Source organism: Pseudomonas botevensis, assembly GCF_019145475.1.
Classification (GTDB): Bacteria; Pseudomonadota; Gammaproteobacteria; order Pseudomonadales; family Pseudomonadaceae; genus Aquipseudomonas; species Aquipseudomonas botevensis.
The window spans coordinates 1-51,812 of the sequence record NZ_JAHTKI010000028.1 but is presented as its reverse complement, the minus strand read 5'-3'; the positions used below and the strand labels follow the sequence as shown (position 1 = coordinate 51,812).

68 protein-coding genes and 1 pseudogene (1 of these 69 running past the window's edge) are annotated in these 51,812 nt (G+C 58.1%); 29 read left to right on the top strand and 40 right to left on the bottom strand.

The genetic code is table 11. The features are described from left to right. From KVQ74_RS26105 to KVQ74_RS26095, 3 genes are all read right to left on the bottom strand, one after another. Window positions 1-436: the 5' portion of a phosphonate ABC transporter ATP-binding protein gene (locus KVQ74_RS26105; protein ID WP_217834252.1), read on the bottom strand. Its footprint begins 362 nt before the window's first position; 436 of the gene's 798 nt are visible here — the first part of the coding sequence; its start codon is at window positions 434-436; the stop codon falls past the left edge of the window. Further along, complete coding sequence (locus KVQ74_RS26100; protein WP_217834251.1) at window positions 433-1,296, bottom strand: putative selenate ABC transporter substrate-binding protein; 864 nt, start codon at window positions 1,294-1,296, stop codon at window positions 433-435. The genes KVQ74_RS26105 and KVQ74_RS26100 overlap by 4 nt, the downstream gene beginning before the upstream one ends. A 132-nt stretch (window positions 1,297-1,428) precedes the next feature. Continuing rightward, complete coding sequence (locus KVQ74_RS26095; protein ID WP_217834250.1) at window positions 1,429-2,325, bottom strand: LysR family transcriptional regulator; 897 nt, start codon at window positions 2,323-2,325, stop codon at window positions 1,429-1,431. 161 nt (window positions 2,326-2,486) lie between these two features. On the opposite strand from KVQ74_RS26095, the gene KVQ74_RS26090 reads away from it, so the two are divergent. Continuing rightward, a complete protein-coding gene (locus tag KVQ74_RS26090; protein WP_217834248.1) occupies window positions 2,487-3,236 on the top strand; it encodes an SDR family NAD(P)-dependent oxidoreductase in 750 nt (249 codons plus the stop codon). A 145-nt stretch (window positions 3,237-3,381) separates the two neighbouring features. Continuing rightward, window positions 3,382-4,080 carry an alpha/beta hydrolase gene (locus tag KVQ74_RS26085; RefSeq protein WP_217834245.1) on the top strand — a complete coding sequence of 233 codons (699 nt, stop codon included), beginning with the start codon at window positions 3,382-3,384 and terminating at the stop codon, window positions 4,078-4,080. A gap of 87 nt (window positions 4,081-4,167) precedes the next feature. Here KVQ74_RS26085 and KVQ74_RS26080 read toward each other — a convergent pair whose 3' ends face one another. From KVQ74_RS26080 to KVQ74_RS26065, 4 genes are all read right to left on the bottom strand, one after another. Next, the gene (locus KVQ74_RS26080) at window positions 4,168-4,572 is read right to left on the bottom strand and encodes a nuclear transport factor 2 family protein (RefSeq protein WP_217834243.1); all 405 of its coding nucleotides are present in this window, start codon (window positions 4,570-4,572) and stop codon (window positions 4,168-4,170) included. After that, window positions 4,562-4,933: a Rid family hydrolase gene (locus KVQ74_RS26075; protein ID WP_217834241.1), complete on the bottom strand. Its 372-nt coding sequence runs from the start codon at window positions 4,931-4,933 to the stop codon at window positions 4,562-4,564. The genes KVQ74_RS26080 and KVQ74_RS26075 overlap by 11 nt, the downstream gene beginning before the upstream one ends. Before the next feature lie 64 nt (window positions 4,934-4,997). Next, the gene (gene gstA, locus KVQ74_RS26070; protein ID WP_217834240.1) at window positions 4,998-5,609 is read right to left on the bottom strand and encodes a glutathione transferase GstA; all 612 of its coding nucleotides are present in this window, start codon (window positions 5,607-5,609) and stop codon (window positions 4,998-5,000) included. Between the two features lie 155 nt (window positions 5,610-5,764). After that, window positions 5,765-6,691: a LysR family transcriptional regulator gene (locus KVQ74_RS26065; protein WP_217834239.1), complete on the bottom strand. Its 927-nt coding sequence runs from the start codon at window positions 6,689-6,691 to the stop codon at window positions 5,765-5,767. Window positions 6,692-6,791: 100 nt separating this feature from the next. Here KVQ74_RS26065 and KVQ74_RS26060 point away from each other — a divergent pair, with 100 nt between their 5' ends. Beyond that, entirely contained in the window at window positions 6,792-8,165 is a 1,374-nt protein-coding gene (locus KVQ74_RS26060) for a DHA2 family efflux MFS transporter permease subunit (protein ID WP_217834238.1), read from the top strand. A 171-nt stretch (window positions 8,166-8,336) separates the two neighbouring features. Here the strand turns inward: KVQ74_RS26060 and KVQ74_RS26055 are convergent, their stop codons facing one another. The 6 genes from KVQ74_RS26055 to KVQ74_RS26030 all read right to left on the bottom strand — a co-directional run bounded on the left by KVQ74_RS26055 (window position 8,337) and on the right by KVQ74_RS26030 (window position 14,127). Next, a complete protein-coding gene (locus tag KVQ74_RS26055) occupies window positions 8,337-8,903 on the bottom strand; it encodes a UbiX family flavin prenyltransferase (protein WP_217834237.1) in 567 nt (188 codons plus the stop codon). Continuing rightward, window positions 8,890-10,398, bottom strand: a complete 1,509-nt coding sequence (locus KVQ74_RS26050; protein WP_217834236.1) for a UbiD family decarboxylase — start codon at window positions 10,396-10,398, stop codon at window positions 8,890-8,892. The genes KVQ74_RS26055 and KVQ74_RS26050 overlap by 14 nt, the downstream gene beginning before the upstream one ends. Before the next feature lie 65 nt (window positions 10,399-10,463). Beyond that, window positions 10,464-10,886, bottom strand: a complete 423-nt coding sequence (locus tag KVQ74_RS26045) for a DoxX family protein (RefSeq protein WP_217834235.1) — start codon at window positions 10,884-10,886, stop codon at window positions 10,464-10,466. 15 nt (window positions 10,887-10,901) lie between these two features. Beyond that, window positions 10,902-11,936 (bottom strand): hydroxyacid dehydrogenase, encoded by a 1,035-nt coding sequence (locus KVQ74_RS26040; RefSeq protein ID WP_217834234.1) that lies wholly within the window; start codon window positions 11,934-11,936, stop codon window positions 10,902-10,904. Continuing rightward, complete coding sequence (locus tag KVQ74_RS26035) at window positions 11,933-12,805, bottom strand: TauD/TfdA dioxygenase family protein (protein ID WP_217834233.1); 873 nt, start codon at window positions 12,803-12,805, stop codon at window positions 11,933-11,935. The genes KVQ74_RS26040 and KVQ74_RS26035 overlap by 4 nt, the downstream gene beginning before the upstream one ends. Before the next feature lie 26 nt (window positions 12,806-12,831). Then, the gene (locus KVQ74_RS26030) at window positions 12,832-14,127 is read right to left on the bottom strand and encodes an aminotransferase class I/II-fold pyridoxal phosphate-dependent enzyme (RefSeq protein WP_217834232.1); all 1,296 of its coding nucleotides are present in this window, start codon (window positions 14,125-14,127) and stop codon (window positions 12,832-12,834) included. A 141-nt stretch (window positions 14,128-14,268) separates the two neighbouring features. Between KVQ74_RS26030 and KVQ74_RS26025 the strand changes: the two genes are divergently transcribed. Together KVQ74_RS26025 and KVQ74_RS26020 are read left to right on the top strand one after the other, a co-directional pair. Then, window positions 14,269-15,195: a transcriptional regulator GcvA gene (locus tag KVQ74_RS26025; protein ID WP_217834231.1), complete on the top strand. Its 927-nt coding sequence runs from the start codon at window positions 14,269-14,271 to the stop codon at window positions 15,193-15,195. Between the two features lie 139 nt (window positions 15,196-15,334). Beyond that, complete coding sequence (locus KVQ74_RS26020; protein ID WP_217834230.1) at window positions 15,335-15,754, top strand: cupin domain-containing protein; 420 nt, start codon at window positions 15,335-15,337, stop codon at window positions 15,752-15,754. Window positions 15,755-15,805: 51 nt separating this feature from the next. Here the strand turns inward: KVQ74_RS26020 and KVQ74_RS26015 are convergent, their stop codons facing one another. Both KVQ74_RS26015 and yddG read right to left on the bottom strand, forming a co-directional pair. Continuing rightward, window positions 15,806-16,090 (bottom strand): hypothetical protein, encoded by a 285-nt coding sequence (locus KVQ74_RS26015; RefSeq protein WP_217834229.1) that lies wholly within the window; start codon window positions 16,088-16,090, stop codon window positions 15,806-15,808. A gap of 81 nt (window positions 16,091-16,171) precedes the next feature. Beyond that, window positions 16,172-17,086 carry an aromatic amino acid DMT transporter YddG gene (yddG, locus tag KVQ74_RS26010; protein ID WP_217834228.1) on the bottom strand — a complete coding sequence of 305 codons (915 nt, stop codon included), beginning with the start codon at window positions 17,084-17,086 and terminating at the stop codon, window positions 16,172-16,174. Between the two features lie 322 nt (window positions 17,087-17,408). Here yddG and gabP point away from each other — a divergent pair, with 322 nt between their 5' ends. After that, complete coding sequence (gene gabP / locus KVQ74_RS26005) at window positions 17,409-18,818, top strand: GABA permease (protein WP_217834227.1); 1,410 nt, start codon at window positions 17,409-17,411, stop codon at window positions 18,816-18,818. After that, window positions 18,815-19,894, top strand: coding sequence for a choline metabolism transcriptional regulator GbdR (gbdR, locus tag KVQ74_RS26000; protein ID WP_225930185.1), 1,080 nt, complete (start codon window positions 18,815-18,817; stop codon window positions 19,892-19,894). Before gabP ends, gbdR begins: the two co-directional genes overlap by 4 nt. A 43-nt stretch (window positions 19,895-19,937) precedes the next feature. Here gbdR and KVQ74_RS25995 read toward each other — a convergent pair whose 3' ends face one another. From KVQ74_RS25995 to KVQ74_RS25985, 3 genes are all read right to left on the bottom strand, one after another. Next, window positions 19,938-20,714, bottom strand: coding sequence for a carboxymuconolactone decarboxylase family protein (locus KVQ74_RS25995; protein ID WP_217834225.1), 777 nt, complete (start codon window positions 20,712-20,714; stop codon window positions 19,938-19,940). A 150-nt stretch (window positions 20,715-20,864) separates the two neighbouring features. Beyond that, complete coding sequence (locus tag KVQ74_RS25990) at window positions 20,865-21,068, bottom strand: hypothetical protein (protein ID WP_217834224.1); 204 nt, start codon at window positions 21,066-21,068, stop codon at window positions 20,865-20,867. 58 nt (window positions 21,069-21,126) lie between these two features. Further along, window positions 21,127-21,438 carry a hypothetical protein gene (locus tag KVQ74_RS25985; protein ID WP_217834223.1) on the bottom strand — a complete coding sequence of 104 codons (312 nt, stop codon included), beginning with the start codon at window positions 21,436-21,438 and terminating at the stop codon, window positions 21,127-21,129. A gap of 101 nt (window positions 21,439-21,539) precedes the next feature. On the opposite strand from KVQ74_RS25985, the gene KVQ74_RS25980 reads away from it, so the two are divergent. Further along, window positions 21,540-21,977, top strand: coding sequence for a GNAT family N-acetyltransferase (locus KVQ74_RS25980; RefSeq protein ID WP_217834222.1), 438 nt, complete (start codon window positions 21,540-21,542; stop codon window positions 21,975-21,977). A 309-nt stretch (window positions 21,978-22,286) separates the two neighbouring features. Here the strand turns inward: KVQ74_RS25980 and KVQ74_RS25975 are convergent, their stop codons facing one another. Continuing rightward, window positions 22,287-23,210 (bottom strand): ornithine cyclodeaminase family protein, encoded by a 924-nt coding sequence (locus tag KVQ74_RS25975; RefSeq protein ID WP_217834221.1) that lies wholly within the window; start codon window positions 23,208-23,210, stop codon window positions 22,287-22,289. 74 nt (window positions 23,211-23,284) lie between these two features. Next, a complete protein-coding gene (locus KVQ74_RS25970) occupies window positions 23,285-24,388 on the bottom strand; it encodes a cis-3-hydroxy-L-proline dehydratase (RefSeq protein WP_217834220.1) in 1,104 nt (367 codons plus the stop codon). 120 nt (window positions 24,389-24,508) lie between these two features. Here KVQ74_RS25970 and KVQ74_RS25965 point away from each other — a divergent pair, with 120 nt between their 5' ends. After that, window positions 24,509-25,543 (top strand): GlxA family transcriptional regulator, encoded by a 1,035-nt coding sequence (locus KVQ74_RS25965; protein WP_217834219.1) that lies wholly within the window; start codon window positions 24,509-24,511, stop codon window positions 25,541-25,543. A 501-nt stretch (window positions 25,544-26,044) separates the two neighbouring features. On the opposite strand, the gene KVQ74_RS25960 is transcribed toward KVQ74_RS25965, so the two are convergent. Both KVQ74_RS25960 and KVQ74_RS25955 read right to left on the bottom strand, forming a co-directional pair. Continuing rightward, complete coding sequence (locus KVQ74_RS25960; RefSeq protein WP_217834218.1) at window positions 26,045-27,097, bottom strand: tyrosine-type recombinase/integrase; 1,053 nt, start codon at window positions 27,095-27,097, stop codon at window positions 26,045-26,047. Between the two features lies 1 nt (window position 27,098). Then, complete coding sequence (locus tag KVQ74_RS25955; protein WP_039772214.1) at window positions 27,099-27,341, bottom strand: DUF4224 domain-containing protein; 243 nt, start codon at window positions 27,339-27,341, stop codon at window positions 27,099-27,101. Window positions 27,342-27,443: 102 nt separating this feature from the next. Here KVQ74_RS25955 and KVQ74_RS25950 point away from each other — a divergent pair, with 102 nt between their 5' ends. Beyond that, window positions 27,444-27,653, top strand: coding sequence for a hypothetical protein (locus KVQ74_RS25950; protein WP_217834217.1), 210 nt, complete (start codon window positions 27,444-27,446; stop codon window positions 27,651-27,653). Between the two features lie 219 nt (window positions 27,654-27,872). On the opposite strand, the gene KVQ74_RS25945 is transcribed toward KVQ74_RS25950, so the two are convergent. After that, the gene (locus KVQ74_RS25945) at window positions 27,873-28,199 is read right to left on the bottom strand and encodes a hypothetical protein (RefSeq protein WP_217834216.1); all 327 of its coding nucleotides are present in this window, start codon (window positions 28,197-28,199) and stop codon (window positions 27,873-27,875) included. 111 nt (window positions 28,200-28,310) lie between these two features. Between KVQ74_RS25945 and KVQ74_RS25940 the strand changes: the two genes are divergently transcribed. After that, window positions 28,311-28,790 carry a hypothetical protein gene (locus KVQ74_RS25940; RefSeq protein WP_217834215.1) on the top strand — a complete coding sequence of 160 codons (480 nt, stop codon included), beginning with the start codon at window positions 28,311-28,313 and terminating at the stop codon, window positions 28,788-28,790. Between the two features lie 48 nt (window positions 28,791-28,838). Here KVQ74_RS25940 and KVQ74_RS25935 read toward each other — a convergent pair whose 3' ends face one another. Continuing rightward, entirely contained in the window at window positions 28,839-29,480 is a 642-nt protein-coding gene (locus KVQ74_RS25935) for a hypothetical protein (protein WP_217834214.1), read from the bottom strand. Window positions 29,481-29,538: 58 nt separating this feature from the next. Between KVQ74_RS25935 and KVQ74_RS25930 the strand changes: the two genes are divergently transcribed. Continuing rightward, entirely contained in the window at window positions 29,539-30,099 is a 561-nt protein-coding gene (locus tag KVQ74_RS25930; protein ID WP_217834213.1) for a hypothetical protein, read from the top strand. Beyond that, window positions 30,096-30,455, top strand: a complete 360-nt coding sequence (locus tag KVQ74_RS25925) for a hypothetical protein (RefSeq protein ID WP_217834212.1) — start codon at window positions 30,096-30,098, stop codon at window positions 30,453-30,455. Before KVQ74_RS25930 ends, KVQ74_RS25925 begins: the two co-directional genes overlap by 4 nt. Before the next feature lie 9 nt (window positions 30,456-30,464). Here KVQ74_RS25925 and KVQ74_RS25920 read toward each other — a convergent pair whose 3' ends face one another. Then, complete coding sequence (locus KVQ74_RS25920; RefSeq protein ID WP_217834211.1) at window positions 30,465-31,334, bottom strand: adenine nucleotide alpha hydrolase family protein; 870 nt, start codon at window positions 31,332-31,334, stop codon at window positions 30,465-30,467. Window positions 31,335-31,431: 97 nt separating this feature from the next. Here KVQ74_RS25920 and KVQ74_RS25915 point away from each other — a divergent pair, with 97 nt between their 5' ends. Together KVQ74_RS25915 and KVQ74_RS25910 are read left to right on the top strand one after the other, a co-directional pair. Continuing rightward, a complete protein-coding gene (locus KVQ74_RS25915; protein WP_217834210.1) occupies window positions 31,432-31,677 on the top strand; it encodes a hypothetical protein in 246 nt (81 codons plus the stop codon). A gap of 115 nt (window positions 31,678-31,792) precedes the next feature. Next, window positions 31,793-32,020: a hypothetical protein gene (locus KVQ74_RS25910; RefSeq protein WP_217834209.1), complete on the top strand. Its 228-nt coding sequence runs from the start codon at window positions 31,793-31,795 to the stop codon at window positions 32,018-32,020. Window positions 32,021-32,341: 321 nt separating this feature from the next. On the opposite strand, the gene KVQ74_RS25905 is transcribed toward KVQ74_RS25910, so the two are convergent. Then, window positions 32,342-33,265 (bottom strand): DNA cytosine methyltransferase, encoded by a 924-nt coding sequence (locus KVQ74_RS25905; RefSeq protein WP_217834208.1) that lies wholly within the window; start codon window positions 33,263-33,265, stop codon window positions 32,342-32,344. A gap of 47 nt (window positions 33,266-33,312) precedes the next feature. On the opposite strand from KVQ74_RS25905, the gene KVQ74_RS25900 reads away from it, so the two are divergent. After that, window positions 33,313-33,810: a hypothetical protein gene (locus KVQ74_RS25900; RefSeq protein WP_217834207.1), complete on the top strand. Its 498-nt coding sequence runs from the start codon at window positions 33,313-33,315 to the stop codon at window positions 33,808-33,810. A 99-nt stretch (window positions 33,811-33,909) separates the two neighbouring features. Continuing rightward, complete coding sequence (locus KVQ74_RS25895) at window positions 33,910-34,629, top strand: DUF5677 domain-containing protein (RefSeq protein ID WP_217834206.1); 720 nt, start codon at window positions 33,910-33,912, stop codon at window positions 34,627-34,629. On the opposite strand, the gene KVQ74_RS25890 is transcribed toward KVQ74_RS25895, so the two are convergent. The 9 genes from KVQ74_RS25890 to KVQ74_RS25850 all read right to left on the bottom strand — a co-directional run bounded on the left by KVQ74_RS25890 (window position 34,610) and on the right by KVQ74_RS25850 (window position 41,485). Further along, window positions 34,610-34,939 (bottom strand): hypothetical protein, encoded by a 330-nt coding sequence (locus KVQ74_RS25890; protein ID WP_217834205.1) that lies wholly within the window; start codon window positions 34,937-34,939, stop codon window positions 34,610-34,612. The two genes, KVQ74_RS25895 and KVQ74_RS25890, sit on opposite strands and share 20 nt — an antisense overlap. Window positions 34,940-35,020: 81 nt before the next feature. Next, window positions 35,021-35,542 (bottom strand): hypothetical protein, encoded by a 522-nt coding sequence (locus KVQ74_RS25885; protein ID WP_217834204.1) that lies wholly within the window; start codon window positions 35,540-35,542, stop codon window positions 35,021-35,023. Then, complete coding sequence (locus KVQ74_RS25880; RefSeq protein ID WP_217834203.1) at window positions 35,539-37,167, bottom strand: YqaJ viral recombinase family protein; 1,629 nt, start codon at window positions 37,165-37,167, stop codon at window positions 35,539-35,541. The genes KVQ74_RS25885 and KVQ74_RS25880 overlap by 4 nt, the downstream gene beginning before the upstream one ends. Next, the gene (gene recT, locus KVQ74_RS25875; protein WP_217834202.1) at window positions 37,164-38,051 is read right to left on the bottom strand and encodes a recombinase RecT; all 888 of its coding nucleotides are present in this window, start codon (window positions 38,049-38,051) and stop codon (window positions 37,164-37,166) included. Before recT ends, KVQ74_RS25880 begins: the two co-directional genes overlap by 4 nt. A gap of 156 nt (window positions 38,052-38,207) precedes the next feature. Further along, complete coding sequence (locus KVQ74_RS25870; RefSeq protein ID WP_217834259.1) at window positions 38,208-38,489, bottom strand: hypothetical protein; 282 nt, start codon at window positions 38,487-38,489, stop codon at window positions 38,208-38,210. Further along, window positions 38,486-38,677, bottom strand: coding sequence for a hypothetical protein (locus KVQ74_RS25865; protein WP_217834201.1), 192 nt, complete (start codon window positions 38,675-38,677; stop codon window positions 38,486-38,488). Before KVQ74_RS25865 ends, KVQ74_RS25870 begins: the two co-directional genes overlap by 4 nt. Next, entirely contained in the window at window positions 38,674-39,078 is a 405-nt protein-coding gene (locus tag KVQ74_RS25860; RefSeq protein WP_217834200.1) for a hypothetical protein, read from the bottom strand. The genes KVQ74_RS25865 and KVQ74_RS25860 overlap by 4 nt, the downstream gene beginning before the upstream one ends. 578 nt (window positions 39,079-39,656) lie before the next feature. Then, window positions 39,657-40,442 (bottom strand): hypothetical protein, encoded by a 786-nt coding sequence (locus KVQ74_RS25855; protein WP_217834199.1) that lies wholly within the window; start codon window positions 40,440-40,442, stop codon window positions 39,657-39,659. 464 nt (window positions 40,443-40,906) lie between these two features. Next, window positions 40,907-41,485, bottom strand: coding sequence for a hypothetical protein (locus tag KVQ74_RS25850; RefSeq protein WP_217834198.1), 579 nt, complete (start codon window positions 41,483-41,485; stop codon window positions 40,907-40,909). A 135-nt stretch (window positions 41,486-41,620) separates the two neighbouring features. On the opposite strand from KVQ74_RS25850, the gene KVQ74_RS25845 reads away from it, so the two are divergent. Beyond that, window positions 41,621-41,842, top strand: a complete 222-nt coding sequence (locus tag KVQ74_RS25845; RefSeq protein ID WP_217834197.1) for a hypothetical protein — start codon at window positions 41,621-41,623, stop codon at window positions 41,840-41,842. Between the two features lie 10 nt (window positions 41,843-41,852). Here the strand turns inward: KVQ74_RS25845 and KVQ74_RS25840 are convergent, their stop codons facing one another. From KVQ74_RS25840 to KVQ74_RS25820, 5 genes are all read right to left on the bottom strand, one after another. Then, window positions 41,853-42,215: an NUDIX hydrolase gene (locus KVQ74_RS25840; RefSeq protein WP_217834196.1), complete on the bottom strand. Its 363-nt coding sequence runs from the start codon at window positions 42,213-42,215 to the stop codon at window positions 41,853-41,855. A 202-nt stretch (window positions 42,216-42,417) separates the two neighbouring features. Next, complete coding sequence (locus KVQ74_RS25835) at window positions 42,418-42,834, bottom strand: superinfection immunity protein (protein ID WP_217834195.1); 417 nt, start codon at window positions 42,832-42,834, stop codon at window positions 42,418-42,420. Window positions 42,835-42,949: 115 nt separating this feature from the next. After that, window positions 42,950-43,642, bottom strand: coding sequence for an HIRAN domain-containing protein (locus KVQ74_RS25830; RefSeq protein ID WP_217834194.1), 693 nt, complete (start codon window positions 43,640-43,642; stop codon window positions 42,950-42,952). After that, window positions 43,629-44,609 (bottom strand): HipA domain-containing protein, encoded by a 981-nt coding sequence (locus KVQ74_RS25825; RefSeq protein ID WP_217834193.1) that lies wholly within the window; start codon window positions 44,607-44,609, stop codon window positions 43,629-43,631. The genes KVQ74_RS25830 and KVQ74_RS25825 overlap by 14 nt, the downstream gene beginning before the upstream one ends. A 48-nt stretch (window positions 44,610-44,657) precedes the next feature. Continuing rightward, window positions 44,658-45,446, bottom strand: coding sequence for a LexA family transcriptional regulator (locus tag KVQ74_RS25820; protein WP_217834258.1), 789 nt, complete (start codon window positions 45,444-45,446; stop codon window positions 44,658-44,660). A 116-nt stretch (window positions 45,447-45,562) separates the two neighbouring features. Between KVQ74_RS25820 and KVQ74_RS25815 the strand changes: the two genes are divergently transcribed. From KVQ74_RS25815 to KVQ74_RS25770, 11 genes and pseudogenes are all read left to right on the top strand, one after another. Then, window positions 45,563-45,766: a Cro/CI family transcriptional regulator gene (locus KVQ74_RS25815; RefSeq protein ID WP_025110113.1), complete on the top strand. Its 204-nt coding sequence runs from the start codon at window positions 45,563-45,565 to the stop codon at window positions 45,764-45,766. Window positions 45,767-45,845: 79 nt separating this feature from the next. Next, a complete protein-coding gene (locus KVQ74_RS25810) occupies window positions 45,846-46,271 on the top strand; it encodes a phage regulatory CII family protein (RefSeq protein ID WP_217834192.1) in 426 nt (141 codons plus the stop codon). Between the two features lie 184 nt (window positions 46,272-46,455). Then, a pseudogene (locus KVQ74_RS29790) lies at window positions 46,456-46,830 on the top strand (phage replication protein); the annotation flags it as partial. A 15-nt stretch (window positions 46,831-46,845) separates the two neighbouring features. Beyond that, a complete protein-coding gene (locus KVQ74_RS29785; RefSeq protein ID WP_450091450.1) occupies window positions 46,846-47,055 on the top strand; it encodes an HNH endonuclease in 210 nt (69 codons plus the stop codon). Then, on the top strand, window positions 47,052-47,978 hold the full coding sequence (locus KVQ74_RS25800; RefSeq protein ID WP_217834190.1) for a helix-turn-helix domain-containing protein: 927 nt from the start codon (window positions 47,052-47,054) through the stop codon (window positions 47,976-47,978). The genes KVQ74_RS29785 and KVQ74_RS25800 overlap by 4 nt, the downstream gene beginning before the upstream one ends. Beyond that, window positions 47,965-48,762, top strand: a complete 798-nt coding sequence (locus KVQ74_RS25795; RefSeq protein ID WP_217834189.1) for a hypothetical protein — start codon at window positions 47,965-47,967, stop codon at window positions 48,760-48,762. Before KVQ74_RS25800 ends, KVQ74_RS25795 begins: the two co-directional genes overlap by 14 nt. Further along, a complete protein-coding gene (locus KVQ74_RS25790) occupies window positions 48,759-49,277 on the top strand; it encodes a hypothetical protein (RefSeq protein ID WP_217834188.1) in 519 nt (172 codons plus the stop codon). The genes KVQ74_RS25795 and KVQ74_RS25790 overlap by 4 nt, the downstream gene beginning before the upstream one ends. Next, window positions 49,274-49,675, top strand: a complete 402-nt coding sequence (locus KVQ74_RS25785) for a recombination protein NinB (RefSeq protein WP_217834187.1) — start codon at window positions 49,274-49,276, stop codon at window positions 49,673-49,675. Before KVQ74_RS25790 ends, KVQ74_RS25785 begins: the two co-directional genes overlap by 4 nt. Beyond that, window positions 49,675-50,328, top strand: a complete 654-nt coding sequence (locus tag KVQ74_RS25780) for a recombination protein NinG (protein WP_217834186.1) — start codon at window positions 49,675-49,677, stop codon at window positions 50,326-50,328. Before KVQ74_RS25785 ends, KVQ74_RS25780 begins: the two co-directional genes overlap by 1 nt. Then, the gene (locus KVQ74_RS25775) at window positions 50,325-51,002 is read left to right on the top strand and encodes a hypothetical protein (RefSeq protein WP_217834185.1); all 678 of its coding nucleotides are present in this window, start codon (window positions 50,325-50,327) and stop codon (window positions 51,000-51,002) included. Before KVQ74_RS25780 ends, KVQ74_RS25775 begins: the two co-directional genes overlap by 4 nt. Before the next feature lie 179 nt (window positions 51,003-51,181). Further along, the gene (locus KVQ74_RS25770; RefSeq protein WP_217834184.1) at window positions 51,182-51,529 is read left to right on the top strand and encodes a hypothetical protein; all 348 of its coding nucleotides are present in this window, start codon (window positions 51,182-51,184) and stop codon (window positions 51,527-51,529) included. Window positions 51,530-51,812 lie beyond the last annotated feature (283 nt).

The window sequence follows — 51,812 nt, the reverse complement described above, 5'->3', positions numbered from 1 at the left end:
GCTGGCACTGGCTGAACAGTTTGTCGCCCAGATCCAGCCGCGCCAGTGCCGCGCGGGCACCGGGCACGTCCAGCGGATGCAACAGATTGAGCAGGCTTTTGCCGAGGTTCCATTGGCCAAGTTTGCCGGCCAGCACCGCCGTCACCACCCGTTGCCGGGGCGGCAGCGGCGGCGCCTGATGCACCAGGCCGATGCGCGCGCGCAGGCGCTGCCGTTGGCGGGCGGACAGGTGCCAGGCGCGTTCGCCCAGCACTTCGATGTCACCGTTGCTCGGGCGCACGGCGGTGGCGAGTAGGTTGAGCAGGCTCGACTTGCCGGCGCCCGACGGGCCGATGATCGCTACCTGTTCGCCGCCGCCAATCTGCAAGTCCACCCCGCGCAAGGCGTGAACGCCGTTGGCGTGGTGCAGGCTGGCGTGGTTCAGGCGCAGGGTCATTTCAGCAGGTCGGCGGCACGGGCGGCTTCCTCGATGCCCTTGTAGTTTTCAGGTTTGGTGTCGATGAAGCGGCTGGCGGCCTGCAGGTCGAGGATCTTCTTCTGCTCAGGGTTGGCCGGGTCGAGGTCGAGGAAGGCTTTTTTGATCTTCGCCGCCAGCGCCGGGTCGAGGGTGCCGCGCACGGTCCAGTTGTAATCGAAGTAGGCCGGGGTGGTGGCGAAGACCTTGACCTTGTTGGTGTCGACCTTGCCGGCATCCACCAGTTTCTGCCAGACGCTGGCGTTGAGCACACCGGCATCGACCTTGCCGGCCTGCACCCAGGCGACGGTGGCGTCGTGGGCGCCGGAGTAGCCGACGCGGCTGAAATAGTCTTCCGGTTTGATGTTGTCGTTCTTCAGCATGAAGTAACGCGGCATCAGGCTGCCGGAAGTGGACGACACCGAGCCGAAGGCGAAGGTCTTGCCCTTGAGGTCGGCGAGGCTTTTGACGTTCGGGTCGGCGGTGATGAATTTGCTGGTGAACTGCGCATCCTGCTCACGCTGCACCAAAGGAATCACCGGGGTGGTGCTGTCGGTTTTCAAGCGTGCCTGAACGAAGGTGAAACCGCCGAGCCAGGCCATGTCGAGGCGATCGGTCGCCAGGGCTTCAACCACCGCCGGGTAGTCGGCCACCGGCACGAATTGCACCTTCATGCCCAACTGCTTCTCAAGGTAGGCACCCAGTGGTTCGAACTTGCGCAGCAGCTCGGTCGGGGCTTCGTCGGGAATCGCGCTGACCTTCAGCACGTCCTGGGCGTGCGCCAGCAGGGCGGAAAAGGACAGGGCCAGGCCAGCGGTGAGTGCCAGGGTACGCTTGAGCATAGAATTCTCCGTTTCATGAGCGTCAGGATCGATGCGCCAGCTTCTTAATGAAGTGGGGCGCAGAGTCAGGTTAGACGAAACGCTGGGGTTATACGTACTCGCGGCGGGAAAGGCCAGCGCGCGGATGTAACCTCAGTCGACCTGCGCAAAGCGCTCCACCAGCCAGTCAATGAACACCCGCACCCGGTTGCTCAAATGGCGGTTGGGCGGGTAGAGCACATGGAACGGGTACGCGGCCGGGCGCCAGTCGGTGAGGATCGGCACCAGTTCGCCGCGTTCGACGTAAGGCCTGACCGTGTAGCTGAAGGTGTGGATGATCCCCAACCCCGCGAGGCCGGCAGCGAGATGGGCGTTGCTTTCGTTGACGCTGACCGGGCCTTTGCCTTCGATCTGATGGCGTTCGCTGCCGCGCTGGAAATGCGCCGGCAGGATGCGCCCGGTGGAGGCCGAGTGATAGGTGATGACTTGATGATCGGCCAATTCGTCCGGATGCGTCGGCGTACCGTGCCGCGCCAGGTATTGCGGGGTGGCGCAGGTTGTCCATGACACTTCGCCGAGGCGGCGCACGGCCAGGGTCTGCTCGGTCAACGGACCACCGCGAATCACGCAATCGACTCGCTCACTGATCAAGTCCACCGGGCGGTCGCTGACGCCCAGGTCGAGTTTGATGTCCGGGTAACGGGCGAAGAACTTCGGCAGTTGCGGAATCACCAGCATCGTCGCGGTGGAGCCGCCGATATCCACGCGAATCTTGCCCCGTGGCAAGCCCTGCGCCTGACTGAACCCCTGATCGATGTCCTCCAGTTGGTTCATCAACGGATGGGTCAATTGATAGTAGGAGGTGCCATCGGCGGTCACCGTCAGGCGGCGAGTGGTGCGTTGCAACAGGCGCACGCCGAGGTGGCTTTCCAGTTGCCCGATCAGTTTGCTGACCGTGGTTTTCGGCATGTTCAGCGAGTCGGCGGCTTTGGTGAACGAGCCGCTTTCAACGACGCGGGCGAAGACGCGGATTGCCAGTAACTGATCCATCAGGTGTTTCTCGGCAAGAGTTCGGAGGTGAGTATTGTGCATATCTGTGTACAAACAAAACCGATTTGATGGATTTTTCCAATCAATCTTCAGCCCTAAAGTGGCATCCAACGGCACACAACCCAGCCGTCACCTCACTCAACGGCAACTGGAGATTCATCATGAGCAACCGACTCGAAGGCAAAATCGCACTGATCACTGGCGGCACCACCGGGATTGGCCTGGCCTCGGCCCAGGAATTCGTGGCCCAGGGCGCCACGGTGTTCATCACCGGCCGGCGCCAGGCGGAACTGGACAAAGCAGTGGCCGCCATCGGCCCACGAGCCATCGGCATTCGCGGTGATGTCGCCAGCCTTGAAGATCTGGATCGCATCTACGCCGAGATCGCCGCCAAGGCCGGGCATCTGGACATCCTGTTCGCCAACGCGGGGGGCGGTGACATGCTGCCGCTGGGGGCGATCACCGAAGAGCATTTCGACCGCATCTTCGGCGTCAACGTGAAGGGCATGCTGTTCACCGTGCAGAAGGCGTTGCCGCTGCTGCGTGACGGCAGCTCGATTCTGCTGACGTCCTCGACCACCTCCGTGCAGGGCACCGAGAGCTTCAGCGTCTACAGCGCCAGCAAAGCGGCGGTGCGCAACTTCGCTCGCTCGTGGTTGCTCGATCTCAAGCCACGTCGTATCCGCGTCAACGCCATCAGCCCTGGCCCGGTGCGCACGCCGGGTCTGGCGGATCTGGTGCCGGCCGAACACACCCAGGGCTTGTTCGATCATCTGGCGTCGGTGGTGCCGATGGGTCGCCTGGGCGAGCCGAGCGAAATCGCCAAGGCTGCGTTGTTCCTGGCCTCGGATGACAGCAGTTTTGTGAACGGGATCGAGCTGTTCGTTGACGGCGGGGCGGCGCAGATCTGAAGCTGATGAATTAACCAAAGCGCCCGCACCGTCGGGCGCTTTGGCGTTGATGGCGGTGCAGGATTGCCTTTTGTCTGGCCGAAGCGCGTTTCGCCCCGGCCGATCCATACTCCCTGCGCCACTTTCTCAAGATCAGGAGCAGGCCATGAGCAACAAGCCGTCGATCGTTTTGGTGCATGGGTTCTGGGGCGGCGCCGCGCACTGGGGCAAGGTCATTGTCGAGTTGTCACGCAAGGGTTACACCGATGTGCATGCGGTTGAGATGCCGTTGACCTCCCTGGCCGACGACGCTGAGCGCACGCGCAAGATGATTGCCCAGCAGAGTGGGCCGGTATTGTTGGTCGGCCACTCTTATGGCGGGGCGGTCATCACCGAGGCCGGCAACCAGCCGAACGTTGTGGGGCTGGTGTACATCGCCGCGTTTGCCCCGGACAAGGGCGAAAGCCCTGGCGGTCTGACCCAGCAACATCTGCCCGCCGCCGCACCGAATCTGGCGCCGGACAGCGACGGATTCCTCTGGCTCAAGGCCGACAAGTTCCACGAAAGTTTCTGCCAGGATCTGAGCGCGGATGACGCGCTGGTGATGGCCGTCACGCAGAAGGCGCCGCTGGCGAGCACCTTTGGCGATGAAATCACCGCGCCGGCCTGGCGCAGCAAGCCGAGCTGGTATCAGATTTCCAGCGAGGACCGGATGATCCATCCGGATAACCAGCAGCATATGTCGTCGCGGCTGGGGGCGAAGAAGGTCATTACCCTGAAGGCCAGTCATGCGTCGCTGGCGTCCCACGCGGCGGAGGTGGCGGCGTTGATCGACGAGGCGGCCGGCAGCGCCGCGAAAGGCTGAACCCTGCCCAAACCAAAAAGCCCTGCGCGTGACAAGCGTGCAGGGCTTTTTGTTTGCGCGATTGAGCGTTGACCCACGCCGCAGCGTTCAGGCCGGCTCAAGGATCACGGCCGGTTTGAGCGGCGTGGCCTGATAGACCAGCAGTTGCCATTGCTCATCGGTTTTCTGCCACGCGGTGAGCGTGCGGTTGTGCAGGTGTTTGCGCACGCCGCCGGAGGTGACCGTGGTGATGAGTTCGCCAAACGCCAGCGCCAGTTCGCCAACCCGGGTCACTTTGTCGATCTGATGATTCAGGGTGTGGTAGATGAACTCCCGGGAGCGGCATTTTTCCAGGTAGCTCTTGAGGTCATCGACCACACCGCTGGCGTGGATATAGATGAGGTCCGGGTGGAACAGGTAGCTGAAAATGTCCAGGTGACCGCCGAGCATGGCGGCACTGCGTTGGGCTTCGCAAGTGCGGATCACCAGGTCGATCTGGTCGTTATGCGTCATCAGCCGTTCCTCGCGCCGCCGTGACGATGATTTCGATCAGCAGTTTGCCGCCCAGATCGACGCCGTAACAGGCGCGTTGCGGCCAGTGCTGCGGGTTGTCGCCGATCCATGTGGCCCAGATCTCATCGACCACGGCTTTGCTGCCCATGTCCGCCAGCAGCACCTGGGCCGAGAGCATGCGCGACGGGTGGGAGCCGAGGCCTTCGAGGCTGGCGCTCAGGGCGGCGAGGGCCTGGTGGGTCTGGCCGACGATGTCCAGCGAGGTGTCCGGGGAGGTTGCGACGGTGTAAACGATGTTGGCGTAGGCGCAGGAACGGCTACGTCCTGCGTGGCCGCTTGGGACGCGTTCAATGGTCTGCATAGGGGTCTTCATCCAGGTTGAAGTGAGGCAGAGACCAGCATCGACTGGCCTCTGTCATCCGTGATTAAACCGGTTGCGTGGCTTCTTCGGCGGCAATCGCGGCCTGTACGCTTGGGCGTGCTTCGATGCGCTCCATGAACGAAGCCAGTTCCGGCCAGTCCTTCACATCGATGTTGAAGAACGGCAGCCACTTGAGCACGGTGAACAGGTAGGCGTCGGCCAGACCGAAGGCGCCCAGCAGGAAGTCTTTGTTGACCAGGCCCTTGTTCAGGTAGTCCAGGCGCTTGAACAGCTTCTGGCGGAAGATTTCCTTGGTCGGCTCGGGAATGTCGGCGTTGAACAGCGGCGCGCTGCCGCCGTGGATTTCCGAGGTGATGAAGTTCAGCAGTTCCTGCAGGCGGGTGCGCTCCCAGGTGCCGTTGGCGGGGGCCAGGGAATTGCCCGGCACCAGGTCGGCCAGGTATTGCACGATGGCCGGGCCTTCGGTCAGCACCTGGCCGTTGTCCAGCACCAGGGCGGCGACGTAACCCTTGGGGTTGAGGTCGCGGAAGTCGCGGCCATCGGCGGTGGCTTTGGTCTTGTTGTTGACCCGGATCAGCTCGAAGGGCAGGCCCAGTTCACGCAGCACGATATGCGGCGAGAGGGAGCAGGTCATGGGGGCAAAGTACAGTTTCATGGGTATCTCCTTATAAGCGGGCAACGCGTACCCGAACGTGTTGCCGTTCCAGGCCGGAAACGGCTGTGAACCTCGTTCCAGACATATTGGTGTCATGTCATCGATCGGTAAAATTACGATCTTATGCGCCCATCATTAGGTGCTCTTATGTCCATTCAGGCGACTTTCGCTTCGGTACTGCGAACGGTCATCGGGATGTCGTTGCCGAGGGTCGACTTGCGGATTTCATTGAGAAACGCCTGGGCCGAAGGTGTGCGTTCACCGGCGGGCGAACAGACCAGACCGAACTCACGATAGATCGGTTTGCTCAACTCGAAGACCCGCATGCCCCGGCGGTCCACCGGCAGGGTCGAGGCCGGCACGATGGAAATGCCCATGCCTTCGCTGATCAGCGCAAACGCCGTGGTCCAGTCGCGCACGGTGATCTTGATGTCCTTGAGCTTGAGGCCTTCGCGTTCGACAAGTGACTGGCCATTGAGGTGGCAACCACCGGTGGCGAGGATGAACGGTTCTTCCACCAGATCCTTGAGGGCCACGGTGCTGGACGAGGATCGGCGCGCCAGTTCGTGATTGGCGGGCACGGCCGCCACCCACGAATCGCGGCCCAGCAACAGCGCGCCACGGGACGGGCAGGGGTTCATCACCACGCCCAGATCGATGCTGCTGTTGGCCAGCCATTGCTCGACTTCCTCGTCAGTGCCTTCCAGGGAAACGATTTCGATGCCGGGGTGCAGGCGACTGAAGCTTTGCAGCAGCGGCGGCAGCAGGTTGGCGAACACCGAAGGAAAACTGGCGAGTTTGATCCGCCCCAGGTGGCAACCGCGCGAGGCATCCACCAGGTTCTGGATCGATTCGAACTCGCTGAGCATGCGCCGCGCGCGGTCGATGATCTGCTGTCCGATGGCGGTCGCGGTGGTCTGGCGGCGGTCGCGCACGAACACTTTCACCCCCAGCGCTTCTTCCATTTGCGTCAGGGCCTGACTGGCGCCCGACTGGGTAATGCCATAGCGCTCGGCGGCGCGGGAAACATTTTCGGCGTCAGCCACGGCGACCAGCAGGCGCCAATGCATCAGGTTCATCATCTCAGTAGTTCCTCTTATGTTCGGCTAATCGAGATTTAATTTTACGAAGCACCCGCACCGCCTCAGGATCGCCCCTGAATACACAGTGAGGTGTTGGAAAGTGGGCAAAACCCTGTCAATGGATCTGGCGGCCAGACCCGCCTCGGCGGCTCCTGTTCTGGTGAGCGTGGCGTTGAGTTCGTTCATGGTCGCGCTGGATGTCACGGCGCTGAACGTGGCGCTGCCGAGCATCGGGCATGACCTGGCAACGGGGATGGATCGGCTGCAATGGATTGCCGGCGCGTACACCCTGGTGTTTGCCAGCCTGCTGTTGTCCGCCGGGGCGCTGAGCGATCGGCTGGGGGCGCGGAAAGTGTTCCTGTTCGCCCTGTTGGTGTTTACCGGTGCGTCGGTGGCCTGCGGCCTGGCACAAGGCGTGGTCGAGCTGATTGCCGCGCGGGCAATTCAGGGCATCGGTGCGGCGTTGATGCTGCCCAGTTCCATGGCGCTGCTGGTCGAGGCGTATCCCGATACCCAGGCGCGGGCCAAGGCAGTGGCGCTGTGGGGCGGGATCTCGGCGCTGGCGCTGGTGAGCGGGCCAATGCTCGGCGGCCTGCTGGTGGAGCTGGTTGACTGGCGGTCGATTTTCTATCTGAACGTGCCGTTCTGCCTGATTGCCCTGGTTTGCTGCGCACTGCGCAGTAGCCGCCTCGCCATTCAGCCGCGTTCGATCGATTGGCCGGGGCAGGTGCTGTCGGCACTGGCGCTGGTGTCGCTGATCTTCGCCCTGATCGAAGGGCCTGTGTGGGGCTGGGGCAACAACTGGGTGATCGCGACGTTGCTGGTGGCGCTGGTTTGCGGCGCGGCGTTCGTCTATTCGCAGCGTGCCCAGCGTGAGCCGATGCTGCCGCTGAATCTGTTCGAGTCGAGAACCTTTTCCGCCGCCATCGGCGCCGGGTTTCTGCAAACCCTGGCGTATTACGGCAGCCTGTTCGTCCTGCCGTTCGCGTTGCAAGGCCAGGGCCGCACGCCGGTGGAGATTGGTCTGGCGATGATCCCGATGACCATTGCCACCGGGGTGATGGCGAGCCTTTCGGGGCGCTTGTCCAATGCCTTCGGTGCCCGTTCGGTGGGCGCTGCCGGCATGCTCTGCGGGGCGCTCGGGGCGGCGTTGCTGGCGTTGTATGGAATGGATCGCGTCAGCCTGGTGATCGGCGGGCTGCTGATCGGCCTGGGCGGTGCGACGTTGCCGGTGATCGTCGGCGCCTGTCTGGCGAGTGTGCCGAGCGGCAAGGTCGGCGTCGGTTCCGGGGTACTCAATGCCGCGCGCCAGTGTGGCGGGGTGACCGGTATCGCCTTGCTCGGCGCCACCCTCGAAGGGCCGGGGCGCGCCACTGGCGCCTTGTCGATCATAGCCCTGGCGTTCGTTGCCGCCGGCCTGTTGACCGTGTTGCGGCTGTACACCGACGAGGTCGATGTCGTGAGTGAATGCTGACCGGCACGCCGAAGCGCGGCCGGTGAGTGTTGCAATGAAGCGGCGTTGCGTTGCCTGCCCCGTATCGAGCGGGCAGGCAAACGCAACGTTGTTGTTTGGGTCAGGTTGTGAAAGAGCGAATCGGCAAGGCGCCGAAGCACGCTTGCCGAAGGTGCAGCCAACTGCGATGTTTCAACCCCAGCGACGTACCGTCCCGGTGTCCAGTCCCAACAGATCGAGCATGCGGCCAACCGTGTGGTCGACCATGTCTTCGATGGATTGCGGCCGGGCATAAAACGCCGGCACCGGCGGCATCACGATGCCGCCCATTTCACAGACCTGGGTCATGCTGCGCAGGTGCCCCAGGTGCAACGGAGTTTCCCGTACCATCAGAATCAAGGGCCGGCGCTCCTTGAGCGTCACGTCGGCCGCGCGACTGAGCAGGCTGCCGGTGATGCCGCTGGAAATTTCCGAAAGGCTTTTGATCGAGCAGGGCGTCACCACCATGCCCAGGGTCTTGAACGAACCGCTGGAAATCGAAGCGCCGATGTCCGCCGGATCGTGGACGACGCTGGCAAGGGCTTTGACATCCGCCACTTTCATGTCGAGTTCATGGGCCAGGGTGACTTGCGCCGATTTGGTCATCACCAGATGCGTGGCGATGCCCAGCTCACGCAGCAGCACCAGGGTGCGCACGCCGTAAATCACCCCGCTGGCACCGCTGATGCCGACCACGATGCGTCGTTCAGGGCTGCTCATGGGAATCCACCGCCGTGTCGAAGGCATTGACCACCGGCGCTTCGCCCGGCAGACCCAGATCGCTCCAACGCTCGCGCACCCGTTCGTAGACCGCTGGACGCAGCAGGGTGCGGGTCGGGAAATTGCGGATGTTGCGGTAATCCTTGCAGGCGTTGATCAGGGCTTTGGAGCCGAAGAAGCGTTTTTCCGGCGGGTTCTGTGCCGGGTCCAGCGGCGAGCCACGGGTGTTGCGCAGAATGTCGATGTCATCGCTCGGCGTGGCGCGGGTGGCCATGGCCCACAGCACCTGATTCATGTCGGTCGGGTCGACATCCTCGTCCACCGCGACGATCCATTTGGTGATGTACGCGCCGCCCGGCACCTGGCCGGCGAGGGCCAAGGCTTGTGCGGCATGCCCGGCGTATTTCTGTTCGAGACTGATGACGATCATGCCGAAGGCGCCGGCAGCGGCGGGCGGGCAGTACACGCCTTTGATGCCCTGGATGCCGAGCTTGTCGAGGTCGTTCCAGATCTTCGCCGAGCGGATGGTGGAGAAAAACGCGCTCTGCTCGTTCGACGGGAAGTCGGCCATCAGCGCGTTGGTCAGAATCGGCCGGGTGCGGTAGTGCAGGGCGGTGACTTCGATCAGCGGGCAGTCGATGTCCTTGTAGCCGTAGTAGCCGGTGAACTCACCGAAAGGCCCTTCTTCGCGGGTCGAACCCGGACGAATGACGCCTTCGATGACAATTTCCGCCGCGGCCGGGATCAGCAGGTCGGAGTTTTTCGCGCGCACCACTTCAACCGGTTTGCCTTTGATACCGCCAGCAAAATCGTACTCGCTGACGCCGGGCGGCAACGATTGCGAACCCACCACCATCATCAATGGATCGACACCCCAGGCGGCCGCCACGGGCAGCGCTTCACCTCTGGCCCAGGCCTGATGGATATGCCGCAGGGCGTCCTTGCCCGGTGCCAGCGACAGGCCGACCTCGCGCGGCCCCTGGATCATCATGCGATACGTGCCGACGTTGAGGTAACCGGATTCCAGATCCCGGGTGAACACCGCGTCTGCCGTGCCGGCGTAGGCACCGCCGTCGCGCGGCCAGTGTTTGGGGATTGGCAGGCGAGTCAGGTCGATGTCATTGCCGGTGAGGGTGTTCTGGTAGATCGGCGCGGCTTCGGCGGCGATCTCAAGCGGGGCGATGCTGTGTTTGAGCTTGTCCTTGGTACGCCGGATCAGTTCCATGGTCGGCGTGTCCGGGGCCTCTTCGAGGGTGATCGCGGTGCGCGCCACGCTCGGGCCGAAGATGTTCCACAAATGGCGCAGACCCAGCGGCGAGTCCGCCTGATCGAAAAGCACCGCCGGTGAGGCGGGCTGGCGGGCCACCAGGTAAGTGATGGCGCTCATTTCTTCAATCGGGTCGACGGCTTGCGAGACGGTTTGCAGTTCGCCGATTTTCTCGGCCCGTGCCAGCCAGTCGCGCAGGTCGGCAACCGGTTCAATCAATTCGTTCATCTTGAATATCCGCAGGGACTGAATAGAAAAACGGCGGGCGCATGACTGCGCCCGCCGCCAGAAGATCAACGCTTGTCGATCGAGTACTTTCCAGGCCCCAACAGGCAGAGGAAAAGGAAACCGCCGGCAATGCTCACGTTCTTGAAGAAATGCACGAACAGCGTGTGATGAGCGGTCGGGTCGGTGGTGTTCCAGAACGCGTGGCCGATGATCCCGGTGCCGATGGTGTACAGCACGAACAGCGCTGCGATCGGCCGGGTCCAGAAGCCGAACAGCAGGGCCAGGCCACCGAAGAATTCGACGATGGTGGCGACGATCGCGGTGAACTCCGGAATCGGTGCGTCCACCGATTTGAGGTAGGTCACGAAACTGCCGTGGTCGGTGACGTAGGTGAAACCGAAGTAGCCGTAGAGGATCAGGATCATGATCCGGGCGATCAGGATCATCGCGTCACGTTGGTCATCGAACAGCTGATAGCGTAAGTACATTCCATTGCTCACAAGTCAGATTGGGTAAGGGATGGCTTCGGCGGAGTTCGCTTGCGCCAGGTGAACCGCCCGGTCGAACACCTGCGGGTTCACCGCGTTGTCGTGGCTCGGTTCGCCGTCGAAAACGTTGAGCACGTTACCGGCGGCCAGTTTCGCCATGCGGCTGACCGCCTCGCGCGAAACGCCGGCCAGGTGCGGCGAGCAGATCACGTTGTCAAGGCTCGGCAGGCCGCTGCCGTGTGGCGGTGGCTCCGGCAGGAACACGTCGAGTGCCGCACCGGCGATGCGTTTTTCCACCAGTGCCTGATACAGCGCCTGCTCGTCGACGATGCCGCCACGGGCGGTGTTGATCACGTAGGCATGCGGCTTCATCAGGGCCAGACGTTCGGCGGACAGCAGGCCGACCGTTTCGGCGGTTTTCGGGCAGTGCAGGCTCACGTAATCGGCGCTCGCCAATGCGTGTTCCAGCACGGCGACCGGCTCCACGCCCTGGGGCAACTGGCGTGGCGAGAGGTACGGGTCGTACACCTTGACCCGCATCCCCAGCGCCACCAGCAACGTGGCGACACGGGCGCCGATCCGCCCGCAACCGACCAGCAGCACTTCGCGACCTTCCAGTTCTGTCGGCAGGTAGTCGTAGCGCTGATGCCAGTTGCCGTCGCGCACCAGATGGGTCAGCGCTTCGGTGCGCTTGGCCAGCGACAGCATGAAGCTCAGGGTGTGTTCCGCAACGGCGCGGTGGTTGGCGTTGGCGCAGACCATCACCGGAATCGCCGCCTCGGTCATCGCCGGAATGTCCACCGCGTCGAAGCCGACGCCGATCCGCGACACCACTTGCAAACCCGGTGTGCGTTGCAGTTCGGCGGTGCCGAAGCGGGTCAGGCCGAGGATCACGCCGTGAACTTCATCGAAGCTCTCGAGCAAGGCCTGGAACTGGCCCTGCTCGATGGTGTTGGCAAACTCCACCACTTCGATGTCGTCACGCTCGCGCAGCATTTGCTTGCCTTCGGCGCCCAGAATATGGGCGATCAGTACGCGCTTCTTGCTCATGCGACATGCTCCTGCAGCACGCTCGGGGCAAAGAACTCACCGTCGTTGACGCCGATGCGGAACATCACCCGCTGGGCTTCGCGCGGCAGCTCGGTCGCGCAATGCAGCACCGAACGGTTATCCCAGATCAGCAGGTCGTTGGGCTCCCACTGATAATTGAAGATCCGCTCCGGCGTCAGGGCGAACGCGAACAGCTCATCGAGCAAGGCCCGACTTTGCTCCTGCGAATAACCGCTGATGCGCGTGGTGTAACCCGGATTGACGTACAGGCTTTCGCGCTGGGTGCGCGGGTGTACGGCAACGGTCGGGTGGGTACTGGCCGGGAAGGTCTGCTCCAGGCGCGCGAAGATTTCCTGGATCGATTCCCCGACATCGTCTTCCTTGACTTTGTAGGTCCAGCGCACGTCGTGTACCGCCTGACGATTTTTCACCCGCTCGTACAGATCCTTCGGCAAGTCGTCATACACCGACTGCATGTCCACGAACAGCGTGTCGCCGCCCGCTTGCGGCAATTGTTGTGCGTGGAGCATGGTCAGCGGCAGGGGCTCGGCCAGGTAGCTGGAGTCGCTGTGCCACATGTTGCCGAGCTTGCGCGCGCCGACAGCGCCGGAGCCGTTGCGGTTGTTGATCACCAGAATGTTCGGGTACGCCGGGTCGTGGTAACTCTTGAGCTTGAACTGTTCGAGTTCGCCGAAGCACGCCGCGAACTGCTGATAGCCCTCACGGGTCAACGTCTGGTTTTTCAGCGCCACCACTTTGCGTTCGTAGACCAGCTCCTGAATGCCACGAATCTCATCCAGCGAAGCCGTGTTGATATCGAAATCCGTCACTGCCGTGACGAAGGTTTCCGCCAGATCCGTTCGCTTCACGTTGAAAGTCTCCTGCACGACGTCAGTCAAACGGCCAGCGCAGGCTGGAGCTGGGCGGTGGTCGGGGCGCTGTCCAGGTGCGCATCGCTGCTCTTGAGCATCAGGCTCAGGTCGAGGATGTCGGCCGGGTTGTGGGCGGCGGTGACCGACATGCGCAGGGCTGCCTGACCGCGCGGAACGGTCGGGAAGAACACCACGGAGGTGTAGTGACCCTGTTGCAGCAGGTATTCACCCTTGGCGATCGCGGCTTCTTCGTTACCGATGCGCACGATGCGGATCGGCAGTTCGCTGCCGCTGGTTTCGGTCGGGATCAGATTGTCGAACAGCTTCATGTTGTTGCGCAGCGCGTGTTGCAGCTTGTGCAGTTCCGGCGTGGCGTGGATTTCCGCCGAGGCCAGTGCCGCGCCCACGGCCGCCATGTTCGGTGCGCAGGAGAAGCCGTAGGTCGGAGCGTAGCGGCGGATCGAGTTTTCGATGTGCTTGGTGCCCAGCATCAGCAGGCCACCGGCGGCGCCGTAGCCTTTGCCCAGGGAGGCGGCGACGATGGTGTTCTCGTCCAGGCCGTCCAGTTGCGAACGGACGAAACCTTCGCCGTGTTTGCCGACCACCGAAATGCCGTGGGCGTCATCCAGATAGACGAACAGGCCGTATTTGTCTTGCAGGGCACGCAGTTCGCGAACCGGCGCCGCGCCACCCATCGAGTACGCGCCGTCGCCGACGTAGGCGACCTTGCGACCGCTCTGGCACAGGCGCTCCAGGTGTTCGAGGTCGTTGTGCTCGATGACAATCACGTCGGTCTCTTCGCGCAGGACCGGGATGTGGTACTGCAGGGTCACGTGGGCGAAACGGTCGAATGCGATCAGCGGCTTCTCACCGTCGGTGAACAGGCCGGCGGCCAGCAGTGGCAGGGCGCCCATGTTGGCGGCGGCTACGGTTGGAAACACCACCACGCCGTTGACATCGAACAGCTTGGCCAGGGTGTGTTCCAGGCGTACCAGCGGTTCGGCGGACAGGCGGGTGCGGGCTACCGAAAAGTGCGTCGAGGGGATTTCTTCCATCGAGGCCTTGGCGGCGGCGAGCACTTTTGGATGGGCGTCCAGGTTGAGGTAACCGCAGCGGGTGTAGTCGATGACTTCCTTGCCGCTGGTGGCGATTTCGATGCGGCGGTTGTCGAGCACACGGCAGGAAACCCCCATCAGACCTTTTTCATACGCGGCGTCGAAATGCGGACGGCTGATTTCAGCCATTCTCGAGGCATTGCGAGCTTTCAGTTGTGGCGCTTTTTCGTCCGGGCTGTTGTTGATTTCAACTGTTTTATTCACGGCGATCTCATCCTTTGAGTGGTCGTTTTCAGGCCGTTGTGGCTTGAAAGCGACGCTAGAATCCACGACCACGGAAACATTTTGCAAAGGACTTCTTGGGTGCTACCTTATGACAAAATCTCATGAGCATTACGAAGTCTTATGGTCGCCCGGATTCCCTCTCTCAATGGATTGAAAGCGTTCGAATCGGCTGCCCGCCATATGAGTTTTACCAAGGCCGCCGAAGAGTTGAACGTCACCCAGACGGCCATCAGTCATCAGATCCGCCGACTGGAAGATGAACTGGGTGTTCGCCTGTTTCTGCGGCTCAAGGACGGCCTGGCGCTGACCACCGAAGGGCATGCGTATCTGCCCGGTATTCGTTCGGCGTTCCATGAATTGCGCTACTCCACGGAAATGTTGCTCGAATCGACCAACAACAGCGCACTGACCATCAGCACCCTGGTGTCCCTGGCCTCCAAATGGCTGTTGCCGCGTCTGGCATCGTTTCAGGATGCGTTCCCCAATATTGACGTGCGAGTCACCGCATCCACCGAGCTGGTGGACTTCCGCAAGGGCGGCATCGACGCGGCGATCCGCTACGGTTTCGGTGACTGGAAAGGCTTGCGCGCGGACTGGCTGATGTCCGACGAGATTTTTCCGGTGTGCAGCCCCAAACTGCTGACCGGCCCCAACGCCTTGAAAAGCCCGGTCGATCTGGCCAATCACACCTTGCTGCAAGTCAGCGGCATGACCAGCAACGACTGGAACATGTGGTTGAGTGCGGCGGGGCAGCCGAAGAAACTCGCCGAAGGCACGCGGCTGACATTCGATCTGGCGATGATGGCGGTGCAGGCCGCCATCGACGGTCTGGGGGTGTGCATCGGGCGCTCCACCTACGTCGACGACGACTTGAAGGCCGGGAAACTGGTGGCGCCGTTCAACCTCAAGCTGAAGTCCGACCTGGGTTTTTATCTGGTGACGCCGCTGGAAATCGCCAACTCGAAAAAAGTCGTGGCGTTCCGCACCTGGCTGATCGATCTGGTGCAGAACGCCGGGTCGATCTCGGCCTCTGACCTCAGCGAATAACCTTCAGGTTTTGTATTGGCGTGTATCAAGCGCGCTCGCGCATACATGCCGATAACAATCTGCCGTTCCCTGACACATCGTCGCTACAGGCCCCGGACAAAGTGATGGCCGTCACCACACATTTCGAGAGGGCAACATCATGCGATGCAATCGACTTCTGGCCGCCACGGCGATTCTGCTGTCCTTGAGCGGCTTCGCCCATGCGGCGGACACCCAACCGGCCGCGAAAAACTGGCAACAAGGGCTGAGCCGCACCGATCTGGTCCGCCAGGACCTGGGCGCGGCAGATCGTGAAGTGATCCAGGCCCGTGTCGACTTCGAGCCGGGCGTGACCTCGCCAAGGCATGCCCACCCCGGCGTGGAAGTGGCTTACGTCATCAGCGGCACCTTCGAGTATCAACTGGAGGGCCGCGCGCCGGTCACGCTCAAGGCCGGGGACTCGCTGTATATCCCCGAGGGCGTGGCGCATATCGCGAAAAACGTCGGCCAGGAGAAGGGCTCGGAACTGGCGACCTACATCGTCAAGAAGGGCGAACCGGTATTGATTCTGAAGCCGTGAATTCGACACGTAAATGCAAAGGCCTGCCATTTCGGCAGGCCTTTTTCGTGGTCAATTGTTGATCGGGTGTTTCTTCTTGTCGCTCTTGGAACCGCTGGAGGTTGCAGCGTCTTTCTCGATGGCTTTCGCGTCGGCGCCGGAGTTTGAACCGGAGGCTTCCTCGCCCTTGGTGTCGGCCTTGTCCTCCTTGGACTCACTGCCGCCGCCCTGATTGACACCGGGAATGGCGGTCGGCGGAACCGTCGAACCGGCCGTTGACTGGCCGGCGGCCAGCGTGGGGAAAGCACAGACGGCCAGGAGGCCGGCGAAGGTCAGAGCCGCGATTTTTCTGTTCATCGGTGATCTTCCGTGCAGGGGGTGTAAGCGTTGGAAGACCGCTGGCGGCAAAGGTGCGAACGGCGGGACGAGCGGCACGGATCACGCCGGCTCGTGCTGGCGCTCCTGCACCCGCTCACGGGTCGCCAGCCAGCAGACCAACGAGCCCACCGTGACCAGCACCGCGCCTTGCCAGAACTGTACGTCCAGTGCTGCGCCCAGCCATATCGCCGCGAACGCCGACGACAGCACTGGCGCCGTGTACGAGGCGGTCGCCAGCAACGTGAGGTTGCCGCGCAGAATGCCGATATTCCACAGCGCGTACCCCACGGCCATCGCAGTACTCGCGGCAATCAGCTCGAGGCTGCTGCGCAGGGTGAGCGGGGGAATCACTTCAGCGCTGAAGGCGTGTTTGCCCCACAGCACCAGCGCGGTCAGGACGAAAAACAGCACCACCAGATTCTGCCCTCCGGCATAGCGACGGGTGATGTTGCAGTACAGGGCAAAGGTGATCGCGCAGGCCAGGGCGAGGCTGTAGCTGAGCGGGTTGGACTGGATATTGGCGACAATCGAGGCCACCGAAAGCCCGTTGCCGCTGACCACCCAGACGATGCCGAACAACGCCAGTGCCGTGCCCGGTACGATGAACCAGCGCGCCTTCTGCCCGTTCATGACAATCGCCAGCAGCACGGTCAGGCAGGGCCACAGGTAATTCACCACGCCCAGTTCAATCGCCTGATTGCGATTGCTGGCAAACCCGAGGGCGAGCGACAGACACACCTCGTAGGCGACAAACAGCCCGGTGCCGAGGATCAGGTACATCCAGGAAGTGGAGCGCAGGCGCGGTCGCCCCAGCATCGCCACCAGCATGACGGCGCCCAGCGAATAGATCAGCGCCGCGCCCGCCAACGGGCCGAACAACTCGCTCACACTGCGGATCAGTCCAGCGGCGGTACTCCACAACAGAATCGCCACAAGGCCACAGGCTGTGGCGGCACGTTCACTTCTGACTTGCATCAACGCTCTCTTTCAATACGGCTCGTTCACCGCACAGTTTGCCCTGAATACCATACTAACCGGCAACCCGAGATTGGGCCGGGCGACAGCGGCGGCATGTCGAAATCAGACTCAGGCATGCCGTTCTCAGGCTATTTGTGCGGCGGACGAGGCACGTAAGGTGACGCATCATTTCATCGCCGTGCGTATGCCGTATGACTGATCAGAAACGCCGATGCGTTTGAGGTGCGCCGCTTTCACAAGGGGCAACAGGAAGAAATGATGATCGCCTGACCCTCAGTCAGTACGCCTCAACGTCGATCACCCGAGAACAACAAAAACAATGAATAGCCTGAACTCGAAGGACTCGAACGGTCAGTTGGCGCAGGGCTTCAAGCCGCGCCACGTCACCATGCTTTCCATCGCGGGAATCATCGGCGCGGGGCTGTTTGTTGGCTCCGGACACGCCATTGCCGCCGCCGGCCCGGCGGTGCTGCTCGCTTATCTGTTCTCCGGCCTGCTGGTCGTGCTGGTCATGCGCATGCTCGGTGAAATGGCGGTGGCCCATCCGGACACCGGCTCGTTTTCCACCTATGCCGACCAGGCCATCGGCCGCTGGGCCGGCTTCACCATCGGCTGGCTCTACTGGTGGTTCTGGGTGTTGGTGATTCCCATCGAGGCGCTGGCCGCCGGGCATGTCCTGAACCAGTGGTTTCCCCAGGTCGACGCTTGGCTGTTCGCCTTGCTGTCGATCATCGTGCTGGTGGTGACCAACCTGTTCAGCGTCGCCAAGTACGGTGAGTTCGAATTCTGGTTTGCGATGGCCAAGGTCGTGGCGATCATCGGTTTCATCGGCCTTGGGTTTTCGGTGCTGATGGGCTGGATTCCCGAGCGCGAGGCCAGCGGCCTGAGCCGTTTGATGGAAGAACACGGCGGCTTCGCGCCCAATGGTTATTCAGCGGTGGTCGGTGCGTTCATCACCATCATGTTCAGCTTCATCGGCACGGAAGCGGTGACCATCGCGGCGGCCGAGTCCGACAATCCGGCGCAGAACATCGCCAAGGCGACCCGTTCGGTGATCTGGCGCATCGGTGTGTTCTACGTGTTGTCGATCTTCGTGGTGATTTCCGTGGTGCCGTGGAACGATCCGTTGCTGGCGTCCGTGGGTTCCTACCAGCGCGCCCTTGAACTGATGAATATTCCCCACGCCAAATTTCTCGTGGATGTGGTCGTGCTGATCGCCGTTGCCAGTTGCATGAACTCCTCGATCTACATTTCCTCGCGGATGCTGTTCTCTCTGGGCCGACGCGGCGATGCACCCGCGCCGTTGAAAGTGACATCCGCGGCGGGTGTACCGCGTGCCGCCGTGATCGCCAGCACCGTGATCGGCGCCGGGGTAACGTTGTTCAGCTACTTCATGCCGGCCGGCCTGTTTCAATTCCTGCTCGCCAGTTCCGGCGCCATCGCGCTGCTGGTGTATCTGGTCATCGCGATTTCGCAACTGCGCATGCGCCGGATGCTGCGTCGGCGCAATGTCGAACTGAGCTTGCGCATGTGGCTGTTTCCGTGGCTGACCTACCTGGTCATCGCGTTCATCTGCGCCGCGCTGGGCGTGATGATGGTGACGCCGGAACATCGTCTGGAGGTGACTTCGACCATCGGCCTGGCCCTGGTGATTTCCTTTATCGGCCTGGTGACCACGCGGCAGCATGGCGCGGCGCGAGGAACAGCGTCGGTGGGCGAGACATCTTGACCACGTCCAGCCAGTCCATCGGTTTTCTGCTGCTGGATCAGTTCACCCTGATCTCCCTGGCCTCGGCGGTGGAACCACTGCGCATGGCCAATCAGTTGGCGGGTGAAGAGTTGTATCGCTGGCACACCCTCAGCCTCGATGGCGCGGCGGTGCAGGCCAGCGATGGCGTGCCCGTGACCCCGGACGCGTCGGCTCAGGATGGACTGGCGCTGGATGCCGTCATCGTCTGTGGCGGGGTGGGTATTCACAATGTGGTCACGCGCGGCCACGTTGTCTGGTTGCGCAATCAGGCGCGTCTTTCCAAGCGTATGGGCGGTGTTTGCACCGGCAGTTGGGCGCTGGCGCAGGCAGGGTTGCTCGACGGGTTTGAATGCAGCGTCCACTGGGAATTTCTCGCGGCGATGCAGGAAGCCTTCGCGCGGGTCACCGTCAGTGCCAGCGTGTTTACCCTCGACCGCAACCGCTTCACCAGCTCCGGCGGCACCGCGCCGATGGACATGATGCTGCACCTGATCGGCCGCGATCACGGGCATGAGCTGTCGGCGGCGATCTCGGAAATGTTCGTCTACGAACGCATCCGCGATGAGCGCGATCAGCAGCGCGTGCCGCTCAAGCACATGCTCGGCACCCAGCAGCCGAAGTTGCAGGAGATCGTCGCGTTGATGGAGGCCAACCTCGAAGAACCCATTGACCTCGACGACCTGTCGAAATATGTCGATGTGTCCCGCCGACAACTGGAGCGGATGTTCCAGAAATACCTGCATTGCTCTCCGTCGCGCTACTACCTGAAACTGCGGCTGATCCGCGCTCGCCAGTTGCTCAAGCAGACACCGATTTCCATTGTTGAACTGGCGGTGGTGTGCGGCTTTGTCTCCACACCGCACTTTTCCAAGTGCTACGGCGAATACTTCGGCGTGCCGCCGAGTGAGGAGCGGGCGGGGCTGGAGGCGGAGCGGATCGAGGTGGCGAGGCCGGCAGTCCGTCCGGCGCGGGCATCGAGGCCGAGCAATTTGCTGGATGAGGCGCGGGGCGAGGCGACGTTTGCGAGTGTGAAGGTTTTGCGAGCCAGGGCCTGAACGTCGCGTAGGGCGCAGGACAAATTCCCGCGCCCGACAGACCTTACGATTTGCCGCGCGACTCAAACACATCCTTGAGTACCGGCACCGCCGACATCGCTTTCGGCCAGCCTACGTAGAACGCCAGATGCGTCACCACTTCGGCCGCCTGCTCACGGGTCAGGCCGTTGTCCATCGCCCGATTGAGGTGGAAGGGCAGTTGTGCCGACTGGTTCTGGCTGATCAGCGCCGCCACCGTAATCAGACTGCGATCCCTGGGCGCGAGGTCGGTGCGCCGCCACAGATCGGCGAACAGCACATCGTTGGTGTAGCGCGCCAGCTCGGGGGCGGTTGCACCGACGTTGGCATCGACCGCCGCCCGGCGTCTGGCTTCGGCTTGCTCTTCAAGCTTGAGCAAGTCGCCTTCCGGAGGCGCGATCTGCTCAGCCGTCAAACCACGTTCGGCAAATACCTGTTTGGCGACACCGACCGCCGACATCGCATTGGGCCAACCGCTGTAGAAGGCCAAATGGGTGATCAGACCGGTGATTTCTTCGGGCTTCACGCCGTTGTCGAGTGCCAGTTTGATATGGCTGGTCATTTGCGCGGTCTGACCGCTGGCGAGCAATGCCGCGAGGGTAATGAGACTGCGGTCACGCGGGACCAGATCCGGCCGCTTCCAGACTTCACCGAACAGCAACTCGGTGGTGTAGGCGTAAAGCTGCGGCGTGACCTCCAGCACATCCGGCGACGGCTTGGGGTCGGGGCGCGCCTTGCCTTCTTCAGCGCTGACCAGTGCCGAGAAAAACAGACCGGCGAGGGCGGGGGTGAGCAGTTTCATAGGGCGGTTTCCTGAGGTCTGGTTGCGAGGATCGACGCCGCCAGTGCGAGGCCGATCCAACCTGATCCACATACTAGGAAGACACGCTTGAGGGATTAAGGGGCAAAAACAGGATGGAGTCATGAGCGGGGCTCACCAATGCCCCTCGGCTCAGTGAAGCACCCGGCGGCTCTCGCCAATCCTGATCCGGTCCAGGGCGCGGTTCAGCGCGTCCAGCGCATCGAGAAGGGCTTTGGCCTCGCTCTCACGGCCGTCGCCCCACAGCCGTTCAGCCATTTTGTTCAGCGCCTGGATAGAGCGCTCGATGTCGGCGGCGGTGGTGGCGGGTTTGCTTTCGGGGGATGTCTTCGGCATGTCTTTCAGGGCCTCGCCTGGTTTCGGTCAGCGTGCATACAACACCGACCAATCGATTCTACTGCGGCAACCACGGATGCTTACCCAATCTGGGGCAATTCATCGCGTCCCGGCGTTTTTTTATGGCGATTGTCCTGGAGTAATCAGGAAGATTGAGCCATGAAGACGTCTTGCCCTGACTGCCCTCATCCATCAGCTCAAGCCAGTACATATCGCTGAGATTCTTGCACTGCAGCAGCCGGTCCGCCTCGTTGGTCGGCATGGCGACGGCGTCGAGTTGTTTCTCGTATTCGGTTTTTTCTTTGGGCGGGCTGGTGCAGGCTGTAAGGAGCGTGGCCAGCAGGAGGGTGGTCAGGGGTTTCAGGTCCATTTGAGGTTGGGTCTTTCCAGGTGAATCCGAGAGGGTGCGGATTATAGGGATGCGGCCTTAAGCTGCGGAAAGTAATTTTGTTCGACCGAAGGGACTTGATCATGAAATGGCACATCAGACAGGCCGTGTTGAGCGATCTGGAAGGCTTGTTTCGAATAGATTCGATTGCGGTGAATGACCCCGAACGCCGGGCGTGGATTGAAAGGGCTGTTGATTCACTGGCGTGCTGGGTCGCCTGTGAAACGAGCGAGTCGGGCATACCGGTCGGTTATGGCTGTCTGGATAAAAGCTTTTTTGGGCAGTGGTTCATTCCGTTGGTGACGGTTTCGCAGGCGTACAGGCGTTCTGGGGTGGGGCGGCAGATTGTTGCCTGTCTGGAGCGCGTTTCCTGTGCAGAAAAGATCTTTACGTCGACCAATACGTCGAATGCGCCGATGCGGCACTTGCTGATACAGCTCGGATATCAGCACAGCGGCGTCGTAGAGAATCTGGACCCGGGGGATCCGGAGATGATTTTTGTGAGGTTTTTGGGCGACTGAGCCATTGCCCAGCGAATTCGCTCGGTGCTGCGGGTTTATCCGTGGCGAAGGGTGGGCAGGGAGCGGATCTGCAGTGGAAATGGCAATGATGGTTCCAACGGGTGGAGCAATGCCCTTTTTTCGTACAGACCCTGGCAAGCAGGAGGATGGTCAGTGCACCAGCGGGTGTTGCTTCTGAGCGGGTTCTGAGTACGACTTTCAAATAAAAGCCGAGGAGGGCCAGGAGTGCGCTGTCAATCGCCAGCGCAGGCAGGCCGGCTTCGGGGAAAATGCTTCCCCACCGGTAGAAGGCCGACTACAGGCACTACGTCATAACTGTGAAAGCACATACTGGCTCACGATCATGTCGAGATGCGCGCCACCCGCATTCTTGTAGACGGTGATTTCGTTCTGGCCACGTTGAAAATGAGGTAACTGACAGAGATCGAACAGGTCACCCTCGATCTGCGCCTCGGTGATCACCGCATTTTGCAAAGGTATCAAAATATCCCCTGATGCCGACGCGCAGGCGCGATCATCGACGAAGATTCGAGCCTTGCCCAGCAGCTCGCAATCAGCCTCCTGCATGTCAGGCCGAAAGCCTCCAACAAGATCGACATGCGTACCTGGCCGCACATGACGCCCATGAATCAGCGGTTCAGTGGAGCCTGTCGCAGAGCTGATGATATCGGCTTGAGCAACTGCGGCATCAAGATCCCTGACGATTGAAACTTCTAGATGCCGTCGCACCAGGGCGTCACGCGTCTCTATCAACTTCTCCGGCGTGCGATTCCACAACAATACCTGGCTGATGGAGGGCCGGATGTGGAGAAAAGCTTCAGTCAAGGCCCGAGCCACCGGCCCGGAGCCGAGAACCAGCAGCACCTGACTGTCTTCGCGACTCAAATAGCTAGCGGCAAGGGCCGAATCAGCGGCTGTTTTGAAACGGGTGATTGTGGGCCCGTCCAGCACGGCAGCGATCTTTTTGGTGTTTTCGTCGACCACCAGAAAAGCGGCATCCTCCGAGGGAAGGGGAGGGTCGCGACGACTATTGTCGGGGCAGATGGAAGCCATTTTCATGCCTGCGCCTCGTCCTGGGAGCACGACTCCCCGACTGAACAGGCCGTAGGCTGCATCACCGATGAAGTAGCTTTCACCCAGGGGCCGGGCTCCCATATGAGCCTCCTGGAGAGCGTTCAGTACACCCTCCCAGTTCAGTACCGCTTCGATGTGCTGTGCCGGAATCAATCGCATCGTGTGAATTCCTGATCGGAGAACGGGACTGCACAACTGCAGTCCCGCGAGAAAAGTAATGAAGCTGCCCTGGCTCAGCCGCCGATGATTTGAACAGGTTTGCCGAGTACCGACATATCTGGCGTGACACCCAGGCCCGGAGCAGACGATGCGACCATATGTCCACCATTGATCACCGGGCCGCCGTCAGCGATTTTGAGACTGTGATACTCGTGAAATGCGGAGGACTGGAAGTGAAAGCCTTCAGGTGTGGAATGGGCCAGGTGAGCAAGGGCCGATGTGGCGATCTCTCCACCCCAGGAGTCCTCGATGGTCATGGTGATACCCAGGCTCACGCAAAGATCGCGGAACTGGCGAGCACGGGTAAGTCCGCCCACGCGGCTGACCTTGAGATTGATGACATCCATGGCGCTGTCCTGGAAACCACGCATCACTACACGCAGATCGTCCATGCATTCATCGAGGATGAACGGATGGTCGGTATGCCTGCGCACGGCCAGGCATTCCTCATAGGACAGGCACGGTTGTTCGATGTAGATATCGACATCACGAACAGCCTTCACGACTCGAATGGCTTCGTGCTGCTTCCAGCCGGTGTTTGCGTCCGCCGCCAGAACATTGCCCGCCGCCAGCACCTCGGAAACGGCAAAAATTCGCTCGATATCCTGACTGGCACACGCGCCCACTTTCATCTGGAACTGATTGAACCCCTGGCGCTGGTAATCGCCGAGCTTGGCGGCCATGGCTTCCGGGGACTGGCGGCTGATCACCTTGAAGAGGGTGACCTTGTCCTGCAACAGCCCGCCCAGCAAGTTGTAGACCGGCTGCTCGGTGGCTTTGCCGAGCAAATCCCAACAGGCCATATCGATCGCTGACTTGACGTAGGGGTGCCCCTTGAGAAGCTCATCCATGCGCTGATTTATTCGACCGAGCTGCAGCGGATCTTCACCGATCAACCCCTTCGCGATCTGGGCGATCCCGGTGCGCGCACCCTCGGCGTAGGCTGGCAGATAGGAGGGTCCGAGGGGACAAACTTCCCCGACGCCACTCAGCCCGCTGTCAGTTTCAACGATCAGGAGGGTGCTATCGAAGGCGGAAAAGCTCTGGGTCGACCAACTGTATGCTCCTTCCTTCAACGGAAGATCAACTTGGTAGATCGAGATTTTTGTAATTTTCATGGACGTTGCTCCTGATTCTGACGGGTCAGCGGGTGACTCATACTGTATTTCCATCCTGGAAGATGAGATTGTAGATTCAAGTCGGATCGTGGTACGTCTCGCCTTTTCACAGGAGCCTGCATGCACAATGAACTCGCTCACTTGGGACCCCGTCGTCCCGCACCCTCTGTTGAAGCGCCGCTGCGTGTGGGTATCGCACCTACCCCTGATTTCACGCTGATGTCCCTGACGGGGCTCGTCGAGTTCCTCCGGCTCTCTGCGGATGAACGTGACTACAGTCGACAAATCTATTGCTCATGGGATTTGCTTTCCCACAATGAGCAACCCATCTATTCCAGCTGCAAGTTTGGCATGTTGCCGACCCGCCAATTTGGCGACCCTCAGGACTACGACTACATCGTGGTGCACGGCGGCATCCTCCATGGAGCTAACGCCGTACCGCAGGAGCTGATGGACTTCGTGATGTTGGCTGTCTCGGCCGGAGTGCCGGTTATCGGCTTGTGCACCGGGCAATTTGTCCTGGCACATCTGGGGTTGCTGGATGGGCGTCGTTGCGCCGTGCACTTTTCCATGGTTGAAGCGATACGGCAGTTGCACCCAAGGGTCATTCCCGTTACCGATCAGCCGGTGGTCATCGATGGCGGCTTCATCACCTGTGCAGGCGGACTGGCGTCGATCAACCTGGCCATGCATCTGGTCACCGAGCATTGTGGGCAAGTTCGCTCGGACAAGACCTTGCATTACCTGATGGCGGATCGCGGATTCGAGCAGATGCAGGTGCTCAAGCAAGACAGTGATGAGATGCTGGAACTGCGATCGACCGACCACAGGGTTGTGAACGCGGTAGGGCTCATGCGTCAGCGAATGTATGAAACCGGTACGGTTGGCGACATTGCCAGATCGGTGGGCGTCTCGGAACGGGAACTGACCCGGCTCTTCAATCAGCACCTGCGTGTGCCGCCAGCCGAATACTGGCGGCTGATCCGGCTGAAAACCGCCCATTGGATGGTGCTCAACAGCAATCGCTCGATCACCCAGATTGCTTACGAATGCGGGTTTACCGACAGCTCACATCTGATTCACTGGTTCAAGCGGGCTTATCAGGTCACACCGTCTCGGTTAAGGAGTCTTCGTAAACAAGTTGGCGCTCACTAACAGCCATCTGGCCGGCGACAGCCGCCTGAATTGCATGACCCTCGTCCCAACAGCGTGATTGCCCCTGAAGAGGGGGGCGGCAGGCCGGCGTGCGACAAGGAGCGACTTTTTCAACAGGATCGGCCGAAAGCAGCCTGTCGCTCACTCCAAGCTCGTCCGTCGTATCAGATCTGGCGGTGAGATTGAGGAGGGCGGTCTGAAAGATAGGATTGCGCAAATGACAGGAAAGAGGCGGAAACGACCCATAGAGAGAGGAGCCAATTTCCTGAATGCCAGAAACGACAAAGCCCTGAATAATCAGGGCTTTGTCGTATCAAATATGGCGGAGGCGATGGGATTCGAACTCATGGACCTGTTACAGTCGACGGTTTTCAAGACCGATACAGCGACGTAATCAGGCTGCGGCTTGTAGCGATTTTCCGTTCCATTACTTTCATTTTTCAGCACCTCTACAGACCGCATTCTACAAGGGGTGCGCTTGGAGTTATGGAACGCATTTTTTCACTGTTTCGACGGCTTCGCGATGGCCCCGACGCGTCGATAAACCCGCTCGGTGATGTCGCCTTTCGTGTGACCCAGAAGCAGACTTGCATCGCCGATATCGCTGATTTCCGACGCGGCTTTCGGGCGTATATCGCGGAACTGGAACTCACCGATTCGATCGGCAAGCAGGTCGTCACCTTGTTCAAGAGCATCCTGTTTTGCCTTTTCCCGCGCCGCGTCCCAGCGTTTCCTCAGCATCGTGGCCGTCATGCGTTTACCGCTCCGGTTGATGATCAGGTAACTCGAAACGTGCTGGGCGTTTCGTTCAGTGATTGCCGTGATCAGCTTGCCCAGGCTGTTTGATTCCCCGCCAGTCGTTAGCTGGATTCGAAGCTTCTTCTGCGTCTTGTTTTGCTGAACAGTCAGATACCCGCCTTCAACATCATCCTTCCTCATGACCAACACGTCTGCCGGCCGCTGGCCGGTCAGATATGCCAGGTCCATCGCTTCTTTCAGCTCCTGCGCTGCCTTCTTGTACACCGCCTCCCAAACCACATCATTCGCGTAATAGTCCCTCGGCGTTTCCTTGTTCTTGCGCACACCTTGGCAGGGGTTTTCCTTTGTCGTCAGGCCCCACTCCCGGGCAATGTTGAAAATATGGGAGAGGGTAGCGATCTCGCGGTTCGCCCGAACCTTTGCCGATCGGGCATCTCGATATCCGGCAATCGTCGCCGGAGTGATCGAGTCAATCGGCGCGCTGTCGAACATCGGCCGAAGCTGTTTGATTTCCGCCAGGTTGTCCTTCTGCGTGCGCGGCGCCTTCTTGGGCACCACGTCGCGGATGTACCGATCGAAGATGCCTTTCATGGTTCGCAGGTCGAGCGGCTTTTCCTTGGCTTCCAGCTCAGCCCATTTCAACCTGGCCTTGTCGAGATCCTTGCCCAGCGGGATGTCCTTGCCGAGCAGGTCACGGTAGTAGTAGGCCGTCCAGGTGGTGCCGTTTTTGCGTTTTCGAGATCGTTTGTACATCCGTGGGGGCAGGTGGTGGTGCTCGGTCTTGCGGGGGCGCATATCAATTCACTCGAGAAAAATCTGGCGTCCATGCCGGCGCGGCCGGTGGCGGGTTGGGGTCGGCGATAGTGGGGCTGATCATGCCAAGCTTCATACGAGCGTACATGCGGCCCACCAACGGTCGCTTGCCCCGGCTTTCGACGAACACCCACTGGCGATCAATCAGCCAGCGGCGTTGGTAGGCCCTTGCCTTGTAGCCGGTGAGTTCGGCCAGTTCCTCGTCGGAGAGGATTTCTGTTTCCATAGTGATGCTCCATGTCGCGCGTTGCGGCAGAAGATGGTTGATATTGATTGCTTGCGCTTGGGCTACAGTTGATTTGAAGGGCAACTGATTTGGAGTAAATGGATGTTCAACAAGTATCCCGAGCAGAAGCAAAGCCGGACGGTGCTAGGCGCGCTCGGTGCCACACTCATGACGTTGGGAATATTTCTGATCGTCATCGATGCAGTTGGAGGATTTATTTTCGTAGTGGGAGGAAGTGGTCTTGTCATGCTGACGTGCGTGGCGAGCGAGCGAACGTTCGCGAGAGTGCTGCGAGTACTGAACTGGTTTTGAGTGATTAACCACGGCTTGCCCTAACAACGGCAGGCTCTTGTGTGGGGTAGGGGATATATTTTGTGTTGAGCGCGACAAGGAGGGAAATCGGAACTAGCGTTCAACTGTTCTCCTCATCAGTTGCAGCCCAATCAGCTCGTCCCTGAAGCAACTGGTGAGGCGGACTTTATTTCCGGATGTCCTTGTCGCAGTAGACGTAGGCGAACCAGGCGAGGGCGATCATGGGGTCACCTCGCGGCGTGCCCACCAGCAGACTGGGCCGTCGTCGGTGTCGTGGATCGCCAGGCAGAACCAGCCTTCGCCGTCCGGGCGCTCGGGCTCCCAGTAGCTGAAATCCGGTTCGCCAGCTTCGAAATAGCGATCAGCAACAGCCTCTTCGGCGTATTCGAGGCGAGCCTGGGTAACGGTCAAGCCCTGATCCGCTACCCAGGCCTTGCACTTCTCGCCGTCACCCTCGTCGAAGTCGGGCATGTCCGGATGTTGGAACGATCCCATTTCGTCGCGCACAACCGGGGCTGACTGTATCAATTTGATTTCTTCAGGCATGACTTCGTCCTTGCCGCTATAGCGGCTGACTTTGAAGGAGGAGGGGTTAGCTCGAATGTGATATCTATAACGATATTCGGTTTTGGTAATTTGTAATTCAGAGGGTTGGGTGTGGAAGAGTTCCTCGATGAAGCGTTGTGTACTGCAGTTGGTGTAGCAGTACTCAGCTCTCAAGCGTTTGAAAAAATGTTCGTGTTGGCTGCGCGTCACGCGATTAAACAAGCTGGTGCGTTAACGATTGAGGACATCGTTCCAGTCAATGCGAAAAAGGCTTTCAAGCAGCCCGTAACCGCTTTGTTGAAAGAGATCTCTGGCACTGTCGAAATTAATGGATTGGAAGAAAGGCTTCTGAGTTACATCGAGGATCGACATATTGTCGTTCATCGGCTGGTTGAAAAAGACTGGTCAGGAGAGGAAGGACGGGAGGCCATCAAGGAAATTTGCTTGCGCGTAACATCTGAATCGATTCATTTGCACAAAATTTTTACCATCATGTTCGGCGAGTGGCTACACAGATTTCCCAACTTGCGCTCGGTCATCGACGAATACGAAGTATTTAGAATGTATGAGGTAGGTAAATCCGCACCTTAAGCTAGGAACTAGCTTAGCCACAGAGTTGACCGTTGAGGTAAATGCGCTTCATGCGGCCACCTGCTGCTGTTCCTGACGCAGTGCTTCCTGTACCGCCTCGACGACCCGTCGCAGGTATGTGAATTCGTGGTTTTCCTCGATCGCCTTGTCGCCGACTGTGTAGTGCCACTCCTCACCGAAAAGCTCGGTCAACAACTTGCTGTGATGCCAGCATTCGTTTGGCGACTCGACGCTGCGCAGAACATCGATGTCGTGCCAGAGCTCGCGGGCCTCATCTTTGCTCAGCTCATCCAGATCCCAGTCGTGACGGCCGGTCTGTTGCCGACGACGCTGGACAATGCACTTTTTCGCGAATGCGTGAAGCGCGCTCCCGCTGAACCGCGTGCTGCTGATCCCGCGATCCAGGCAGTTCAGGATGTAGTGCCAATCACAATCGGCAACGAACTTCGCCACCGTGCGAGGCCCCATGCCACCCCAGTATGCGTTCCAGCTCTTGTCCCAGCAGTTGATCGTGATCTTGCCCTGGGCAGTCTGGTAGTTCGGGTCGGATTCAGTCGGGCAGTCGCGGCGGCCGAAGTCCTCGAGGAAAACCGTGATCGGGTCGAGCCTCGGCGCTCCGGTGATCACCAGCTTGGTCACAGTCGAACGCTCAATCTTCAGCGGCTCGGCCGGTTTGTTTTCTGTGGGCATGGGGCGTCCTATGCCGGGGCATGCCCGGGCGGTGGATGTATAGGGGAGGACTGATGATATGATCGCTCTATGGATTGGGAGTCGATCGATGGGATACAAAGCAGCATTTTACGGGGCGGTAGGGCTTTTGATTGTTGCGGTGGCTGTTGCATGGAATTTGGATGTATGGGGCAGTAAGTCGTTTTGGGATGAGGCGAACAAGTACGGACTGTTTTTTACTATCTTTGGTACTTTGTTTACTGTGGGAACTTTTTTTTACGTTGGAATGTTTGGTGAAAAGCTGAAGCGGCGACATAGAATTCCAGAAACTCACAAAGATTTACAACAGCTATTAATTGAAATTCGTCAATGTTTAAAGGACTGGAAGGGGCGCGAGAATGACATTATTGATCTGCTATATCAGGTGCAAGGTCATTTAGAGAACGTCAGTCAGAAGTTAGATGGCGTCGAAAAAAAATCGGCTAATCAATTGGTTTCGTCCATAGCCAGGGAGGGTGTATTTTACATTGGTAGGCGAAAGCTAACTGAAGAAGTGAGTTGGGATATTCAGAGAAAACTTCAGAAATTTGTTACCCAGCTTGGCGCAAAACATCAGGATAATGAGGTGGAAAGATTATGAATGACTCCAGGTTTTCTAATATGGTTGCGAGGTTGATCGAAGAAACAGCCCGTGGTCGTATGGCTTGGCGATTAAGTGAGCCGCCGCGAAGTATTACTATAGGTACTGAAGATATCGTCGGTTTGTATTTCGAAGGCGTATTTAAAGGTACTAAATTTTCTATCTATGAGGTGCGCTATAAGCACTTTCAGGACGAGGATATTTATTACTGGAACTCAACAATTGTCTTAGCTGTCGTAGATAACGACGATAGAGTGCTATGGACACAGAACAATTATCGAGAAATCAACGAGCTATACGATGATGTCCGCAGGAAAGCGAGTGGGGTTGATAGGCTCCTTGATTACTTCCGATAGGGATTTGGTTTAATCACCGCAGAAGCAGTCAATGTCTTCTGCGAGATAAACGAATTCAAAGCCGACCTGCCTTGCGCGCTGGTCGGCGGACCAGGCCAGCGACTTGTAGCTGGGACGGTCTTGGCGGAACACCTGATCGAACCTTTCCTCGGTGCCTGACCACCAGATAACCCTCGACGGGTCATCCATGATGGTCCTGATTAGCTTACCTTCGTTCTTCTTCCAGCACAGGTCGCAGTTACCGAAGTCGGAGTCCATTCCCAGATCGAATGGCTGGGCCGCCCAGAACGCACTGACATCCTCCTTGGTGATGCCGGCGATGAAGGATGGACAGACGTTGTCCCAACGGGCGCCGCCGCGATCATTGGCGGCCATCATGCGGTGGTAGCGCTTCGGTTCGTCATACCGGATCCCGACGACGCAATCCCACTCGGTGTAGCCCAGGGCGCGCATGTGTTTCTCGCCGATCTTCACCTTTAGGTAGGCGGTGCACATGTTGTTCGAGAAGTTCGGCAGCACCGGTGGCAGGTTCTTCTCTGCCTTCCGATACGCGGCGTAATACTCGAGCATCATGGTGAAAGGTTCGCCGTTGCGGCTGGCCGTTTCGAAGTCCACCAACCTGTACCAAGGCGCGTCATCGGGCTGGCCGTACACGCGACACCACTCCATCCAGACGATGTTCACGTTCCAGCGCTTGGCGATCCGATCGATGAAGACCAGTGTTTCCTCGCGCTCCTTACCGGTGTTCTGGAAGAACAGGTGGACATCCGGCGGGAGGGTTCCGCCGTGTGCTTCGAGGATCTTGTAGACCATGTGCCCGCTGGTGCGACCACCGCTGATGCCGATCTGGGCCGGGCCGGTGATCAGGTAAGGATTCATAATTGCTCCAGACAGCCGATTGCCTCGCCGGCTGGCGTGATTCGTAGAAGTGGGGTATTTGTGTTCGGCCCGGTATGGAGCCGGTCAAGGGGCGGTTATGTTTGCGAAAATTGTTGTCGGAATATTGATCGGTTTTGTAGGTGGTTTCGTTGAGGCTCGAGGGCCATCTTGGAAAAAGAAAACAGAGATTATTTCCGAGGTTTTACTTTTCCTTGTTGGGCTCTCATTTCTCATTTCATCCTTCATGTTCGGCGCAATCTATGGCGTCATGGCGATTGTTGAATTGACTGCTGGCTTTTATGCATACGGGAAAGTTTTCCGCACAGAAAAAGCAATCTCGTAAATTTCTCCAGTGAGGCGCCGCCCTCGGTGACCGGATGCGCAGCATAGTTTCATGGCAAATTGATGTCGGATCGGTTAGCTTTTGCTTCTCGGCACGAAGCTGAAAGGAGACCGAAATGGCGATAGTTCGTGAAAATGCACTGCAAATAGCGTTGATTTCAGTGCTGATCGCATCAGAGAGGCAGGGCACTGATCTTGCCGAGTTGGTCAAGCGGGCACTGTCGATGACTGCAAGCTACTCCGGCGATTCTTCCGGCGTAGTGGGTGTTCAGACCCATGCTTGCCTGGAGTTGCAGGCCGCATATGAGTCGGTAATCAGCACACAGCAGATGAAGTCAGCCTGATCAGATTGCTGGCTCGACGATTTCGTCGTCAGGCTCTGGCGGGTCGGAGGGATCAGCTACAGTTGATCGATCAGTCGCTGGAGGCCGAAATGAGCTGCTATATCTGCGGGAACGAAGTTGTTGTGGCGATTGTGCGGCCAGGCTCAGAGGAGTATCCGTGCCCAGACTGTGGGCACTACCGGATTTCCGGAACAGCAATGGAGCTGTTCAGGCTGCATGGTTGGACTTTCGATATTGACTTGGTCAGGCGCTGGATCGCAGACCAGCAGGGAAGTGGAACAATTCCGCTGATTGATTCCGGAGTAGCTTCCCTGCTGCTCGTTACGCCGCAGCCTTCAAGGCCTCAATGATTCGCTGCCCAGCCAGTGGTGGCACCGCATTGCCAGTCATGTGCATGGCCAGCTTGTGGTTGTCCGGGCGCAATGTGTCCTTCGGGAAGGACTGGGCTGCCATTGCTTCGTCAGCGCTGATCATCCGCATCATGTCGCCGTCGACGACCGCCCAGCGGTCCAGGGTGGTGATGGTGCCAATTGGACGGTCCAGGCTACGACCGGTGAGGCCAGAACCGGATCCGTAGTAGGGCATCACGAACCGATCGCCGAAGCGCTCGCGGCCGTTTTTCACGCGGGTCAATGTCGACGCGGCGCGTCCTGGCTTGTTGATCGGCGACCACTTGCCGACGTTGAAGTCGATAATCTCGCGGGCGGCCACATGCTGGTAGCGGGGTAGTTGCAAGTGCAACGGTGCTTTGCTGCGCGAGCAGACCATGAATAGGCGAACTCGATGCTGCGGAACGCCGAGATCGGCGCAGTCCACGATGTGCGGCGCCAGTGCATAGCCCAGTCGCTGCATTGCGTCAGCCCATGCCGGGTACAGAATCCAGTCCATGAATTCCGGTACGTTCTCGATCACCGCGAACTCCGGCCGGTTGACCTCGGCGTTCTGCACCGGTGCCCAGGCTGTCGAACGCGAGTTGTCGTGCTGAGGATTGCCGGCGGCCTTGCCGCGCGCCTTGGTGTGCCCTTGGCAGCAGGGTGACGCGAGCATGACGTCGTGCTTCGGCACTTCCGCCCAGTTCGCTTGGTGCAGATCCTGGCAAACATGGATGGTTTCCGGGTGGTTTGCGCTGTGCCATTCAACGGCCTCTGGCCAATGGTTGGCAGCCCAAAGCACGTTGAGGCCTGCTGACTTTCCGCCAGTTGTCCATCCGCCACATCCGGCGAACAAGTCGATTGCTGATTGCATAGGGGATCCTCGCCGGTATAGTTCCGGGATCTACAGGGGAGTGGGTTATGGAATTTGCAGACGTTTTAGGCTGGATAGAGAAGCATCCAGGACTGGCTTCTTGGGTTCAGGCAATAGGGGCGATCGCAGCCCTCGGGCTCGCTCTGTGGATACCTAGCCGTCAACGATCGGTTGAACGCGAAGAGGTTGAGAGAAAGAGAAAATCAATGCTGCTGGTGTTCTTGGTCGAGTGCGAGCTGGTCATATCAATCACGCAGAAAGACTCTGCCACTTTGGATGTTCGTAAGAGACTGATGCGGGAGTTGTTAACAGGCGCTCGAGCAGCGATTGACACGGACACAAATCCGGACAGTGCAGCAGATTGTTTGAGGCTGAAGTACAACTTCGAAGGCTTGCTTTTCGAACTTGACGTAAATGAGGTGGAAACGGAAAGTTGGGTAGAGTTAACCGATAGAGCATTAAGTATAATTGCGATTCTTAAAAATATTCACTGCGCAGGAATAAAGGCAGCAACCAGTATAGACAGCGCATCTCGGAAAGCATGACTCGCAATTGCACAATGCTTTTCAGGCTGTTTGTATGTTTTGCATAAGTAGGGTGTTTGTGTAAGGTTTATAGAGCGATTGAAAAGGTGGAGTTTGCTAATGTCTGCTAAAGATTTTGATGAAAAGGGATTTTTGTCTGACTATGTTTACGAGCATAGGGCCGTGATTAGAGAAAAATACGCCGGCGGTTTTTCAGATTGTGAGCGGATATCTAATGAAGCTCAAAAACTTCTACTAAGCACAGGTGTTAACGGTAGTGATAAGGCTATGTTGTGCTCTTTTTTGTTTTTCGAGAGAACAATTCGAACATCTCAAGCCGCAGTTCGCTTATGTGAAATAGGAATGGTACAAGAAGCACAGGTACTTCTTAGAACTGCGTACGAAACACTCTTTCACGCATCTGCACTTATCGTCGATCCCACGATTTTTGAAAAGCTCGATTCTCACAATGACAAGGAAGACGTGAAGCAGGCTAGAGCCATTCTGGCAGACATCCCCCCAGGTCAGCTATCCGAAATAAATAAAAAGCACTTGGAGGAGATTGTTGATACGCGTGCAGGCCAAACCTATTCAGTGCATTGTTCAGCGACAGCGGCAGGAATGCTAGAGCTATACAGCGTTGCCTATCGAGGGCTTTCTTCCTTGGCTGGTCACGCCACTTTTCGTTCTCTTGATAGATCATTTATCGAGGAGACAAACGGATACTCGTTATATATGGGGCCGACCGAAGGTCAGCTGATTTTTACATTGAGTTTAGTTGCGCAGTGTTTAACTCTTTCTATAAAAGGTATTCAGCAAATCAAGAGCAAGGTTCAATAATTTCATCCCCCGGATCTCGCTTCAGCTCGGATAGACTTCCATTTCGAAACATTCGCGCCACGTTTTCGCTTATCTGCACTTTGTGGCGCGGGCTTTGAATGGCCTGATAGGAGAGCGTTGGCCCGAGCGCATGAGCGTTGAGAATAAGGTTCTGCACCGCCTCGCTGATTTCCTCGATCTCGTTCCAGGCCATCAGTTCTTCAAGCTTCTGCCGGGTGCCCTGCCGTAGTCGATGCCGCAATTCCTTTTCGTCGAGCTCGATTCTCTTTTCGGCGGCCTTCGCCGATCGCTCTTGTCCACTCTTGGCCATTTCCTACCTCTTCAATTCCGCTGGCCGGCAAGTCCAGCCAGGTCTGTCGGCGGCGCGTGTCCGCCCGGTTGATGGTTCGTTTCATCGAAATGCGGACTTCAGCTTTGGATAATCGATCTTGTGATCCCGGACAATCCGGTCGAGCATGTTGTAACTGATCGCCAGAGCCTTGCAGCACTGACTCCGGTTCATGCCGCCGGTGATGCAATCCTTGATCTGTACGACCAGTCGAGCCTCCAGTTCAGGCGCGGCTTTATTCGGCACAGTGCCGATCTTATGCCGCACCTGGAACTTGATGCCGTGCTTCGAGGCGATCGCCTTCAGCGTGGCCAGAGCGATTCCTTCTCGCTCGCAGATTTCGTTTCGGGTCAACGTCTTGGCCATTTCGCGGATTCGAGCAATCCGCTGAGTTGTTTCGTCTCTCACCTTCGGACGCTGGAAGGTTGGTGGATGCTTCCGCTCGGAGGTGCTGGTGAACTTGATCGGCGCGGGTTCTGGCACGTCGATCTTTCCGCCGACCGCCAGGAACTTGGCGATTTGCTCGGAGAGCTCGCTGGCGTCCTGGCGCCGCTGTTCGACGTCGTTGAGGTGGTTGCTAATCATGCGGCCACCTTGACCAGCCTCACGCCGGCCATGCTGAACTTGTTGCCCTGCGCTGCAACCAACGCATCGAGCTTTTCCCAGTCCACGGTCAGCATCGAAATCGGAGCGTGGCCACCGGCGACGGCATGGATCAACGCTTCCAGATCGTACACCTCGGCCTGCAGGTTCACCGGTGCCGCGGTAGTGGTTGCTGGTTTGGATGAAGACTGAACCGGCGCAGCGACTGTCACCGGTGCCGGGCCGGCAATTGGAGCCTGTTCGATCGGTGCCTTGGCTTTCGACTCGGCTTCAATTCGCTTCAGCTCCTGCTGGCGGATCTCCCCCCGCTTCGCTTCGGCTTTCTGCTCCTCGGCCTTCTGATGCTCAGAGATGCGCACCTTGATCAACGCGACCAGGTCGTCGTTCGCTTTCATCACCAGCTGCTGTACATCGTTGAAGAGGAACATGTAATCGGCGGCAAGCTCAGCCAGGCTGGCCAAGTTGATCCGGATGCTGTCACCGATCTGGCTGGCGGTGATCTTCGCCCGGGCCAGTTCGGAATCGGCAGAGTCACGCAGGCTGCTGATCGTCTTCTTGCCCTTGATGGCTCCGGCGAAATCCGCTGACACCGTCGGCATACGCGCTTTGCCGCCCAGTGAAGCGTTGATCTGATCGATGTGGACCTGCAGCGCCTTGGCTGCGTCCATGACGATGTCTTCGCGGATGCTGAGCTTGCGGGCTTTCACCAAACTGTTCAGTTCTAGGCGCTTGCGCCGTGCCTCAGCCGCGATGTCATCGATCGTCTTGAACAGCGCGTCAATGCTTTCGGTTTGGCTCAGGGCGTGCTGCTTGGCAGCTTCCAGGCGCTCCTCGACATCGCTGCACCATTTAACCGCTTTCTCGGCGTCGGCGAAGTGCTGATCAGTTTCCAGTTCAGTGTTGATCGATCCGAACACCGCCAGCGAATGTGCCTTGAACTGTTCCAGGTTGCTGGCAGTAACCATGCCGGTCACTTCGATGCGCAGCGCTGGCAAGGACTCTGGCGTTTTGCCAACGGCTTCCGGCACCACCTCGGCGGGAGTGAAGTCTTGCAGATCGGCTTGGAACTGTTTCCAGCCTGCGACGAGTGTCGCGGCCCGGCCTGGCACCGGCATGTACTCCATCGAAACGAAGTTTTCTTCTGTACCGTCGGAACAGACGAAGATCACCTTTTCGGCGCCGCTCACCAGCAGCTGCTGTTCCAGTTGCCAGTAGTAGTGCGCTTCAAGGTTGCCGGCGCGAACGTCGGCGGAGAGCTGTTCGTTCCACATTTTGTGTTCGAACAGAACGTCGCCGAGAATTGTGCAGCCGTCGAGGGATGCGAGCAGATCACCTTCGGTGCCGACTACTGGAAACAGGTCTTCGCCGATTCGCGCTTCGAGTATAGGGCGGGCCAGCGCTTCCGCCTCATGGCCCTTATCGAAGAGGTTCTTTTGCACCCACCACGATACGTCGCGGTCGAGGCCAGTCTTCTTCGCATGCAGCAGTTCGGTCCGCTTCATCTGTTTCGATGCGCCCATCATTGCCGGTGCTTCTGATGCGGTGAAGTAGTTGGAGCGAAGCGCATGCCAGGCTTCGGAGCCCTGAGCGACATTATGGATTTTCATTCTTGGTCTCCTTCAATTGGCGCGAGCGCTTTGATCTTGGCGATCTGGTCTTCGCTCAGGGTGAATTTGCTGCTGACAGTTGCGATCAGGTGATCAGGGGCAGAGCGTCCTGCGTCGACGGCTGCCTGCCACTTTGGCAGGTTCTCGGCGAGCTTCTCTTCGGGGTAGGGCGGAAGTTCAACTGGTGCCGGGCCACGCGCTGGTGATACGTCGCGAATGGTTGGTACGGCTTCTTCGAGTTCATCCGGGCTGTACACGCCAAGAATCACGTCTGGGCAGTAGAGGCGGGACCAGCGCTTGGTGGCGAGGTAGGCCAGTTGCTGGCGTGGATCGTCAGCCCAGAGCGTGCTGTTGCGGGTTCGGGCCTGAGCCAGCAGTAGCTCAAGGATGCGAGGCTCCTCTTCGCCCCGGAATGTCGCCCAGACTTTCACGCCCAGGCCTTGTTCGTCCTCAAGTTTCCAGCCTGGGACGCGGTACTCGCCTTTGTCGCCATTCTTGATAGTGAACTTGCCAATCACCTTGTCCCAAGCGCCGTACCACTCGTAGTGCAGGCGATCCACCACCGGTGCGCAGGTGGTGATTACAGCGTTGACCAGCTGGGCCTCGTAGCCCAGGACGCCATTGACCAGATGCGTCTTCTGCGCCACGGCGAACGGGTTCATCTTCCACTGCATCGATTGCATGACGACCGCCAGGCAATCCGCCGGGTTACCGTTGAAGTGCTTCGGCAACGTGGCGCGGCCGGTGGCCATGACTTCGGCCAGGCGCATCATCTTATCCAGGCTGTCACCATCCAACACCAGAGCGCTGGTGCTGGTTGCAGCGTGCGGAAGAACGTGGAGGTTTCGGTCGTGCGCCACCGGCGCCACGCTTTGAGCGGACATGACTGTTCCTTGCCGCGCCCTGCGCAGCGATTGAATACTTGGTTTATTGAGTGATGCGGTCGGCGAGGGCGCCGAGTAGCATCAGGAAGGTGAAGACGCCAATGGCCGAGAACGAGCCGCGCCGGATCAGAATGCGGCGGGCAAGCTGCCGGGAGTTCACCGGAACCCCCGGTAGGTGTTCGACTGCGGTGGCTGGCAGGTGCTGGAGGAGTCGCGCGCGGCGTTGTAGCCGGCCATGATAAGCAGCAGGCCGTCGGCGAGAACCCAGAACATGATCTTCATGGTCGGCGCCAAGCGCTGTGGCAGATCCTGCACCAGGTCCTCGCGCTTGCGGCCGATCACTTCGTTGAAGGGGAGCCCGAAGCCCAGGATGGCTATGCGGCGCTGAATATCGTCGAGCTGTTCATCGATCAACGTTTTTACCGGTGGTGTGCTCATGCAGCCTCCTTGCGGCGCTGGCAGATGTTTCGTAGGCGCTCGCAGTAGTGGTTGAACTCATCAATGGTGATCGCGCCGTCAGTGAAGAGGCTGGTAATCAGCTTCTGTACGAGCAGCCCTGTTTCCTCATGGGCGAAGGGGGCGGTCACACCATCAAGTGCCTTGTCGATCAGAATGTGCGGGCTCAAAACCCACACTCCTGCTCGACGCGATCACTTTCGCGCTTTGCATCGCGGTACTCATTGGCGTGTACCGCGACCAGGTCATTAGCCATCGCGCGAACGACCAGCGGATCACCGCCGACGGCTTCGACGGCCCAGGCGTGCAAGAACCCGCCGTCGCCGCGCCTGACCAGCTCGATCAGGATTTTCTCGATGCAGTGGTTTGGGTCTGGTGTCGCTGCCATGTGATCCGCCAGCGCTTCCAGCAGGTGATCAGCGCTGACCAGGACCTTGCTTCGGCCCACCGGATTCGGCGCTTCGACATGGCGCCGGCACAACAGATCGTCAACCGACTCGGTCAGCCATTCTTGGCCTGCCTCCGTTTCGAGAAAGTTGTCTTCCGGGATGAGCTTGCGTAGAGCTGACATGGTCGTCTCCAGAGTGGCGGGTGTTGATTCAACAAAACTCGGATGCACTCATCCGCTCCGCTGGTTGCCGTTGGGCGTGGAGGGGAGTGCATTCGGGTGGTGTCGGATAGGTGTAGGGAGGGAAACGACGTAGCGGGGCAGTGGGGCCGGCGGTGGAGTCTTATTCCGAGCTGCCGGCAGCGAGCATGGTTACTCTACGGTGCAGATCCAGCGGTGGTTATGCCGGTATGGCGCGCGAGTAAAGTGAACATCTGAAACCAGATTCATGCCTCGCTCTTGCAGCGCTTCGGTCAGTTGTACGAGTGTCTCTGCTTGGATAGTCATTGCTGTCACCTCGTCAGATTTACTGCGTTCATAATTCTTGACCGAGCGGGCAAGTAGCTAATTCATTTTTTCTACGATGGAGATTTGAAGCTGCATTGGAATGTCGGTCCTGACCAAGATGCCTAACTACGTCCGCCCGTTCGCATACAAACAGTTGGCCTGGATCAGCTTTTTTCATGGGGCGCCGACATTCCGATGCAGTCTCTTTCGAGGTGATCGAGCAGTTAACGACAGGCTGTCGTGGCGCTGGTTGTTCAGTCGAAAAGACCGTAGCTCAGGTCTTCTGTGTCGCAGTCGATCATCAGAATTGCGTTTCCAAAGTACAGGGACGCCAGCATGCGCTCCCACTTCGAATACACCTGCATGTCGATGGCGATCTTCTTGTCATCCAGTTTGGCGCTGTAGACTTCGCCAAACGCAACGGTCGGTTTCCAGCGGTCGCCGGTTTCACGCTCGCCTTTGATGCTGATGTGCAGCGCGTGCTTCAGGCTGTAGTTGCTGCGCGACGAAGACGAGTAGTGGCTGCTCCGGTAACTGTCTTCCGGCTCTGGATCGAAGTAGATGTGGATCGTCTTGTGGGAATAGCTGCCGTCGCCTTCTTCGACGCGAATTTCAGGGCGCTCCCATCGGCCTTCGGCGGCACTCTCTTTGTGGTGCTCCACAAATTCGTCGAGCAGTTTCTTCAGCGAAACCTCGCCGGTCAGCAGGCCCTCACCGGTGAGCACATCAGCTATGGACTTTTCGGCGCGCTTCAAGATGAGCGAGCCCATGGCCGCTTGTTCCCAGCGCTGGCTGAGGGCGTTGGCGACGAGGGCGTTGTAGCGCTGAAGCTCAAACATGTCGGTGACGTTGGCCGGCAGTGCAGACTTGACGGCGTCCTTGATTGCTCCGCCGAAGTCGCCGTAGGAGCGAAAGGTGTCACTCACAACTTCTTTGAACAGCTTCTCGATGCCCTCGTCGATCAGTTCACGCGGGCGGTCGGACTGGGCGTATGCAGTGATGCGCTCGGCAAGCAGCGATTGAAGGGTTTGTTCGCTCATTTGATGCTCCGTTCTTGATCGGTTGTTTTCCCAATGCACCCGTCACCAGGTGCATCAGTGAAAAATTCCGTGTTTCTCCGCACTCGCTTACCAGGTCATTCACTCAGTTCGGTCAACACCTCGTCCGCCGTCGCAGTGGGCTGCGCGTGGGCAGGCTTTCGGGCCTGTCGGATCGCCGGTCGCCAGTAGAGGCAAGTGCGGTTTTATTCATCGGTTTACTGACCTCCCACCGATGGAGCCGGGAGTGACCTAACCGGACTGGCCGGGTAGTCGTTCATGGCGCTGGTTGTTAAAGAGCGGCGCTGCTTTCGCTGCTGGGCCGTTGTTGTCTGGCTTGCGAATAAAAGTAGCAGCGCTGCTATTCGAAGTAAATAGCTCTGCTAATAATATTTTCTTGGGGCATAAAAAAAGCCCGCATGGGCGGGCTTCCTGTATCGGCTAAAAGGGGGCTGTCGGTTGGCTCGTTACAGCTTCCCGGCGGCGCTTTGGATTTTTTCGTCGATGTCCTGCACTGCTTTTGTCTTTGAGGCAAGAGTTCTCAGCGTGGCCGAGCTTGTGTTGATGTCACCACTGTATTTCTCAATGGCGATTTCTATTTTTTTTCCTTGCCAGAGGAGATTTTCATTGGTGAACGAAGCACCGCCTTTGGTTTTTACGAGCTCTGTTGAGCGCTTCATTGGTTGACCGTATTTGGTGATAAATAGCTGCACCAGCTGCAGATAATTTTCAGAGGAAGTGGTCAAGTAGAAGGAGTCAACTGGTCCGCTCTTCGCCATTACAGAAAGCCCGTAACCAATCCCGATAGAGGGCGCGCCCTTGGTGGAGTAGAAGCCCTGATACGGCGTTCCACGACACATCTCTTTCGGGATCTCATAACCCGCAGGGCACTCGGGGACCGAATAAACAAATTTTTGGTCAAATTTGACGCCCATGAAGCTGTCTGGCTCCTGGGTCCATGGCGCTGGCTCAGATGTCTTCTTGGCAGCAATAGCCGAACCCGCGACGCAGGCTGCAAGCAGGAAAATGGTGAGTTTTGCTTTCATTGGTTCCCTCCATCAATTGAACTGAGATTTTACCATTCGTGGCGGTGCGCCACCATTGACTGCCGCTAGTCGCCATAACGGAACGCTGTTTGGTAGCGCTAGTTCTACCGATTAAAGCGAGAGTAGATTGCAGCCATGATTCAGGACAAAAAGACGCAGGCGCTAACCGCATGGATTCAACTAGCACGAGAGCCAGAAATCCGCATGTCGGTGGAGGAACAATATGACGAGCTTTTGAAAATGGCCGACGCGATGGAGGAGGAGGGGCTAATAACAAGCGGGGAATGGAGGCAATTAATTCGTGATGCAGGAGCGATATTTGATCGTGCCAGAGAAGGGCTGGAAGGCGGCACTTAGTGGAGAGATATTACAAACGGCGCTGAAAAGACTTCAGGATCAGCAAAGCTGCTTTGCAGATTTCAATATTTTGGATTGAGTCAAGCGGTTGCCACAGGCAGTCGCATATTTCATTGCGTGGGGCTGCATCGTCGACATTTGATACGCTGACCTCGAATACGTGATGCTTTGTTCCTTCTGACGTCCATTCCATCAGATAGAGGAGGCTATCGCTGCTCAGTCCGGTTTCTTCGTTTAGCTCGCGGACTGCGGCGGCGGCACACGTCTCACCCGACTTCAATCTACCGCCAGGCAAATTCCAAGGTTTTTTGGGTTTCCTGACCAATAAAACCTGATGATTTTGCTCGCAGACTATGGTCGCTCTGATTTTCATTTTGATTGCCCTGCTTCGAAGCTCATCCATATAAGTACGGACTACATGCTGCAACTCGCCGTTCCAATCGATGGCTGAGTGGGCGATTAGCGGTGCACCTGGTGAAGATTTGCAAATGCTCCCACGATCACTTGTATTTCGGAGATAGGAAGGGGCATCAAAAAGCCCACGCTTGGCGGGCTTCAGATGATGCTCATGCTTTCTACACGACCTGCTGTTCCAAATCAGAACCGCAGTACCGGCACTTCTTGGCAGCGGCTTTGATGGTTTCCGCGCAGAATGGGCAGTCTTTCGTTTCGGGTATGCGTTCTGGCCCGCGGTGCGTCGATTCCGGAAAGCCACTTGCTCTTGCGAACTCGAGGGGTGTGGGCCTGCTTAAGGCCCATATGAACGCAACAAGCCAACCGATAAACGTCCACCCGGCCAGCAGGTTCAGTGCGAAGATTGGGGTAGCTTTGGGATGTTCGCCGAGCGCGCAGATCGCCGGATAGAAGTACACAGCTATGGCGCTCGGGATTAACACGATTCGTGCGAGGACTGCAAAATCGTTGTAGCCACGACCAACCAATAAGCTGACGAGGCAAACAATTATCCAAATGACTAAGCCCAAAATCTTCATCGCCGACCTCCCTGGAATGGTGAGAGAACTCTAGCACTCATGGCGGTGCGCCACCATCGGCTTGAGGGAAGGGTAGGCATGAAAAAGCCCGGCGCTGGGCCGGGCATGATTTTCACTACTTAAATTCAGCGAGTATCAGTATTTTAACTTTTTCATTTCTCATGTCAGAGCTTAATACTGTGCCGGTCACATTTGATTGGCTCATTAAATGAGAAAATCCTTTATTTAAAGCTCTACTTACGTAACCTATTCGACCAAATTTTGTCATGATTGCTATTGCATTTTTATCATGATTGTTTTCTGGTTCGCGAACAAAGTTTACGAGCATTCCCTCAATGATGTCGCCGAGAACCTTGTTGTACTGAGTTCCGCTTACTTCTAGCACGATATCAATAGGAGTTGATGCAGTAGATAAGTCAGGGGAAAGCTCGAAGCTATCACTTGCTAGTCTTGCACCGGTATATCCAAGTAGCGAAAAATCGGAACCAATAAAGCTACTAGGAAGTCCATACTGAGCGAGATATTTTGGAAAGTCTTGTCTTTTTCGGGGTGGAATTCGACTCATAAAAGCCGACAGTGCGTTGTCGAACTCCTCGTTGCCATTAATTGTGAATGCTGGGAAGCTAATGAAACCTTCGTTAACGGCAGCATGATAGTCAGGCGTGTCTTTTAAATAACGAAATGTAAAGTTGTCATTTTTTTTGACTAATTCGCCAACTATTCGGCGATTACGTGCGACACCCTCGGCCGTGCTGGTCCAGACCAAAAATAGGCGAGTTGGTTCAAAAACGTGATCAATGGTGTGCATTTAATTTTTCCGTAATCAATTTCATGCGCCTCAAGGTGAGCCTGATCACAAAATTGGCCCTTGCTCTGGTCAGTCTAGCATGTTGCGGCATCGGTAGGTCAACCAGTCTATCCATCATTTCTCTGAAGCGTAAAGTATCGAATTGCTTCAGCTTTCTTAATAAGAGCGCTCTCACGGCGGGGTTGTGTTTCGATATGAAGTCCATGGACTCTAGATGACCTACCTGAGTTAAGTTGTCCGGTGCCCATCTTATGTGATGTGTCCCTTTTATAATGAAGTTATCGAGCCGTACATCGTCCCATTGAGAGAATTTACGCTCTATGATTTGATAGCCTAAGCTAGTTCCATTATCGAACCATGGGGCAAACTTTAATCTAACACCGTATTGCTCACCCTTTCGTCGAGCAACGCTTTTTGTATTTGGGGAGGATGTTATCAAATAGCCCCAGTTATCCTGGTGACGATCAGTATTCCCAATCAGGGAGTCAAATAATAGCATTGACCAGAAATCGAAAATTTGATCTTCGTTGATGAAGTTTGCGCTAAGCTTTTGGGCGGTTAGCAGATTGTGTTGGGTTCCTTTGTCTTTGTCGAAATTTCGTATTTCCCTATAAAAGAAGTATCCGGCTGCAAAGAATACGTCTTCGCCAGGTGCATAGAACCATTCACTTAACGAGCCACACTCGCCCGTCATTGAGTCAAATGCAGCATGTGCTGGCGGGACTTCAATTTTGAGGAGTAATCCAATTTGGTACGCTATAAGCTCTGCCCAATATTGTTCAGGGTATTTCTCATCCGACAGTTTGAACATATATTGCCAGTTTGGAACGATGACGGCTTGAACAGGGTCATGAGGCGATACCACAATCCGTTTTGGTCTGGCCCCTTCTGGATAGGCTTCCGAGAACTCACCGTGGCGCCGCCACTCAGCGATATCGATAGGGTTTAGCTGAATAGGCAATGGCATTCATCCTTGAGCAACTACCTATAGGTAGTAGGCGTTAATTGGTTTGAATTATCTTGAGTACATCGCCCACCAGAACACATGCCCTAGGATGGAGATCTGCTGTTCCTGGATCTGCTGGAACGTGTAGTCTTCGTCCGGGTGCTCGTCACGGTTGTAGCTGCGCAGGCGGATCCCTGTCGGAATGCGGTAGACCTGCTTCACGCGTAGCTGCCCGTTGTGGTTGATGGCGTACATCTCACCGTCGACGATATCGCTCAGGGAGTTTTTCCCCACGTTTACGCCTACCGTGGCGCCGTCGCGCAATACCGGCACCATGCTGTTGCCGCCAACCTTGACGCACTTCGCATTGCTGAACTGAACGCCGTTCTGGCGCAGATCCTTCTTATTGAAGCGCAGGCGCGAGTTGGCGTTTTCCTCAATCGCAAATCTGCCGGAGCCGGCCGCCAGTTCCACCTCATGAAGAAACGGGACGTAGACCTCGTCATCATCGAGCGGAGTTTCGTCGTCCCAAGTCTCGATGGTACCCATTCTCACGCTAGGCTGGATGCGTTCTTGCTGGACAGTAGCAACGGTGGACATTAGCCGGGAGCTGACTTCGCGAGCGTCGAAATTCAACGCCTTCGCGAGCTTCAATAGCGCCTCTACGTTCAGCGGCACCTTTCCGGTGGCGTATTGACTGAATGCACTCTGACCAGACCAACCGCATGCCTCGGCAACATCCGCTTGGGTCAGGTTGCGGCCGGCAGCTTTTGCGGCTGATTTCCGCTGCTCATAGATAGCTTTGAGCCTGGCGCTCTCGGCGACTTCTTCGGGAGTAAGGGGGCGGCGTATTTTCATGCCGACAAGAGTATTAGCAGAACTGATATTTCCGCAAACAGTGCTGCTAGTATTTTGTTGCTGATAAAAAGCAGCGCTGCTACTATCCATGGCAGATATCAAGCCGTGGAAATTCCATGAAAAAGATCCCTTTGAGCAAATACCTAGAAGAGCACGGCACTCAAGCCGCGCTTGCTGCTGCTCTCGGCGTGAACCAGAGCGCGATCTCGCAGATGGTTCGAGCCGGTAGAAGCATCGAAATCACACTTTATGACGATGGGCGTATCGAGGCGAATGAGATTCGCCCGATCCCAGCACGTCCCAAGCGAACAGCAGCTTGAAGAACTCATTATTGACCGCCTGAACAAATGATCGCCCCTGCGTCAGCAGGGCGCCACGTAAAGAAATTCGAGGTGTTACATGCAGGAATTGATGAAGGCGATCTACGACGTGGTTGATGATCATGGCACCAAGAAAATCGCCGAAGGTGCGGACTTCAAGTCAAGGACGCTTCTTTCCCAGAAGGCAAACCCGGACTACGACACCCACCGTATGAACGTGGAAGAGCTGCATCGGATCATGAAGTTCACCCAGGACTTCCGTCCACTCAAAGCATGGGCGGAGTCGTTCGGTTTTGACTTGGTTCCGAAGGAAAAGCCGGAAGGCATCAATCTCAATGCCGCACTTCTGCGGCTGCACGCCGATCTTGCCGACGTTACAAGGCTCGCGTTCGACGCACAGGCTGACGGGCGAGTCTGCTCGGTCGAAAAAACGAGCCTGCTTAAGGAGGCTGAGGAAGTAATTGTCAGCCTGGAAGTTTTCAAGCAGTCCGTGAAAGCAGCCTGAATTTCAGACACAAAAAAGCCGACGGACTAGGTCGGCTTTTTCTACAGCGGTAAACAACTGGAGCAAATCATGCACCAACACACAGAATCCAGCAATACCCCCAACAGTGTCGCGACACGTTTTCGGAATTTTCAAAACATGTCGCGCGCTTTCATCGTTTCCTTTCACGTCAGGAACACCTGACATGCAATTCACCGTCACGATTAACCAGGTGAAGGCGCTGGAGTGGGGGCTGAATTCTCAGCAGGCTCTGCTGTTCGCCTTCGTCTACAGCTGCCCGAGCTGGACCAAGCCAATCAAGACTGACGACGGAATCTTCTTCGCGTTGAGCAAGGCGAAGATCATCGAGGAGCTACCGTTGCTCACCGATAAGCCAGACACCGCTTACCGCATGCTGAAGGCCCTGGAAGAGGCTGGTCTGATCGAGCTTTCCAGCACTTCGAACATCACGCTGTTCCGTCTGACCGAGAAGGCGATCGAGTGGAACCCGAATCGCATGGGTTACGTCAGCGCTTATCAGCCGGCGATTCAACCACCTCACCGCCGCACGAAAAAGAAGCCCATCCCTTCGGATTTGCGAGCCCGAGTATTTTCCCGGGATGGCTACACATGCCTGCGTTGCGGCTGTTCCGTGCTTCTTCGTTTGCGAGCTGATCATGTCGTTCCCGAGAGCTTGGGCGGCGAAGCATCCCTGGAAAATCTTCAAACCTTGTGCATGTCTTGCAATAGCTGGAAGGGTGTCCAGACCATCGATTTTCGCGGTGTCACCGGAGGTGCTGCATGAGCATGGGCCTAATGGTCGCCGCTATGAAGCTTCGTGTCGGCAACCCACTTCGCAAGCTGGTGCTCATCAAGCTGGCCGACAATGCCAGTGATATGGGGGAATGCTGGCCGTCATACCAACACATCGCCGATCAGTGCGAGATCAGCAAGCGTTCCGTTATGAACCACATTTCTGCTTTGTGCGACTCGGGACTACTTCGCAAAGAAATCCGTAAGGGGGGGGCGAAGGGTAATTCGTCGAATGTTTACTTCTTGACCCTTGATGGTGGTGCACCTCCTGCACCAGGGGTAGTGCAGCAAATTCACCAGGGTAGTGCAGCAGGTTCACCCCCTAGTGAATCTCCTGCACTAGGGGGTAGTGCAGGAGCTGCACCCAGAACCAGTCACTCTCCTGAACCAGTCAAGGAACCGGTCATTGAACCAATTGCGCCCCCGGCTTCCGCCGAGGTCGCGCCGGTTCAATCTCGAAACTTGGTGCTGGTCGTTGATCGCACCGACACGCCCCGGGTCGAGATCCCCGCTGACATGCCTGGCCCGAAAGACCAGTCCTGCAAAACCTTCAAGGTCTGGGCGAATTACGCCATGGCCTACCGCAAACGCTACAGCACCTGGCCGGTGTGGAACGCCAAGGTCGGTGGGCAGCTCGGCCAACTGGTCGACCGTCTCGGCGCCGATGTCGCGCACCACGTAGCCGCTCACTTCCTGAAAACCAGCGATGCCGCTGTCCTGCGCAAGTGCCACAGCCTCAACGAACTGCTGGCCAACGCCGAGAGCTACCACACTCAATGGGTGACCGGTCAGCGCATCAACGGGACGACTGCCCGCCAGATGGAGCGCACTGAGGCGAACCTCTCCGCAGCCGAGCAGGCCGCTCAGATGGTTCTGGCCAAGCGACAAGCAGGTGATCGCAATGAATACCTCTGAAATGAACGACCAGCAGGTAGCTGGGCTCGCTGCAGCGATCTGCGCCACCGCCGAGGCCATGGGGCAGGAAATGAACCCAGGCACTGCGGCGATGATGGCCGAGGACCTCTGTGCTTACCCTGTGCCTGTCGTGAAGGCCGCGCTGAAGGCCTGTCGCTTCGAGGTGAAGGGCAAGCTGGCGATGTCGGACATCCTCCAGCGCGTTCAGATCGCCGACGGCCGCCCGGGCAAAGACGAAGCCTGGGCGATCGCCATGACCACGAACGATGAGTTCGAAACCGTGGTGCTCACCGACGAAATCCAGCTTGCTTTGGCTGCAGCGAAACCCGTCCTCGATGCCGGCGACAAGGTCGGCGCTCGGATGGCGTTCATCAGCGCCTACGAGCGGTTTGTCGGCCAGGCTCGCGAGGATGCAAAACCGGTGAACTGGCATGTCTCCGTGGGCTTCGACGCCAACCGCCGCACGCAGGCGATCACCAAGGCCGTGCAGATGCAACGCATTCCTCAAGAGCGCGGACAGTTGTACCTGGCGGATCTGAACGTGGCACCGGTCACCGAAGACGGGCGGGCGGTTGTGGCTCTGCTCACCGGCGAAGTCGCGCGACCATCTTCGAAGCTTCGGGAAAGACTTGCAGCGGTGAAGGACTCGATGCTCGCCATGCAAAAAGCCTCGGCCGAGGAAAAAACAGAACTGCGAATTCTGGCAGCCAACGAGCTGGCCGATCGCCGGGCGCTGCTCATTCAGCAGGCCGAACAATTGGAAGCAGGGAGTGCGGCGCAATGACCGATATCACTGAACAGAAAAAGCAGGCTGAGGCCGGCTTCAAAAACTTTCACCGCAGCCTCTGCGAGCGCTTCGGTTACTACCACGACGAAATCGACTGGCAGCGCGATCAAGTGTCGCTGGAAGAGCACATTGCTACGCAGTTCAGCCACGTCAACGCGGAGAGCGCGGCACTGCGCGGACAGGTCGAGGCGTTGCAACGTGGTGCCGGGCAGCTCGCCGATGAAAACGCCTGCGCCAAGATGCGCATCAAGGAACTCGACCTGCTTTTCGGTCGATACATCCTCGCCATGCGTTCGGCGCTGATCGAGGAAGAGCACGGGAAAGGCCCTGTCGCAGCCATGGAGTGGATTTACAACTCACTGGTGGGGCCGGGCCAGCTCCCGCTGGAGGGCGAGACTGACGCCCAGGCCTACTTCGATCGGGAGATTGTTGCGGTCAATGCCGGCATGGATGAAGTTCTTTCGTTCCATGACTCGCGGCGAAAGGCTTCGGGCAAGGCGGTGCAGTCATGAACCCCGAATACACAATCCGCGATCAGCGTGACTTAAACCGCGTTACCGGTGTTCTGCATGCAATCGACCTGACCAAGCCCAAGGTGGTGGTGATCCGAGACGAGAAGCGCCCAGACGTCTGCAACCGGAAAATGTGGGCAATGCTCAAGGACGTCTCCAACCAGGTCATCTGGTACGGCAAAAAGCTCAGCGACGAGGACTGGAAATGCCTCTTCAGTGCCTCGCTGGAGAAACAGCGCGCGGAGCCTGGCCTCGACGGCGGCTTCGTCGTGATGGCCGTGTCGACCCGCAAGCAGTCGCAGAAGTGGTTCAGCGATCTGTTCGAGCTGATGCACGCCTTCGGCGCCGAGCATGGCGTGCGCTGGACTGAGCAGGACAAATGGGGAGGGCGCTACTGATGCGGACTGCCATCAAGGAAAAGAAGGCGCCCAAGCCGAAGAAATGCCGCGTTGTCTCCTGCGGGGCCTCATTCGTCCCTGCGCGCCTTGGGCAGGCGGTGTGCAGCCCGGCCTGCGCGCTGAAGGATGCACCCCGGAATGAGCAAAAGGCGAAGAGGGCCATCGATCAGCGGAATCGACGCGAGATCGAGGTCCGTAAGGAGAAGCTGAAGACCAGGACAGATCACCTCAAGGATGCCGAGAAGGCCGTGCGCGACTACCGGCGCATGTACGAGCTGAGCATCGGCAGCGGCTGCATCAGCTGCGGCGAATCGCAGGAATCGATTCTGGCGGCGCAGGGCTGGAAGACTGGAGGTGCGTTCGATGCCGGCCATTTCCTCGGCAAGGGCGCCCGGCCGGAGCTGCGGTTGGTGCCGAACAACATCTGGTTGCAGTGCAAAAGCTGCAATGCCGGATCGTCCAAGTATGCCCGTAAGGGCCAGACGGTTTCACAAAGCTTCCGCACTGGTCTGATCGCCCGCATCGGGCTGGAGGCTGTTGAAGCGCTCGAAGCCGATCACGAACCACGCAAACACACAGTAGAGGAACTGAAGGCGATCACCGCCGAGTTCCGGGCAAAGACCAGGGAATTGAAAAAAGGGGAAGCAGCATGAAACTGATCAACGCACGTCAAGCGTGGACAGATGCGCAGCATGAGTCGAACGTATCAATCAGTGCAGCAGCGGCCGACAGGGCAAAATCTGCGGATGTCGTCCGGAAGGAAAAGGCCGCGCTTCGAGAGATCATCTTTGCCGCCCAGGGCGAGGACAAGGAAGAGCGCATCATGGCTGTGCGCCAGAAGATTCACATTACCGAGACGCGCCGCACGCCTATTGGCCGTTCGACACATCGAGCCGCCCACCTGGTGACAATGGGGAAGGTGCAAAAGGCAATCGAGTCCCTGCCGTTTCAAGTGCAGCAGCTCGGGCACTACCTCTACCACCCGTGCATGACCGTCGTGCACATGCTCAACGCCGAGAAGTTGATTTGGTCGGATACGGACTTTAGCGCGCTCACTGAAGCCAAGGCGGCGAAGGTGCACTGCCTGATTACCTGCGCTCTGCAGTCATACAAGGCCGAGGCGAACGGCGGTGACGCGTGGGGCCCGGCTCGGGTGTCTGACGCCATGATGAAGCTGTACGGAGTCGCCATCCAGCCCAAGCACTGGGATCGCGACTGGCTCGATATCTGGAATTTCCTGCGAAAGGCTATTGAAGAAGTGGATATTCAAGCTAAAGAGCCAGTGTGGCAGGTTATTCACGCAGAAAATTCTGAGGATGCGGCATAAAAGTGTTGCCATGGTGGGGGATTTGATGTACTTTTCCCACACTGCGCAACTTACCTCCAGCGCACGACAGCTTCTAAACCCGGCCACCGCGCCGGGTTTTTTGTTTGTGGCGTATTGCTATTACCTAATGTGTCAATTTACTGTTCATATTTGGCGTTCAATAAATTGACGGGGTGACAATGCTTTCTGAATTAACAGATGGGGCTACCTTACTGTGGCAGACCGTTTGCACGGGTTTCTGGGCATTTCTATTCGTTGGCGGCCTGCTTGCAGCGAAAAGGCACTTCCGGCTGGATGGTAACTGGCCGTACTGGGCTGCGGGCGGGTTTGCGCTCTTCCTGCTAATCGTGCCTAACGGATGGCGCGTAGCTTTTGGAACCGACCCGCGCGATTATGCGCTGCTCTTGGAGGCGCGCCAGATGCTTCCTTCAGCCGCTTTGTTTAAGGCAGATTGCTGGGGAGTTCTCATCGGCTCCATCGCTGGCTTGATTGGCTCGCAATTTGTGCCGGTACGCTGGCACTGGTAAGAAAGCTTCGGTATTCAGCCCCGCATGCCGGGGCTTTTTTTATGTCTCGAATTTACCTGTAGCCAGGACAGCCCTCGGGAAGACCTGGACGTCGATAGCCGGATAGTGCGACGTAGGGAATCAACACCGGCAGCACACGCAGGATTGCTGCAAACTGCTCCCTAGCCGCACCTAAATAGTTTAAGCGGCGGCGAATCGTTCACCACTCAACATTAAAGGGCCTAGACGCATCCGCGGATATTCTTGCGGGTAGGCATGTTATATTTTGGTGCTCTAGATAGAT

Excerpts from the sequence above, each read along its gene's own strand:
- KVQ74_RS25980 (WP_217834222.1), top strand. The coding sequence starts at position 21,540 with ATGAAATGGCACATCAGACAGGCCGTGTTGAGCGATCTGGAAGGCTTG.
- KVQ74_RS25890 (WP_217834205.1), bottom strand. The coding sequence starts at position 34,939 with ATGGCCAAGAGTGGACAAGAGCGATCGGCGAAGGCCGCCGAAAAGAGA.
- KVQ74_RS26100 (WP_217834251.1), bottom strand. The coding sequence starts at position 1,296 with ATGCTCAAGCGTACCCTGGCACTCACCGCTGGCCTGGCCCTGTCCTTT.
- KVQ74_RS25880 (WP_217834203.1), bottom strand. The coding sequence starts at position 37,167 with ATGAAAATCCATAATGTCGCTCAGGGCTCCGAAGCCTGGCATGCGCTT.
- KVQ74_RS25950 (WP_217834217.1), top strand. The coding sequence starts at position 27,444 with ATGTTCAACAAGTATCCCGAGCAGAAGCAAAGCCGGACGGTGCTAGGC.
- KVQ74_RS25825 (WP_217834193.1), bottom strand. The coding sequence starts at position 44,609 with ATGCCATTGCCTATTCAGCTAAACCCTATCGATATCGCTGAGTGGCGG.
- KVQ74_RS25810 (WP_217834192.1), top strand. The coding sequence starts at position 45,846 with ATGCAGGAATTGATGAAGGCGATCTACGACGTGGTTGATGATCATGGC.
- gstA (WP_217834240.1), bottom strand. The coding sequence starts at position 5,609 with ATGAAACTGTACTTTGCCCCCATGACCTGCTCCCTCTCGCCGCATATC.
- KVQ74_RS25990 (WP_217834224.1), bottom strand. The coding sequence starts at position 21,068 with ATGCCGAAGACATCCCCCGAAAGCAAACCCGCCACCACCGCCGCCGAC.
- KVQ74_RS25915 (WP_217834210.1), top strand. The coding sequence starts at position 31,432 with ATGTTTGCGAAAATTGTTGTCGGAATATTGATCGGTTTTGTAGGTGGT.
- KVQ74_RS26050 (WP_217834236.1), bottom strand. The coding sequence starts at position 10,398 with ATGAACGAATTGATTGAACCGGTTGCCGACCTGCGCGACTGGCTGGCA.
- KVQ74_RS25770 (WP_217834184.1), top strand. The coding sequence starts at position 51,182 with ATGCTTTCTGAATTAACAGATGGGGCTACCTTACTGTGGCAGACCGTT.
- KVQ74_RS25985 (WP_217834223.1), bottom strand. The coding sequence starts at position 21,438 with ATGGACCTGAAACCCCTGACCACCCTCCTGCTGGCCACGCTCCTTACA.
- KVQ74_RS25995 (WP_217834225.1), bottom strand. The coding sequence starts at position 20,714 with ATGAAACTGCTCACCCCCGCCCTCGCCGGTCTGTTTTTCTCGGCACTG.
- KVQ74_RS25840 (WP_217834196.1), bottom strand. The coding sequence starts at position 42,215 with ATGAAAATCAGAGCGACCATAGTCTGCGAGCAAAATCATCAGGTTTTA.
- recT (WP_217834202.1), bottom strand. The coding sequence starts at position 38,051 with ATGTCCGCTCAAAGCGTGGCGCCGGTGGCGCACGACCGAAACCTCCAC.
- KVQ74_RS26040 (WP_217834234.1), bottom strand. The coding sequence starts at position 11,936 with ATGAGCAAGAAGCGCGTACTGATCGCCCATATTCTGGGCGCCGAAGGC.
- KVQ74_RS25845 (WP_217834197.1), top strand. The coding sequence starts at position 41,621 with ATGATTCAGGACAAAAAGACGCAGGCGCTAACCGCATGGATTCAACTA.
- KVQ74_RS26020 (WP_217834230.1), top strand. The coding sequence starts at position 15,335 with ATGCGATGCAATCGACTTCTGGCCGCCACGGCGATTCTGCTGTCCTTG.
- KVQ74_RS25780 (WP_217834186.1), top strand. The coding sequence starts at position 49,675 with ATGCGGACTGCCATCAAGGAAAAGAAGGCGCCCAAGCCGAAGAAATGC.
- KVQ74_RS25920 (WP_217834211.1), bottom strand. The coding sequence starts at position 31,334 with ATGAATCCTTACCTGATCACCGGCCCGGCCCAGATCGGCATCAGCGGT.
- KVQ74_RS25935 (WP_217834214.1), bottom strand. The coding sequence starts at position 29,480 with ATGCCCACAGAAAACAAACCGGCCGAGCCGCTGAAGATTGAGCGTTCG.
- KVQ74_RS25930 (WP_217834213.1), top strand. The coding sequence starts at position 29,539 with ATGATCGCTCTATGGATTGGGAGTCGATCGATGGGATACAAAGCAGCA.
- KVQ74_RS25965 (WP_217834219.1), top strand. The coding sequence starts at position 24,509 with ATGCACAATGAACTCGCTCACTTGGGACCCCGTCGTCCCGCACCCTCT.
- KVQ74_RS25815 (WP_025110113.1), top strand. The coding sequence starts at position 45,563 with ATGAAAAAGATCCCTTTGAGCAAATACCTAGAAGAGCACGGCACTCAA.
- KVQ74_RS25850 (WP_217834198.1), bottom strand. The coding sequence starts at position 41,485 with ATGAAAGCAAAACTCACCATTTTCCTGCTTGCAGCCTGCGTCGCGGGT.
- KVQ74_RS25795 (WP_217834189.1), top strand. The coding sequence starts at position 47,965 with ATGAATACCTCTGAAATGAACGACCAGCAGGTAGCTGGGCTCGCTGCA.
- KVQ74_RS26080 (WP_217834243.1), bottom strand. The coding sequence starts at position 4,572 with ATGACGCATAACGACCAGATCGACCTGGTGATCCGCACTTGCGAAGCC.
- KVQ74_RS25785 (WP_217834187.1), top strand. The coding sequence starts at position 49,274 with ATGAACCCCGAATACACAATCCGCGATCAGCGTGACTTAAACCGCGTT.
- KVQ74_RS25910 (WP_217834209.1), top strand. The coding sequence starts at position 31,793 with ATGGCGATAGTTCGTGAAAATGCACTGCAAATAGCGTTGATTTCAGTG.
- KVQ74_RS25860 (WP_217834200.1), bottom strand. The coding sequence starts at position 39,078 with ATGTCAGCTCTACGCAAGCTCATCCCGGAAGACAACTTTCTCGAAACG.
- KVQ74_RS26090 (WP_217834248.1), top strand. The coding sequence starts at position 2,487 with ATGAGCAACCGACTCGAAGGCAAAATCGCACTGATCACTGGCGGCACC.
- KVQ74_RS25905 (WP_217834208.1), bottom strand. The coding sequence starts at position 33,265 with ATGCAATCAGCAATCGACTTGTTCGCCGGATGTGGCGGATGGACAACT.
- KVQ74_RS25800 (WP_217834190.1), top strand. The coding sequence starts at position 47,052 with ATGAGCATGGGCCTAATGGTCGCCGCTATGAAGCTTCGTGTCGGCAAC.
- KVQ74_RS25955 (WP_039772214.1), bottom strand. The coding sequence starts at position 27,341 with ATGGAAACAGAAATCCTCTCCGACGAGGAACTGGCCGAACTCACCGGC.
- KVQ74_RS25835 (WP_217834195.1), bottom strand. The coding sequence starts at position 42,834 with ATGAAGATTTTGGGCTTAGTCATTTGGATAATTGTTTGCCTCGTCAGC.
- KVQ74_RS25870 (WP_217834259.1), bottom strand. The coding sequence starts at position 38,489 with ATGAGCACACCACCGGTAAAAACGTTGATCGATGAACAGCTCGACGAT.
- KVQ74_RS25820 (WP_217834258.1), bottom strand. The coding sequence starts at position 45,446 with ATGAAAATACGCCGCCCCCTTACTCCCGAAGAAGTCGCCGAGAGCGCC.
- KVQ74_RS25790 (WP_217834188.1), top strand. The coding sequence starts at position 48,759 with ATGACCGATATCACTGAACAGAAAAAGCAGGCTGAGGCCGGCTTCAAA.
- KVQ74_RS26095 (WP_217834250.1), bottom strand. The coding sequence starts at position 2,325 with ATGGATCAGTTACTGGCAATCCGCGTCTTCGCCCGCGTCGTTGAAAGC.
- KVQ74_RS26055 (WP_217834237.1), bottom strand. The coding sequence starts at position 8,903 with ATGAGCAGCCCTGAACGACGCATCGTGGTCGGCATCAGCGGTGCCAGC.
- KVQ74_RS25945 (WP_217834216.1), bottom strand. The coding sequence starts at position 28,199 with ATGCCTGAAGAAATCAAATTGATACAGTCAGCCCCGGTTGTGCGCGAC.
- KVQ74_RS25775 (WP_217834185.1), top strand. The coding sequence starts at position 50,325 with ATGAAACTGATCAACGCACGTCAAGCGTGGACAGATGCGCAGCATGAG.
- KVQ74_RS26075 (WP_217834241.1), bottom strand. The coding sequence starts at position 4,933 with ATGCAGACCATTGAACGCGTCCCAAGCGGCCACGCAGGACGTAGCCGT.
- KVQ74_RS25975 (WP_217834221.1), bottom strand. The coding sequence starts at position 23,210 with ATGCGATTGATTCCGGCACAGCACATCGAAGCGGTACTGAACTGGGAG.
- yddG (WP_217834228.1), bottom strand. The coding sequence starts at position 17,086 with ATGCAAGTCAGAAGTGAACGTGCCGCCACAGCCTGTGGCCTTGTGGCG.
- KVQ74_RS26045 (WP_217834235.1), bottom strand. The coding sequence starts at position 10,886 with ATGTACTTACGCTATCAGCTGTTCGATGACCAACGTGACGCGATGATC.
- KVQ74_RS25895 (WP_217834206.1), top strand. The coding sequence starts at position 33,910 with ATGTCTGCTAAAGATTTTGATGAAAAGGGATTTTTGTCTGACTATGTT.
- KVQ74_RS25970 (WP_217834220.1), bottom strand. The coding sequence starts at position 24,388 with ATGAAAATTACAAAAATCTCGATCTACCAAGTTGATCTTCCGTTGAAG.
- KVQ74_RS25925 (WP_217834212.1), top strand. The coding sequence starts at position 30,096 with ATGAATGACTCCAGGTTTTCTAATATGGTTGCGAGGTTGATCGAAGAA.
- KVQ74_RS26085 (WP_217834245.1), top strand. The coding sequence starts at position 3,382 with ATGAGCAACAAGCCGTCGATCGTTTTGGTGCATGGGTTCTGGGGCGGC.
- gabP (WP_217834227.1), top strand. The coding sequence starts at position 17,409 with ATGAATAGCCTGAACTCGAAGGACTCGAACGGTCAGTTGGCGCAGGGC.
- KVQ74_RS25855 (WP_217834199.1), bottom strand. The coding sequence starts at position 40,442 with ATGAGCGAACAAACCCTTCAATCGCTGCTTGCCGAGCGCATCACTGCA.
- KVQ74_RS25830 (WP_217834194.1), bottom strand. The coding sequence starts at position 43,642 with ATGCACACCATTGATCACGTTTTTGAACCAACTCGCCTATTTTTGGTC.
- KVQ74_RS25900 (WP_217834207.1), top strand. The coding sequence starts at position 33,313 with ATGGAATTTGCAGACGTTTTAGGCTGGATAGAGAAGCATCCAGGACTG.
- KVQ74_RS26025 (WP_217834231.1), top strand. The coding sequence starts at position 14,269 with ATGGTCGCCCGGATTCCCTCTCTCAATGGATTGAAAGCGTTCGAATCG.
- KVQ74_RS25885 (WP_217834204.1), bottom strand. The coding sequence starts at position 35,542 with ATGATTAGCAACCACCTCAACGACGTCGAACAGCGGCGCCAGGACGCC.
- KVQ74_RS25960 (WP_217834218.1), bottom strand. The coding sequence starts at position 27,097 with ATGCGCCCCCGCAAGACCGAGCACCACCACCTGCCCCCACGGATGTAC.
- KVQ74_RS26015 (WP_217834229.1), bottom strand. The coding sequence starts at position 16,090 with ATGAACAGAAAAATCGCGGCTCTGACCTTCGCCGGCCTCCTGGCCGTC.
- KVQ74_RS26065 (WP_217834239.1), bottom strand. The coding sequence starts at position 6,691 with ATGATGAACCTGATGCATTGGCGCCTGCTGGTCGCCGTGGCTGACGCC.